78 protein-coding genes (1 of these 78 running past the window's edge) are annotated in these 51,374 nt (G+C 57.6%); 43 read left to right on the forward strand and 35 right to left on the reverse strand.

Features of this window, described 5'->3' with window-relative positions:
- Positions 1-112: 112 nt before the first annotated feature.
- Entirely contained in the window at positions 113-307 is a 195-nt protein-coding gene (locus CAG11_RS31220; RefSeq protein ID WP_085600282.1) for a hypothetical protein, read from the reverse strand.
- A 180-nt stretch (positions 308-487) separates the two neighbouring features.
- Here CAG11_RS31220 and CAG11_RS31225 point away from each other — a divergent pair, with 180 nt between their 5' ends.
- The 5 genes from CAG11_RS31225 (at position 488) to CAG11_RS31240 (ending at position 4,302) form a co-directional block, all read left to right on the forward strand.
- Positions 488-1,372, forward strand: a complete 885-nt coding sequence (locus CAG11_RS31225; RefSeq protein ID WP_022639572.1) for a LysR family transcriptional regulator — start codon at positions 488-490, stop codon at positions 1,370-1,372.
- A 185-nt stretch (positions 1,373-1,557) separates the two neighbouring features.
- Complete coding sequence (locus tag CAG11_RS31230) at positions 1,558-2,394, forward strand: bifunctional allantoicase/(S)-ureidoglycine aminohydrolase (protein ID WP_022639570.1); 837 nt, start codon at positions 1,558-1,560, stop codon at positions 2,392-2,394.
- Positions 2,395-2,760: 366 nt separating this feature from the next.
- Positions 2,761-2,907 (forward strand): hypothetical protein, encoded by a 147-nt coding sequence (locus tag CAG11_RS33500; protein ID WP_124421344.1) that lies wholly within the window; start codon positions 2,761-2,763, stop codon positions 2,905-2,907.
- 358 nt (positions 2,908-3,265) lie between these two features.
- Positions 3,266-3,733, forward strand: a complete 468-nt coding sequence (locus CAG11_RS31235; protein ID WP_085600285.1) for a hypothetical protein — start codon at positions 3,266-3,268, stop codon at positions 3,731-3,733.
- A gap of 149 nt (positions 3,734-3,882) precedes the next feature.
- Positions 3,883-4,302, forward strand: coding sequence for a hypothetical protein (locus CAG11_RS31240; RefSeq protein ID WP_085600288.1), 420 nt, complete (start codon positions 3,883-3,885; stop codon positions 4,300-4,302).
- A gap of 283 nt (positions 4,303-4,585) precedes the next feature.
- On the opposite strand, the gene CAG11_RS31245 is transcribed toward CAG11_RS31240, so the two are convergent.
- Positions 4,586-4,894 (reverse strand): hypothetical protein, encoded by a 309-nt coding sequence (locus CAG11_RS31245; RefSeq protein ID WP_085600289.1) that lies wholly within the window; start codon positions 4,892-4,894, stop codon positions 4,586-4,588.
- 72 nt (positions 4,895-4,966) lie between these two features.
- On the opposite strand from CAG11_RS31245, the gene CAG11_RS31250 reads away from it, so the two are divergent.
- The gene (locus CAG11_RS31250) at positions 4,967-5,233 is read left to right on the forward strand and encodes a hypothetical protein (protein ID WP_256578811.1); all 267 of its coding nucleotides are present in this window, start codon (positions 4,967-4,969) and stop codon (positions 5,231-5,233) included.
- A gap of 60 nt (positions 5,234-5,293) precedes the next feature.
- Here the strand turns inward: CAG11_RS31250 and CAG11_RS31255 are convergent, their stop codons facing one another.
- Positions 5,294-5,638, reverse strand: coding sequence for a hypothetical protein (locus CAG11_RS31255; RefSeq protein ID WP_085600293.1), 345 nt, complete (start codon positions 5,636-5,638; stop codon positions 5,294-5,296).
- 313 nt (positions 5,639-5,951) lie between these two features.
- A complete protein-coding gene (locus CAG11_RS31260; RefSeq protein WP_085600296.1) occupies positions 5,952-6,506 on the reverse strand; it encodes a GNAT family N-acetyltransferase in 555 nt (184 codons plus the stop codon).
- 680 nt (positions 6,507-7,186) lie between these two features.
- Between CAG11_RS31260 and CAG11_RS31265 the strand changes: the two genes are divergently transcribed.
- On the forward strand, positions 7,187-7,627 hold the full coding sequence (locus CAG11_RS31265) for a hypothetical protein (RefSeq protein WP_085600298.1): 441 nt from the start codon (positions 7,187-7,189) through the stop codon (positions 7,625-7,627).
- Between the two features lie 235 nt (positions 7,628-7,862).
- Here CAG11_RS31265 and arsH read toward each other — a convergent pair whose 3' ends face one another.
- The 9 genes from arsH to CAG11_RS31310 form a co-directional block, all read right to left on the reverse strand.
- Positions 7,863-8,564, reverse strand: a complete 702-nt coding sequence (gene arsH / locus CAG11_RS31270) for an arsenical resistance protein ArsH (RefSeq protein WP_085600300.1) — start codon at positions 8,562-8,564, stop codon at positions 7,863-7,865.
- 13 nt (positions 8,565-8,577) lie between these two features.
- Entirely contained in the window at positions 8,578-9,048 is a 471-nt protein-coding gene (locus CAG11_RS31275; protein ID WP_085600303.1) for an arsenate reductase ArsC, read from the reverse strand.
- 28 nt (positions 9,049-9,076) lie between these two features.
- Positions 9,077-10,360 (reverse strand): arsenic transporter, encoded by a 1,284-nt coding sequence (locus CAG11_RS31280; protein ID WP_085600306.1) that lies wholly within the window; start codon positions 10,358-10,360, stop codon positions 9,077-9,079.
- Positions 10,361-10,382: 22 nt separating this feature from the next.
- The gene (locus tag CAG11_RS31285) at positions 10,383-10,730 is read right to left on the reverse strand and encodes a metalloregulator ArsR/SmtB family transcription factor (RefSeq protein ID WP_085600308.1); all 348 of its coding nucleotides are present in this window, start codon (positions 10,728-10,730) and stop codon (positions 10,383-10,385) included.
- Positions 10,731-11,320: 590 nt separating this feature from the next.
- Positions 11,321-12,370: a tyrosine-type recombinase/integrase gene (locus CAG11_RS31290; protein WP_085600311.1), complete on the reverse strand. Its 1,050-nt coding sequence runs from the start codon at positions 12,368-12,370 to the stop codon at positions 11,321-11,323.
- A gap of 1 nt (position 12,371) precedes the next feature.
- Entirely contained in the window at positions 12,372-12,614 is a 243-nt protein-coding gene (locus tag CAG11_RS31295; RefSeq protein ID WP_085600314.1) for a DUF4224 domain-containing protein, read from the reverse strand.
- A gap of 36 nt (positions 12,615-12,650) precedes the next feature.
- A complete protein-coding gene (locus CAG11_RS31300) occupies positions 12,651-12,920 on the reverse strand; it encodes a hypothetical protein (RefSeq protein WP_085600317.1) in 270 nt (89 codons plus the stop codon).
- Between the two features lie 153 nt (positions 12,921-13,073).
- Positions 13,074-13,256 (reverse strand): hypothetical protein, encoded by a 183-nt coding sequence (locus CAG11_RS31305; RefSeq protein ID WP_085600319.1) that lies wholly within the window; start codon positions 13,254-13,256, stop codon positions 13,074-13,076.
- 49 nt (positions 13,257-13,305) lie between these two features.
- Complete coding sequence (locus CAG11_RS31310; protein WP_085600322.1) at positions 13,306-13,632, reverse strand: hypothetical protein; 327 nt, start codon at positions 13,630-13,632, stop codon at positions 13,306-13,308.
- A 133-nt stretch (positions 13,633-13,765) separates the two neighbouring features.
- Here CAG11_RS31310 and CAG11_RS31315 point away from each other — a divergent pair, with 133 nt between their 5' ends.
- On the forward strand, positions 13,766-13,996 hold the full coding sequence (locus tag CAG11_RS31315) for a hypothetical protein (protein WP_256578812.1): 231 nt from the start codon (positions 13,766-13,768) through the stop codon (positions 13,994-13,996).
- 120 nt (positions 13,997-14,116) lie between these two features.
- Positions 14,117-14,287 carry a hypothetical protein gene (locus CAG11_RS31320; RefSeq protein ID WP_256578813.1) on the forward strand — a complete coding sequence of 57 codons (171 nt, stop codon included), beginning with the start codon at positions 14,117-14,119 and terminating at the stop codon, positions 14,285-14,287.
- Between the two features lie 3 nt (positions 14,288-14,290).
- Here CAG11_RS31320 and CAG11_RS31325 read toward each other — a convergent pair whose 3' ends face one another.
- From CAG11_RS31325 to dcm, 3 genes are read right to left on the reverse strand one after another with little or no spacing between them, the layout of a single operon-like run.
- Complete coding sequence (locus tag CAG11_RS31325; RefSeq protein ID WP_085600328.1) at positions 14,291-14,809, reverse strand: hypothetical protein; 519 nt, start codon at positions 14,807-14,809, stop codon at positions 14,291-14,293.
- Positions 14,802-15,401 carry a hypothetical protein gene (locus tag CAG11_RS31330; RefSeq protein ID WP_085600330.1) on the reverse strand — a complete coding sequence of 200 codons (600 nt, stop codon included), beginning with the start codon at positions 15,399-15,401 and terminating at the stop codon, positions 14,802-14,804. Before CAG11_RS31330 ends, CAG11_RS31325 begins: the two co-directional genes overlap by 8 nt.
- Before the next feature lie 9 nt (positions 15,402-15,410).
- Positions 15,411-17,081 carry a DNA cytosine methyltransferase gene (dcm, locus tag CAG11_RS31335; protein ID WP_085600333.1) on the reverse strand — a complete coding sequence of 557 codons (1,671 nt, stop codon included), beginning with the start codon at positions 17,079-17,081 and terminating at the stop codon, positions 15,411-15,413.
- A 66-nt stretch (positions 17,082-17,147) separates the two neighbouring features.
- Here dcm and CAG11_RS31340 point away from each other — a divergent pair, with 66 nt between their 5' ends.
- Positions 17,148-17,867 carry a hypothetical protein gene (locus tag CAG11_RS31340; protein WP_085600336.1) on the forward strand — a complete coding sequence of 240 codons (720 nt, stop codon included), beginning with the start codon at positions 17,148-17,150 and terminating at the stop codon, positions 17,865-17,867.
- Between the two features lie 67 nt (positions 17,868-17,934).
- On the opposite strand, the gene CAG11_RS31345 is transcribed toward CAG11_RS31340, so the two are convergent.
- The gene (locus CAG11_RS31345; protein WP_085600339.1) at positions 17,935-18,672 is read right to left on the reverse strand and encodes a hypothetical protein; all 738 of its coding nucleotides are present in this window, start codon (positions 18,670-18,672) and stop codon (positions 17,935-17,937) included.
- A gap of 100 nt (positions 18,673-18,772) precedes the next feature.
- On the opposite strand from CAG11_RS31345, the gene CAG11_RS31350 reads away from it, so the two are divergent.
- Positions 18,773-19,000, forward strand: coding sequence for a hypothetical protein (locus CAG11_RS31350; protein WP_085600342.1), 228 nt, complete (start codon positions 18,773-18,775; stop codon positions 18,998-19,000).
- Between the two features lie 30 nt (positions 19,001-19,030).
- On the opposite strand, the gene CAG11_RS31355 is transcribed toward CAG11_RS31350, so the two are convergent.
- On the reverse strand, positions 19,031-19,576 hold the full coding sequence (locus tag CAG11_RS31355) for a hypothetical protein (protein ID WP_085600345.1): 546 nt from the start codon (positions 19,574-19,576) through the stop codon (positions 19,031-19,033).
- Here CAG11_RS31355 and CAG11_RS31360 point away from each other — a divergent pair.
- A complete protein-coding gene (locus CAG11_RS31360; RefSeq protein ID WP_256578814.1) occupies positions 19,575-20,162 on the forward strand; it encodes a hypothetical protein in 588 nt (195 codons plus the stop codon). The two genes, CAG11_RS31355 and CAG11_RS31360, sit on opposite strands and share 2 nt — an antisense overlap.
- On the opposite strand, the gene CAG11_RS31365 is transcribed toward CAG11_RS31360, so the two are convergent.
- The 16 genes from CAG11_RS31365 to CAG11_RS31440 all read right to left on the reverse strand — a co-directional run bounded on the left by CAG11_RS31365 (position 20,145) and on the right by CAG11_RS31440 (position 31,939).
- Positions 20,145-20,525 carry a hypothetical protein gene (locus CAG11_RS31365; RefSeq protein WP_085600351.1) on the reverse strand — a complete coding sequence of 127 codons (381 nt, stop codon included), beginning with the start codon at positions 20,523-20,525 and terminating at the stop codon, positions 20,145-20,147. The genes CAG11_RS31360 and CAG11_RS31365 overlap by 18 nt on opposite strands.
- Positions 20,526-20,635: 110 nt before the next feature.
- On the reverse strand, positions 20,636-21,514 hold the full coding sequence (locus CAG11_RS31370; RefSeq protein WP_085600354.1) for a hypothetical protein: 879 nt from the start codon (positions 21,512-21,514) through the stop codon (positions 20,636-20,638).
- A gap of 31 nt (positions 21,515-21,545) precedes the next feature.
- Positions 21,546-21,752, reverse strand: a complete 207-nt coding sequence (locus CAG11_RS33505; RefSeq protein ID WP_143494843.1) for a hypothetical protein — start codon at positions 21,750-21,752, stop codon at positions 21,546-21,548.
- Positions 21,753-22,180: 428 nt separating this feature from the next.
- Positions 22,181-22,495: a hypothetical protein gene (locus tag CAG11_RS31375; RefSeq protein WP_085600358.1), complete on the reverse strand. Its 315-nt coding sequence runs from the start codon at positions 22,493-22,495 to the stop codon at positions 22,181-22,183.
- 81 nt (positions 22,496-22,576) lie between these two features.
- Positions 22,577-23,092, reverse strand: a complete 516-nt coding sequence (locus CAG11_RS31380) for a hypothetical protein (protein WP_085600361.1) — start codon at positions 23,090-23,092, stop codon at positions 22,577-22,579.
- Positions 23,089-24,726, reverse strand: coding sequence for a YqaJ viral recombinase family protein (locus tag CAG11_RS31385; RefSeq protein WP_085600363.1), 1,638 nt, complete (start codon positions 24,724-24,726; stop codon positions 23,089-23,091). The genes CAG11_RS31380 and CAG11_RS31385 overlap by 4 nt, the downstream gene beginning before the upstream one ends.
- Positions 24,723-25,529, reverse strand: coding sequence for a phage recombination protein Bet (bet, locus tag CAG11_RS31390; RefSeq protein ID WP_085600366.1), 807 nt, complete (start codon positions 25,527-25,529; stop codon positions 24,723-24,725). Before bet ends, CAG11_RS31385 begins: the two co-directional genes overlap by 4 nt.
- A 320-nt stretch (positions 25,530-25,849) precedes the next feature.
- On the reverse strand, positions 25,850-26,050 hold the full coding sequence (locus tag CAG11_RS31395) for a hypothetical protein (RefSeq protein WP_085600370.1): 201 nt from the start codon (positions 26,048-26,050) through the stop codon (positions 25,850-25,852).
- A complete protein-coding gene (locus CAG11_RS31400; protein ID WP_085600372.1) occupies positions 26,047-26,238 on the reverse strand; it encodes a hypothetical protein in 192 nt (63 codons plus the stop codon). The genes CAG11_RS31395 and CAG11_RS31400 overlap by 4 nt, the downstream gene beginning before the upstream one ends.
- Positions 26,235-26,666: a hypothetical protein gene (locus CAG11_RS31405; protein ID WP_085600374.1), complete on the reverse strand. Its 432-nt coding sequence runs from the start codon at positions 26,664-26,666 to the stop codon at positions 26,235-26,237. The genes CAG11_RS31400 and CAG11_RS31405 overlap by 4 nt, the downstream gene beginning before the upstream one ends.
- A gap of 406 nt (positions 26,667-27,072) precedes the next feature.
- Positions 27,073-27,933 carry a ParB N-terminal domain-containing protein gene (locus tag CAG11_RS31410; RefSeq protein WP_085600376.1) on the reverse strand — a complete coding sequence of 287 codons (861 nt, stop codon included), beginning with the start codon at positions 27,931-27,933 and terminating at the stop codon, positions 27,073-27,075.
- A 440-nt stretch (positions 27,934-28,373) separates the two neighbouring features.
- Positions 28,374-28,949 carry a hypothetical protein gene (locus CAG11_RS31415; RefSeq protein WP_085600378.1) on the reverse strand — a complete coding sequence of 192 codons (576 nt, stop codon included), beginning with the start codon at positions 28,947-28,949 and terminating at the stop codon, positions 28,374-28,376.
- A 233-nt stretch (positions 28,950-29,182) separates the two neighbouring features.
- Positions 29,183-30,187, reverse strand: a complete 1,005-nt coding sequence (locus CAG11_RS31420; protein WP_085600380.1) for a hypothetical protein — start codon at positions 30,185-30,187, stop codon at positions 29,183-29,185.
- A 112-nt stretch (positions 30,188-30,299) separates the two neighbouring features.
- Positions 30,300-30,551, reverse strand: coding sequence for a hypothetical protein (locus CAG11_RS31425; protein WP_371857940.1), 252 nt, complete (start codon positions 30,549-30,551; stop codon positions 30,300-30,302).
- A gap of 251 nt (positions 30,552-30,802) precedes the next feature.
- On the reverse strand, positions 30,803-31,114 hold the full coding sequence (locus tag CAG11_RS31435) for a hypothetical protein (RefSeq protein ID WP_085600384.1): 312 nt from the start codon (positions 31,112-31,114) through the stop codon (positions 30,803-30,805).
- A gap of 36 nt (positions 31,115-31,150) precedes the next feature.
- Positions 31,151-31,939 (reverse strand): XRE family transcriptional regulator, encoded by a 789-nt coding sequence (locus tag CAG11_RS31440; protein ID WP_085600455.1) that lies wholly within the window; start codon positions 31,937-31,939, stop codon positions 31,151-31,153.
- 116 nt (positions 31,940-32,055) lie between these two features.
- Between CAG11_RS31440 and CAG11_RS31445 the strand changes: the two genes are divergently transcribed.
- The 19 genes from CAG11_RS31445 (at position 32,056) to CAG11_RS31530 (ending at position 44,089) form a co-directional block, all read left to right on the forward strand.
- Entirely contained in the window at positions 32,056-32,259 is a 204-nt protein-coding gene (locus CAG11_RS31445) for a Cro/CI family transcriptional regulator (protein ID WP_085600386.1), read from the forward strand.
- Between the two features lie 81 nt (positions 32,260-32,340).
- Positions 32,341-32,763: a phage regulatory CII family protein gene (locus CAG11_RS31450; RefSeq protein WP_085600388.1), complete on the forward strand. Its 423-nt coding sequence runs from the start codon at positions 32,341-32,343 to the stop codon at positions 32,761-32,763.
- Positions 32,764-32,765: 2 nt separating this feature from the next.
- Positions 32,766-33,170, forward strand: a complete 405-nt coding sequence (locus CAG11_RS33510; protein WP_143038261.1) for a hypothetical protein — start codon at positions 32,766-32,768, stop codon at positions 33,168-33,170.
- A complete protein-coding gene (locus tag CAG11_RS33515; RefSeq protein WP_143494846.1) occupies positions 33,160-33,612 on the forward strand; it encodes a hypothetical protein in 453 nt (150 codons plus the stop codon). Before CAG11_RS33510 ends, CAG11_RS33515 begins: the two co-directional genes overlap by 11 nt.
- Before the next feature lie 2 nt (positions 33,613-33,614).
- Positions 33,615-34,409, forward strand: a complete 795-nt coding sequence (locus tag CAG11_RS31460) for a Rha family transcriptional regulator (RefSeq protein WP_085600392.1) — start codon at positions 33,615-33,617, stop codon at positions 34,407-34,409.
- Entirely contained in the window at positions 34,406-35,308 is a 903-nt protein-coding gene (locus CAG11_RS31465; protein WP_085600457.1) for a helix-turn-helix domain-containing protein, read from the forward strand. Before CAG11_RS31460 ends, CAG11_RS31465 begins: the two co-directional genes overlap by 4 nt.
- Positions 35,298-36,080, forward strand: a complete 783-nt coding sequence (locus CAG11_RS31470) for a hypothetical protein (protein ID WP_085600394.1) — start codon at positions 35,298-35,300, stop codon at positions 36,078-36,080. The genes CAG11_RS31465 and CAG11_RS31470 overlap by 11 nt, the downstream gene beginning before the upstream one ends.
- The gene (locus CAG11_RS31475; RefSeq protein ID WP_085600396.1) at positions 36,077-36,592 is read left to right on the forward strand and encodes a hypothetical protein; all 516 of its coding nucleotides are present in this window, start codon (positions 36,077-36,079) and stop codon (positions 36,590-36,592) included. Before CAG11_RS31470 ends, CAG11_RS31475 begins: the two co-directional genes overlap by 4 nt.
- On the forward strand, positions 36,589-37,200 hold the full coding sequence (locus CAG11_RS31480; RefSeq protein WP_085600398.1) for a recombination protein NinG: 612 nt from the start codon (positions 36,589-36,591) through the stop codon (positions 37,198-37,200). Before CAG11_RS31475 ends, CAG11_RS31480 begins: the two co-directional genes overlap by 4 nt.
- The gene (locus tag CAG11_RS31485; protein ID WP_085600400.1) at positions 37,197-37,892 is read left to right on the forward strand and encodes a hypothetical protein; all 696 of its coding nucleotides are present in this window, start codon (positions 37,197-37,199) and stop codon (positions 37,890-37,892) included. Before CAG11_RS31480 ends, CAG11_RS31485 begins: the two co-directional genes overlap by 4 nt.
- A 196-nt stretch (positions 37,893-38,088) precedes the next feature.
- On the forward strand, positions 38,089-38,277 hold the full coding sequence (locus CAG11_RS31490; RefSeq protein WP_085600402.1) for a hypothetical protein: 189 nt from the start codon (positions 38,089-38,091) through the stop codon (positions 38,275-38,277).
- Between the two features lie 88 nt (positions 38,278-38,365).
- Positions 38,366-38,689, forward strand: a complete 324-nt coding sequence (locus CAG11_RS31495) for a phage holin, lambda family (RefSeq protein WP_011062053.1) — start codon at positions 38,366-38,368, stop codon at positions 38,687-38,689.
- 54 nt (positions 38,690-38,743) lie between these two features.
- Positions 38,744-38,974, forward strand: coding sequence for a hypothetical protein (locus CAG11_RS31500; RefSeq protein WP_085600404.1), 231 nt, complete (start codon positions 38,744-38,746; stop codon positions 38,972-38,974).
- A complete protein-coding gene (locus tag CAG11_RS31505; protein WP_085600406.1) occupies positions 38,974-39,162 on the forward strand; it encodes a hypothetical protein in 189 nt (62 codons plus the stop codon). Before CAG11_RS31500 ends, CAG11_RS31505 begins: the two co-directional genes overlap by 1 nt.
- 67 nt (positions 39,163-39,229) lie before the next feature.
- The gene (locus CAG11_RS31510) at positions 39,230-39,418 is read left to right on the forward strand and encodes a DUF2158 domain-containing protein (protein WP_085600408.1); all 189 of its coding nucleotides are present in this window, start codon (positions 39,230-39,232) and stop codon (positions 39,416-39,418) included.
- 60 nt (positions 39,419-39,478) lie between these two features.
- Positions 39,479-40,078 (forward strand): hypothetical protein, encoded by a 600-nt coding sequence (locus CAG11_RS31515; RefSeq protein WP_085600410.1) that lies wholly within the window; start codon positions 39,479-39,481, stop codon positions 40,076-40,078.
- Positions 40,079-40,081: 3 nt separating this feature from the next.
- A complete protein-coding gene (locus CAG11_RS31520; RefSeq protein ID WP_085600412.1) occupies positions 40,082-41,569 on the forward strand; it encodes a terminase in 1,488 nt (495 codons plus the stop codon).
- A complete protein-coding gene (locus CAG11_RS31525; protein ID WP_085600414.1) occupies positions 41,566-43,029 on the forward strand; it encodes a DUF4055 domain-containing protein in 1,464 nt (487 codons plus the stop codon). The genes CAG11_RS31520 and CAG11_RS31525 overlap by 4 nt, the downstream gene beginning before the upstream one ends.
- Positions 43,004-44,089: a minor capsid protein gene (locus CAG11_RS31530; protein WP_085600416.1), complete on the forward strand. Its 1,086-nt coding sequence runs from the start codon at positions 43,004-43,006 to the stop codon at positions 44,087-44,089. Before CAG11_RS31525 ends, CAG11_RS31530 begins: the two co-directional genes overlap by 26 nt.
- 7 nt (positions 44,090-44,096) lie before the next feature.
- Here the strand turns inward: CAG11_RS31530 and CAG11_RS31535 are convergent, their stop codons facing one another.
- The gene (locus tag CAG11_RS31535; protein ID WP_085600418.1) at positions 44,097-44,561 is read right to left on the reverse strand and encodes a hypothetical protein; all 465 of its coding nucleotides are present in this window, start codon (positions 44,559-44,561) and stop codon (positions 44,097-44,099) included.
- A 113-nt stretch (positions 44,562-44,674) separates the two neighbouring features.
- Between CAG11_RS31535 and CAG11_RS31540 the strand changes: the two genes are divergently transcribed.
- The 12 genes from CAG11_RS31540 to CAG11_RS31590 form a co-directional block, all read left to right on the forward strand.
- The gene (locus CAG11_RS31540; protein ID WP_085600420.1) at positions 44,675-45,391 is read left to right on the forward strand and encodes a hypothetical protein; all 717 of its coding nucleotides are present in this window, start codon (positions 44,675-44,677) and stop codon (positions 45,389-45,391) included.
- A gap of 11 nt (positions 45,392-45,402) precedes the next feature.
- On the forward strand, positions 45,403-46,350 hold the full coding sequence (locus tag CAG11_RS31545) for a major capsid protein (RefSeq protein ID WP_085600422.1): 948 nt from the start codon (positions 45,403-45,405) through the stop codon (positions 46,348-46,350).
- Between the two features lie 51 nt (positions 46,351-46,401).
- Positions 46,402-47,019: a hypothetical protein gene (locus tag CAG11_RS31550; RefSeq protein ID WP_085600424.1), complete on the forward strand. Its 618-nt coding sequence runs from the start codon at positions 46,402-46,404 to the stop codon at positions 47,017-47,019.
- A gap of 59 nt (positions 47,020-47,078) precedes the next feature.
- Complete coding sequence (locus tag CAG11_RS31555) at positions 47,079-47,582, forward strand: DnaT-like ssDNA-binding protein (protein WP_085600426.1); 504 nt, start codon at positions 47,079-47,081, stop codon at positions 47,580-47,582.
- A 38-nt stretch (positions 47,583-47,620) separates the two neighbouring features.
- Positions 47,621-47,794, forward strand: a complete 174-nt coding sequence (locus tag CAG11_RS33710) for a hypothetical protein (RefSeq protein WP_158091453.1) — start codon at positions 47,621-47,623, stop codon at positions 47,792-47,794.
- A gap of 49 nt (positions 47,795-47,843) precedes the next feature.
- Complete coding sequence (locus CAG11_RS31560; protein ID WP_085600428.1) at positions 47,844-48,215, forward strand: hypothetical protein; 372 nt, start codon at positions 47,844-47,846, stop codon at positions 48,213-48,215.
- A complete protein-coding gene (locus CAG11_RS31565) occupies positions 48,212-48,865 on the forward strand; it encodes a hypothetical protein (protein ID WP_085600430.1) in 654 nt (217 codons plus the stop codon). Before CAG11_RS31560 ends, CAG11_RS31565 begins: the two co-directional genes overlap by 4 nt.
- Positions 48,862-49,278, forward strand: a complete 417-nt coding sequence (locus tag CAG11_RS31570; protein ID WP_085600432.1) for a phage tail terminator-like protein — start codon at positions 48,862-48,864, stop codon at positions 49,276-49,278. The genes CAG11_RS31565 and CAG11_RS31570 overlap by 4 nt, the downstream gene beginning before the upstream one ends.
- A gap of 72 nt (positions 49,279-49,350) precedes the next feature.
- Positions 49,351-50,004 (forward strand): phage tail protein, encoded by a 654-nt coding sequence (locus CAG11_RS31575; protein ID WP_085600434.1) that lies wholly within the window; start codon positions 49,351-49,353, stop codon positions 50,002-50,004.
- A gap of 3 nt (positions 50,005-50,007) precedes the next feature.
- Positions 50,008-50,388, forward strand: coding sequence for a phage tail assembly chaperone (locus CAG11_RS31580; protein ID WP_085600436.1), 381 nt, complete (start codon positions 50,008-50,010; stop codon positions 50,386-50,388).
- A gap of 65 nt (positions 50,389-50,453) precedes the next feature.
- The gene (locus CAG11_RS31585; protein ID WP_085600438.1) at positions 50,454-50,705 is read left to right on the forward strand and encodes a DUF1799 domain-containing protein; all 252 of its coding nucleotides are present in this window, start codon (positions 50,454-50,456) and stop codon (positions 50,703-50,705) included.
- Positions 50,702-51,374 carry the 5' portion of a phage tail tape measure protein gene (locus CAG11_RS31590; protein ID WP_085600440.1) on the forward strand. Its footprint extends 2,516 nt past the window's final position, so only the first 673 of its 3,189 coding nucleotides appear in the window; its start codon is at positions 50,702-50,704; its stop codon lies beyond the right edge, outside the window. The genes CAG11_RS31585 and CAG11_RS31590 overlap by 4 nt, the downstream gene beginning before the upstream one ends.

The raw sequence follows: 51,374 nt of genomic DNA on the forward strand, positions 1-51,374 counted from the left end.
GGGGGAGGGGGCTCCAGTGGTGGTGGCGGGGCTTCGGGCAGCTGGTGAGCCTCGTGCCTGGGCACCGGCCATGGGGAATGGGCCCAGGCTGATAGGCCAAGGCCCGGCTGCTTCAGTCGTGTAGCAGGCTGGCGCCGTACTGGTTGAAGCTGTTGCCCAGGGCCGCGTTGCCATTGACGTTGAGCCTGGCCATGCCGCCGCCGAGCCGGCAGGCATCCGAGCAGCAGGAATGGTGGGTGGCGCTGGAGCAGGCACCGAGCAGCAAGACGGCGCCAATCAATAGCACTCTGATGCAGTTCAACTTCATGTTCAGCAACTCCAGGTCCGGACCGGGGATCGAATGGGCTGGCGCTTCTAGCGCTGTCACATATTGATACATGTTCTGCTTTTGCGATAGCCGGGGGTTGTTCGCCAGGCGCCAGGACGTTTGTTTCCTGGTGCGGGAACCGGTAGAAAGAACCCACGCATTCAGAAAACAGATGAGCCCATGAGCGACATCGAGAAATCCACTAGCCGCCTGTTCGACCTCGACCTGCTGCGAGCCATAGTCACGGTGGCCGACTGCGGTAGTTTCACCACCGCGGCCACGCGCCTGCACTCCACCCAGTCCACCGTCAGCCAGAAGATTCGCCGCCTGGAAGAAATGGCCGGGCATCGCTTGCTCGAGCGCGGCAACCGCGATGTGCTGCCCACCGATGCCGGCGAGACGCTGCTGGGTTATGCCCGGCGCCTGCTGGCGCTGAACGACGAAATGCTCGAGGCGCTGTCCGGGGCCACGGTGGCGCTGACGGTGCGTATCGGCGTGCCGGATGACTTCGCCACCGGGCGGACCACCGAACAGCTGGCGGCCTTCAACCGGCGCTATCCGCAGGTCAAGCTGGAGGTCACCAGCGGCATGAGTCGTGACTTGAGCGCCAGTTACGACCGTGGCGAGCTCGACCTGGTGTTGCTCAAGCAACGCCGGAGCAGCCGCGAGGCGCAGGCCTGCTGGCCGGAAAAGACCCGTTGGGTGGACAGCGCCAGGAACCCCTGCATCGACCTGGATCCGCTGCCCATCGTGACTTTCCCGCCTAGGGGGGTGTACCGCGATGAAATGATCAGCGCCCTGGAAGGCATCGGTCGGCGTTGGCATATCAGTTTCACCAGTTCCAGCCTCAGTGGCCTGCAATCGGCCATCGCCGATGGCATGGGCATCGGCCTGCTGCCGCTGCGGGCGGTGACGGCGGAACACCAGGTGCTGGCCAAGGCCAGCGGACTGCCGGCGGTGGATGTGTTCGAGGTGGCATTGCTGCACCGCCCGGCGGCCGATCCCATGGTCAAGGAGCTGGCTCGGGTGCTGTCCCGGGTGCTGGCCCAGGACACGCGCGGATGAGCTTGTTAGATATTCGATAAATGAATGTCACCTATTTCAGTATTTAATTTGTGCATGAAGGGGCGGCTGGATATCGTGGTGCCCATGGCGGCCCACGCCACGCCGTTGACGTACCGGGCCCAGGCTTTGTTCACCCTGCCTGCCGTGACGGGCGGGGCAGCAAAACAACAATGAGGAGAGTCTCCATGTCCAAGTCCACTTACTACGCGCCGCATGGCGGGCACCCGGCCCAGACCGAGCTGCTCACCGACCGTGCGATGTTCACCGAAGCCTACGCGGTGATCCCCAAGGGCGTGATGCGCGATATCGTCACCAGCCACTTGCCCCACTGGGACAACATGCGCATGTGGGTCATCGCCCGCCCGCTGTCGGGTTTCGCTGAAACCTTCTCCCAGTACATCGTCGAAGTCGGCCCCAACGGCGGCAGCGACAAGCCCGAGCAGGACCCCAACGCCGAGGCGGTGCTGTTCGTCGTCGAGGGTGAGGTGAACCTGACCCTGCAAGGCCAGCAACACGTGCTCACGCCTGGGGGCTATGCCTTCATTCCGCCGGCCGCCGACTGGAAGCTGCGAAACACCAGCGGCACCGAAGCGCGTTTCCACTGGATTCGCAAGCATTACCAGAAGGTCGATGGCGTGCCGTACCCGGAGGCTTTCGTCACCAACGAGCAAGACATCGAGCCACGGGTGATGCCCGACACCGAAGGTCGCTGGAGCACCACCCGCTTCGTCGACATGAGCGACATGCGCCATGACATGCACGTCAACATCGTCAACTTCGAGCCGGGCGGCGTGATTCCGTTCGCCGAGACCCATGTCATGGAACACGGTCTCTATGTGCTGGAAGGCAAGGCGGTGTATCGCCTGAACCAGGATTGGGTCGAGGTCGAGGCTGGTGACTTCATGTGGTTGCGTGCGTTCTGCCCGCAGGCCTGCTACTCCGGCGGCCCGGGTCGCTTCCGCTACCTGCTGTACAAGGATGTGAACCGCCAGATGCGCCTGACCCTGAACGCGCCGCATTGATGCGCAGGGCCAGGGCAGCGATCGACTGCTGCCCTGGCTGTCCAGGTTCCGCACCAGGCCGGCGAGCGATCGCCGGTTTTCTTTTGCCCCGGGAAAAGCGTTTCGCCTGCTGGGCCGCATCACCTGGCCGTGGATGCCGACGCCAGAGCGGCTGGCGCCAGCAGTGCTGGAACATTCCAGGGTGGCGCGACAGTGTGTCGCACTGGCGTGATGGATGAGCCTGGTCTTTGCTGTGTCGGGCCTGGCGCCGTGCCGGGTGGTCCACTTCACGTCATGTGGGAGCAGGTGTCCTGCCCCAGGTAGAGGGGCGTTCAACTACGCAAAAGGACACGGACCGTTATCGATGTCTCGACCAAGGAGGTCATGTTGAAAATGAAATTTCTGGCGGCTTCGCTGCTGCTCTGGATGTTCTCGATGACCGCGCAAGCGGGTTGCGCGGTATTGGGACCCTGGGATGATCCGTGCTCGAAAGCCGTGCTCGGTCCGACTCCTACATTGTGCGAATGCCCATGACTGAATCGCACTCCGACCAGGACGGTGGAATCTTGTGTGACTGACCAGGAGGTCTTGAATGAAGAAAATGTTGTTGGCGGCATTGCTGCTATGCGGTTTCTCCCTGACTGCCCAAGCTTCGTGCCCGGTGTTCGGTCCGTCCAAGGATCCATGCAGCGGCCCGGTATTTGGCCCGTCTACCTGCGAGTGCCCATGAGGTAACTTGCCTGGCGGGTCCGGCCGGTGCCGGGCCCGCACGCCGGGAAGACTGTCGTGGGTTGCGAGAGATCCCGGCCGATCACGGTTGCTGGAAGGCCACCCAGCGTTCAGCGACAATAGCGCCCTTCGATTTTCCCCCGCCAAAGCAAGGAGCAACCCGGTGACAGCTGTTTATGGCACGGCCTATGTCGACCAGTTGATCGACAGCCGCAGCTACGAGGCGATGGCCATGCTCGGTGCGCATATGGAGGCGGCCGCACCGGCTCCCGACCAGCCGGACCTGGGTCTGCCGGCGCCGCTGTTCGTCTATCTGGAAGCCCTGACCTGGTTCGCCCAATCGGTTCGTTCCGGTGCCTGGACCTATTTTGAAGCGACGCCACATCCTCGGCAGCAAGCGATGCGTGACAACCTGCTGGCGCTGGATTGCGATTGCTGGCGGGAGCGCTATGTCTTTGGCATGGATCACTGGGCCGACGAGGCTTCGATGGCGGAGCTGGATCGGTGGATCGACGCATCCGAGCCGGAGCAGGAAACCTGGCTGTTGCAGTTGCTGGACACCCATCGTGATCGGCTCAAGCAGCTGCTGTGCCGCGCCGCACACCTCCATTTGAGTGAGCCAGATGCGTAAGGCGGACCGCCTGTTCCAACGAGTCAACCTGATCCGGCTTCACCAGCAAGTGTTTTGAAGGAGGCGCATAGCCAGGTGCCGAGACTGCTAGAGCAACGCAACAAGATCGGTATTTTGCTAGGCTGCGGCCTTTTTCAAGGGATGGTCTTATGTCTGATCGGTTCATGATGGTTGATCTGCAAAGCAGGAAGCAGTTTGTAAAGGAAGTTGTGCAGGAACTGGGCTATGCACTGGTCAATGAGAATGAGCGATCGGTATTCTTTGAAGGCGCTAACAAGATTGTCTATGGCGTCAATCTCAGTACCCTCGACGATGGTTATGTCGCGATCAACTTCGCCGTAGCCGCCGGGCGCACGGTGGACGATGCACAGCGCATTGCCGTGTTGAATCACTTCAATTATGACTACAGGGTCTTGAAGTGCTTCTACAGTGAGAAACCTTCCTTGTTGTTCAGCATGGAGTCCTTTGTTTTTTCAGAAGAGGGTTTCGTGAACTTCTTCAACTACTCCGCAGGCGCTCTCGAAGAAGCCTATGCTGAATTGCAAGCGCGTTTCCCAGGGGCATATTGATATCCAGTGCAGAACAGGGGCCGGAAAGGTCGAGTTGTTGCTGGATGAGAAGGGTGCGATGAGGTTTGATCCGTACATCAGGATCGTAGGTTAGCCCCAGCAGGACCATCGTTCAGGGGCAGCGCCCGAGTCGATATCCGAACGCTGGCATTGCAGTCTTGGTGATGGCTGGTTCAGTGGCTTCAGCGCGGCATCTTGAGGAAAGCCCGGTTGTGTACCGGGCTTTTTTATTGTTTGGGGCCGTTGTTGTGAGAAGGGCATATTTCAGTAGGCCCAGGGTGGTTCAAAAGCCCTCGGGGTAAAGTGCTGTGTCCTTCTTGGAGCAGTTCATTGCAGCTATTCGTTTAGCAAAGGGCAGTTGGGAAAAGCCCTGCATGGATGGCATTAGCTGTTCTTGTTGTTTGCGAGCGGATTCAAGCGAAACCGAAAATATTCTTGAATTGAAGTACCTGCATTGCTCCAAACGTTCCGTTTCGGTCCTGGGCATCGGCACCGCATCGACTTCCTTTTGATACTCCTCGCTCTGTTTGCTTGCACAGCCCGATGAAACCGCAGCTGCAAGAGAAATCATCACAAAAAACAAGAACCTCATACTTGACCTTCACTCTACTTATTGGGGATTCGAGATAGCTGGGGCAGGGGTGGCAAACTCTACCTGGAGTACTTGCCCGAGACTGGTTTCGAGCGGGTAGGGGACCTGCGCCAGGGCGATGTGATATTGCCGGTTCGCTCGCCGCTGCCCAACTACACGGGAGTCTATCTGGCCGATGGCGTGCTCAAGAGCGAGCCGGAACATTACCCTGCGCCTGGCTTCATCCTGCACCATCTTTATGGCCGTGCCAGCGAACGCGACACCTATGGTGGCTACTGGCCGGAAGTCATCGTGAGCTACTGGCGGCACCTGGCAAGCTACTCGGCAAACATGGTGTAGCGGAGGCCGCTGGAAAAATGGCCGTCTCAAGCTGGGAGAGAAATCTTCCTTCAAGCCGCGTTATCCCTTCAAAGAGTACATTCCTTGCAACTGCACCGGTGTCAGCGGAGGAAGCTTCTGCGTCTGCCTGACCCCTATTCGTTTATTTTCGGTACGCACGTTGAGTGGATAGTAACTCGCGCCATACTCAAAGTTGCCTTCGCAGGTCTGCACAAGCCATGCGCCGAAGCGTACGCCGTTGCTTCCAAAGGTGGTTAGGTACTGATCCAATCGATTCACACAACCGTCTTGGAAATCTGCTTTTATCAGATGTGCCCATTCCTGGGAGATTTCGTCATTGGCAGCGCCAGAAGCTGACGCCAGCAGAAAGATGAGAGCAAGAACTCCTCGGCTCAGTGAGGGCATGACGGCAATTCCTTTGCGTATACAGAGGGAGGCAAGTATCCATTTAGCATCAGGTTTACAGCAACACAAAGACCAGCACTGCACTGGGCTTTGTGCATCTGGCGCTCGCCGCTGGCTGCGGTGCTTGTGGGCATGCGGACCCCTGGCGCGCTGGAGTGGAACGCTCGCCTCAGGTGTGCTTTCTCCAGCTTCCCGACCTGGGCAATCGCCTCGGCGAATCTCCGCACCCTTGATGTGGGTGGTTGGAGAGTGTACAGGGCGGCCACATGGGAGGCTTAGGGATGAGTGCGCACGAACTGCAAGGCTGTGACGATCAGGATGGGTCCATGACGTCCTCTCTCAACAGCGAATACTGCACTAGATCGTGATATGTACTTCCCCAGTACCCGGCTTTGCGAAGAACGCCTTCACGCACGAAACCCATGCGCTCAAGCAGATTCAATGACGGTACGTTCTTGGGATGAGCGAGCGCCTCTATCCTGTTCAGATCCATGTGTGCGATACCCCAATCAATGCATGGTCTGATCGCTTCACTCATGAAGCCTTTCCCCTGAGCTGATTGAGCCAGTTCAAAGCCGATCGAACAGCTCCTCCATGAGCGGTTCCACTTGAACAGTCCGCAGGTCCCAATCAGCTTCCCCTGGGAGAGGTCCTCCAGGCCCCAGCGAATGCCCGGGTTGGGTGCTGCACGCCAGCTATTGAATAGCTCAACAAGCTGCTCTGCTTGCTCAATGTGAGCGATGGGATCAGAGCCGAACCACTTCATGGCATCTGCATCACTATGGATTTCTAGCAAGGTCGGTGCATCGTTTTTTGTCAGCTCTCGCAGGCGTAGGCGTTTTGTAAGAAGGGTTGGAAACTCAATCATTGCCAGCTGTTCCTGTGGGCAAACATCGTTGCTCCTGGACATGAAAAAAACCGGCGTTTGGCCGGGCTTGGCCCTGAACTAGATGCCTATACCATCCCGATGTCACTGCAGTTCTCCGATCAGGGGCGATGTTCGCGCCTTGAGTTCATCCCGTTGAGCCAGTAAAGCCCTGGACTCTGCCTTTGCTGCGTTACTAGATACCGTAATGGCTGTGGTGCGTGCGGGGTTGGTAGGTTTATCCAAGTCTTCATTCAACATGGAGATGACCCCCATTTTAATTGTGATCATTGTGGGCAATACAGGCTATTGCTGAATGGGGGAGGGCTTTGCGTCCAGGATGGATGGGTGCACAAGGTGGATGGTAGATTCCGTGCGTTTACTAGCAAAGGAGTTGCGATATGGCGGTGGTAACGTTCGTGTTTAAGCTTAAGACCAAGAGCGGCAGTGGCATGAGTAATGTGCTCCAGAATGGTAGCGACCAGCGGGATGCGGAACGCAAGATCCTGGAGAAGTATCCAGGCGCAACCATACTAGATGCCCGTCGGCAGTGACGTAGAAGCCCGGCCCCGCGCTGGGCTTTTTGCATCTGGAGCATGCCAAATGCCTCTTGGATTTCAGATACATAGAAGATTCACATTGCCTTAGAATGGCCCTTTCCCGCCTTTCAAAGGAATGATTACGTGGTGAGCACCAACGCCATCTGCTGCCCGCAATGCCAAGGTCAAAACGTCCAGCTTCTGTCCGTCATCCATGCTGCTGGCACCTCTCACATACAAGCGACCCATCAGGCGCAATCCCAATCCGGATTCGGCCCCAGCGTGACTGTAGAAACCACGGGCCGTCATCAGACCCATTTGGCTGCAAGCGTCGCCCCTCCAGGGGCTAAACGCCTGCTTGGTCCGGTAATCCTTACTGGGGTGGGCGCTATCATCTTGTACGACGGTCTGAAACTATCATGGGAAGTGGACTGGACCAGGTTCTTCATCGGCGTGACGTTCATAGCCATTGGTGTGATCGGGTTCGTCCGGCACTGTCGATACAACATTAAGCAATATGATGAATACGAAGAGTGGCGCCGCACTTGGCTATGCCACGCTTGCGGCACTCGATTCCAACCGTGAATGGCGTAAGAGGGCACCTTCGGGTGCCTTTTCTTTTTTACGTCTTGTGAGGGGGCGCTTGCTGATCAAAGCCGAGGCAGGGTGTATGTGTGAGCAGGCCTATGTCCTGCAACTGAGCATGTCGTGGGGCAATCTGTACGACAATCAATGCCATTAAATGCCAAGCGACCTTATATCCAGCTGCTTCGAAAAAGCCCGAGCACAATCGGCATGTGCTGCGATGAGCGTCGCAGCTTTAGATCGAGCGCTGGTTAACTCGCGCCGACAACTGTTCGGCGCTCTCCTTTCGTTCTGAGTAGCGATCTACCAGGAAGTCTTGGCGGTCGCGCAGCAGTAAGGTGAACTTCACCAGCTCTTCCATAACGTCGACCACTCGGTCGTAGTAAGCCGAAGGCTTCATACGCCCAGCATCATCGAACTCCAGGTAGGCCTTGGGCACTGAGGACTGGTTGGGAACAGTGAACATGCGCATCCACCGGCCGAGTACGCGCAGTTGATTGACTACGTTGAATGACTGCGAGCCGCCGCAGACCTGCATCACTGCCAGTGTCTTGCCCTGTGTCGGGCGCACAGCTCCGAGTGATAGGGGAATCCAGTCGATCTGGGCCTTGAACACTGCGGACAGCGCACCATGGCGCTCAGGGGAGCACCAGACCTGTCCCTCTGACCACTGCACCAGATCGCGCAATTCCTGCACCTTGGGGTGTTCTACCGGAGCATCATCAGGCAATGGCAGGCCGGATGGATTGAAGATGCGAATCTCTGCGCCGAAGTGTTCCAGCAGACGGCCAGCTTCCTCTACCAGTAGGCGACTGAAGGAGCGCTCGCGGGTCGATCCGTAGAGCAACAGAATGCGGGGTTGATGCTCGCTGGTGCGGTTGGTTGTTGGCGACTTATCGAAGAGTGAAAGGTCGAGATTGGGCAGATGTTCTGACATGGTTTTCTCCTGCTCAAAGAGCGCCGATGCGGTCCAACTCACGCTTGAGTGCATCGCGGTCGAGTGTGTCGAAGGGAAGGGCGAAGAAGGCTTTGCAGCGCAGCTCAATACGGGCCAGCGTATTGCTGAATGCGGCCTCGATTGATGTTTCATCGCCCACCACGTCGGATGGATCTTCCAATCCCCAATGGCTTTTCACTGCTGGTCCGAAGTAGACCGGGCAGGCTTCACCGGCGGCCTTGTCGCAGACAGTGATGACAATATCTGGCGGGTTGCCTTCGAAGTCGTCGTTACCTTTGCTGCGTAGGCCTGCAGTGCAGATACCGGCTTGCTGCAATGTGGTGAGGCTACGGGGCAGCACCTGACCCTTGGGGAAACTACCGGAACTGACTGCTTCAAATCCTGTGGGGGCCAGGTGGTTGAACAGCGCTTCGGAAAGAATGCTGCGGCAGCTATTGGCCGTGCACATAAACAGGACTCGCATGTAGAGCTCCCCCGCTTCTTGGCGGACGTCAGAGGCTCAGGCGCAGTGCCAGGGCCGAAAGGGTGATCAGTAGAACTGGGAGGGTTAGCAGCGTGCCAACCTTGAAGTAGTAGCCCCAGGTGATACGTATGCCTTTACGTTCCAGCACATGCAGCCAGAGCAACGTGGCAAGGCTGCCTATAGGGGTGATCTTCGGACCGAGGTCACAGCCGATGATGTTGGCGTAGATCATTGCCTCGCGTACAAGACCCTCAGCCCCACTGGCCTGGATCGACAAGGCGCCTACTAGCACGCTGGGCATGTTGTTCATGATCGAGGACAGGAATGCTGAGAGCAGTCCGGTACCGATGGCAGTGCCCCATAGGCCCTGTTCGGCTAGTCGGTCGAGCTGTTGGGTGAGCAGATCAGTCAGGCCTGCGTTTTTCAGCCCATAGACCACCAGGTACATACCTAGGGAGAAGATCACCACCTGCCAGGGCGCTTCGCGTAGCACTCGGCGGGTTGAGATGCGGTGGCCACGGGCGGCAACGGCAAAGAGGATGGCGGCGCATGCAGCGGCAACTGCGCTGACCGGAATACCCAATGGCTCTAGGGCGAACAGGCCGACGAGCAACACCAGCAGGGTCCACCATCCCACTATAAACGTGGCGCGGTCATGGATGGCCGTTTTGGGTTCCTTCAACGCATCCAGCGCGTAACGGCGTGGGATATCACGACGGAAGAACAGGAACAGCACTATCAACGTGGCCGCAACGCTTGCCAGATTGACTGGCACCATCACCGAGGCGTACTCGGCAAAGCCCAGGTCGAAGTAGTCGGCTGAAACAATGTTCACCAGGTTAGAAACCACCAGAGGCAAACTTGCAGTATCAGCGATGAAGCCCGCAGCCATGACGAAGGCCAGCGTCGCGGCCGGCGAAAAGCGCAGGGCAAGCAGCATCGACATAACAATTGGGGTGAGGATCAGCGCTGCGCCGTCGTTGGCAAATAGCGCTGATACCGCAGCGCCCAGCAGCACACAAAAAGCGAACAAGCGGTAACCGCTGCCGTTTGCCCAGCGCGCTACATGTAAGGCAGCCCATTCGAAGAGTCCAGCCTCGTCGAGCAGCAAGCTGATGATGATAACGGCGATGAACGTAGCGGTGGCATTCCAGACGATGGCCCATACGGTGGGTATGTCACTCAGAGAAACAGCTCCGCTGGCCAGGGCGATGCCAGCCCCTAGTGCAGCGCTCCAGCCAACACCGAGGCCCTTGGGTTGCCAGATGACCAGAACGAGGGTGAAAACGAAGACGGCGATAGCAATCAGCATGGAAAAACTCGCTCGTTGAGGGTCAGCAGCATGCGGTATCACGAACGGGCCGGCCGTCCATGTTCTGTAGGCGAAGTGTGTTCTCAGCGAGCCACTCGGTATTGGCCTGCAGCGTTACCTGCAGCATCTCCTGTACCCAGGACGGGAGTTCTGGATTGAGGCGGTAATACACCCACTGGCCCTGGCGACGATCCAGCAGCAGACCACTGGAGCGCAGTTGTGCCAGGTGGCGGCTGATCTTCGGTTGGCTGTCATCGAGGGCACACATCAGCTCGCAGACACAGAGTTCGCCCAGGCTGGCGATGAGCAGAGCCGCACGGGCGCGGGTTTCGTCAGCCAGGTTCTTGAAGAGATCTAGTGGGGTGATCATTGGGGTGGCTCGAATATATGGAAATTCGAATATATGGATATCCATATATTTATGGCAAGCCGATTTTAGGGCAAAACGGGGCCGCCAAGAGTCGTCTTAGGTTGAGGGCCGACTGACAAGGGCTCGTATTTACGGGCCTTGACCGACCTAAGCAGAAATAGGAAGGGGGCTCTAGTAACTGCCGGTCATGGTGTGTGGCAAGACCAGACCATCCTGAGATTATGAAAATATAGGGGCGCCACCTAGGCCGGACCACTGGTCCTGGTGTTCTGTCGGCAGGGTGTCGCAGGAGGGAGGTTACGGAAACTAAAGAAATGATGCGGAAACGGGCAACGGGTGACGGTAGGGGGTCGTGAGCAGCAGAAACAAAAAAGCCCTGAATAATCAGGGCTTTATCGTAGAGATTTGGCGGAGGCGTAGAGATTCGAACTCTAGGACCTGTTACAGTCGGCGGTTTTCAAGACCGATATAGAGAGGCAGCATGGCCGTGCCTTTCGGGAGCTTTCCGTTCCATTACTTTAGTTTTTTGACGCCTCTACAAGCCGCATTCTACAAGGGGGCTGCTTTAAGTTATGGAACGGATTTTCAAGCTATTTTGACGGCTTCGCGATAGCTCCGACACGACGATAGACGCGCTCTGTGATGTCTCCTTTGGTGTGGCCCAGCAGTAGGCTCGCTTCGCCTACGTCCGCAATTTCAGAAGCCGCTTTTGGCCGGATATCTCTAAACTGAAAGCCACCAATCTTGGCTGCCAGCAGTTCGTCACCGATCTGTAGCGCCGCCGATTTCGCATCTTCCCGGGCGGCGTCCCAGCGCTTCCTCAGCATTGTGGCCGTCATCCGCTTTCCGTGCCGGCTGACGATCAAGTAACTCGACACATGCTGGGAATTTCGTGCAGTGATTTCCGCGATCAACCGGCCAAGGCTGTTTGCCTCACCCTCAGTAGCCAGCAAGATGCGCAGCTTCTTCTGTGTCTTGTTCTGCTGCACCACAAGATATCCGCCATCGATATCGTCCTTACGCATGATCAGCACATCTGCCGGCCTCTGCCCGGTCAGGTACGCCAGATCCATAGCGTCTTTCAGCTCTTGAGCTGCCTTCTTGTAGACCGCATCCCACACCACATCATTTGCGTAGTAGTCCCTCGGTGTTTCCTTGTTCTTCCGCACGCCCTGGCAGGGGTTCTCTTTCGTCGTCAGTCCCCACTCTCGCGCAATGTTGAAAATGTGGGAGAGGGTGGCAATCTCACGATTAGCCCGAACCTTCGCCGATCGGGCATCTCTGTAGCCGGCGATTGACGCCGGGGTGATTGCGTCAATTGGTGCGTTGTCGAACACGGTTCTGAGCTGCTTGATCTCCGCCAGATTGTCTTTCTGCGTGCGCGGTGCTTTCTTGGGTACCACCTCGCGGATGTATCGATCGAAAATGCCTTTCATGGTGCGTAGGTCCAGCGGCTTTTCCTTCGCCTCGAGTTCAGCCCATTTCATCCTTGCCTGGTCCAGGTCTTTACCTAACGGGATATCCCTTCCGAGAATGTCGCGGTAGTAGTAAGCCGACCAGATGCTGCCGTTCTTTCGCTTCCGGGAGCGCTTGTACATCCGGGGCGGTAGGTGGTGGTGCTCGGTCTTGCGGGGGCGCATATCAGTTCACTCGCGAAAAGTCTGGCGTCCATGCCGGTGCTGCCGGCGGCGGGTTGGGGTCTAAGATTGTCGGAGTGACAGCGCCCAGCTTTATACGGGCGTACTGGCGACCCACTAATGGCCTACCGCCGCGGCTCTCGACATAGAGCCACTTTCGATCGTCCAGCCAGCGGCGCTGGTGGAATCGACCCTTGTAGCCGGTGATGTCGGCTAGTTCTTCCTCCGAAAGGATCTCGGTTTCCATAAAGTCTCTCCACGCCGCGCCGGGCGGCAGAACGTGTTACGGGGTGGCTTTGTCGATGGCCGCGGCGAGCCTGACTTGGGTGCCATTGCCGTGGTTTGCAGGCTTGATCTTGGGGATGACCCTCAAGGCTTCCTGAGCCGCAGAAACCAGCTCTTCAGTAATTGCGGTCAGCCGGTTTATCTCTTCAATTGATTGCTGATGCAGAGCAGTGTCTGTTGCGAGAGGCGAGCCAGTGCAGCCCTGGTACTTCTTTGTTCGAGCAGTCAGTCGAACCAGAAGCGGGCGGTCGTCTAGTGCATGAGGCATAGGAATTCCTCGCCCGCAGATGCAGGCTGTTGAGTGTTGGTTTGAGGTGTGTCTGATTGCCCGTGGCGTTGCGCCGGGGCACTGTTGCTGTGTCCGCCCGGTTCGTTGTCAGGCTGCTGCAGCGGCCGGCTTATGCCGGGCCGGGCGGACTCTTCAGTTCTTGTAGCCACTGCTGATGCGGTCGGCGATCCCTTCCAGGCTCTCAGCCATTCCCCACATGTCGTTGTTGTCGCGGCGGGATACGACTTTGCACCTGGCAACGTTGCGGCCAATCAAGATCCATGCAGCCAGCCTGATCAACCAGGCCTCGGCCTTTCTGCGAAAGAAGCTGTTCATAGCCTTGGCCCCCTGTAGATCAGGTAGGCCATGTACACCAGGGGCAGGATCATGGCTGCACCTCCCGGCGCGCCCACCAGCAGACTGGGCCGTCGTCCGTGTCGTGGATCGCCAGGCAGAACCAGTCCTCACCGTTTGGACGCTCAGGCTCCCAGTAGCTGAAATCTGGGTCCCCGGATTCGAAGTATCGGTCCGCAACCGCTTCGTCTGCGTACTCAAGGCGAACTTGCTTCACCGCAAGCCTTTGTTCGGTTATCCAGGCCTTGCACTTCTCGCCGTCGCCTTCGTCGAAGTCGGGCATATCAGGATGCTGGAACGAACCCATTTCGTCGCGAACGACGGGTGCTGCTTGGATCAGCTTGATTTCTTCAGGCATGACTTGTCCTTGCCGCTGCTGCGGCTGGCTGTAATGGGAAGGGGTGGCAACTTGCCTTGATTGAGGGTCTAAGCTGGTAGGTGTAAAAAGCCGTTCAACTTCGTTCAGTTAAGGACCTGACGTGTCGCACAGCATGGATACTCCGATTGCGCTTGAGCACCGTGGATATACGGTATTCATCAAGTTTGAATGGGAGCGGCCGAACGACGAAGCTCCTGCAGCTGCACGAGTCATCCAGGTGGGTGATGTTGCGGGCCTTGGGGATGTTGCAGCAGAGCTTCAGGGCCCTTGGGAGAGCTACCAAGCTGCTCTGGAGGAAGCTATTTCAGCAGCTGAGCGCTGGATTAACAGCCAGTTGCCGTAGGCATCAATTGTCCATGCTGCCAATATGGCTGGCTTAATTGGTTTCGCATGGTCAGACTGGGGCTCAATCTCAGAGCGCCAAGCCATGTCAATAGATCGGATATTCCATCTGGAGCAGGCTTTGCTTGCAGTCATCACGCAAGCCGCACAACAGGGCCTGGAGAGCGAAAAACTATGCTCACATGCTATTGGTGGCATGATGGGCAATACATCCTGGCGCTGGGTTACTGCCGAGTATGTGCCTGGTGCTGCTGATGAGCTTGAAAGTGCGCTGCGCGTGCTGAAGCGTTGAGGGTTACTGCTGGGGAGGGTTGAGGCGCGCTACTTCGTCGAGGCAGGCGTTCCAGATTGCTGCATCTCGATCGTCGTCGATCTCAGTCAATACCGACGGCTCGGGCTTTCGCTCAGGCAGCACCACGGCAGCCAGCGCGCCTGGGCGGGTGTAGAGAGCGCGCAACTCGTACTCCTCCGGCATGGACTGGAAATCCTCCAGTGACCCGCTGCCGACTTCTTCCCAGCAACACGAGCCATGCGTTCGGACCATGTGCACCATCTCGCCCTGGTGCTGGGCGTTGCCATGCCGCACGGTTACCGTTTCGCCAAGCTCCAGCCATGAGGGCAGATTGCCCGGCAGTTGCAGCTCAACCTGCCCCAGGCCGGGTGTGTAGGCACATACGCGGGCAACCACTGAATGGCCATGGTGCTGCTCGGCAGGCTGGGCGAGAAGGGCGCGCAGCTCACCGACTGCACGCAGGCTGTCCTGGTAGCTGTCGCCGACTATCCGCATCAGTAGTTCGCGCAGTTCGTTACTCATTGTCGTCACCCTCATGGAACATTGCCCGCTCTTGGTCATCTTTGAGCTGTAGCCAGAAGTCGTCGTCCTGATCATCTTCGGTTGGCTTGCGCTCCAGGGCGGCGCGGTCTGTCCCAAGGCACGCGTTGCAGTCTTTGCAGAAGTAGCCGAGGAACTTTCCATCTACGATCTGGCTGCGCGGAACCACATTTGGATGCTGGCAGGGTGCCCGCTCGTCGCGCTCGACCTGTGGCGACTCGCAATCAACACGGCAACCATCCTCGCAGCCGGCGCACGCACCGCAAGACTTTGGCTCTGCGCTGGCGTCCAGGGCTGCTTTGATCTGGGCTAGCAACACCGAATTACCGATGTACCTGGTCGCAGCTACCAGCAGCGCATCCCGCTCGGCCAGCTGGCGCTTGAATTGAGCGCGATCCATGTCGTAGTTGTAGTCGGCTTGGGCAACCATTAGATCAAGGCGTTTGACTTCGGAGCGCAGCCCCTCGTTCTCTCGCTTCAGCCTCTGCGCCTCGTCGAACCACGACCGCCGCGACAGCTCGCGCTCGTTGTTCTCTGTTGCTGCGTCGTCCAGGTTTTGGGTTTCTGTGGGCATGGGGATACCTCAGTAGATGCGTTCAAGTTGCTGTTGAATTCGGCGACCAATCCAGCGAACGACCGGGACGGCCTTACTGTTGCCGATGGCCTTGTAGCGCGGCCCATCTGGACAGTCATTCGCGGGCCTGCTGCGATAGGGGATGAGGGTGTAATCGTCGGGGAAGCCCTGTAGGCGTTCGCATTCACGGGGAGTTAGGCGCCGGACTGCGGAGCGTGTTTGTATCGCTTGAACCTCTGAGCGCGCTTCCAGGGTGTATGCATGGTCAGCTTGCACGCCAACCCCGTCGGGACCGCTGTCTGGGTTGCAGCGTAATGCGCCGGCCTGGATCGCATGTGTTACGACGTTTGGGCCAAGCCCAGAGTTGGTATTGTCCAGCTGTTTCCCATAGTTGCTTGTCACTGTCTGTGCGATTTCGCGGCAGTGCAGATAGTTTTGTTGCTGCGCTCCAGCCTCAGCAGAAAGCGCCCCAACGATCTGACCGTCACCACCGATAAAGCGTGCTTCGCTTCGGCTGTTTTGCGTAAAGGCCAGGACAGCGTTTTCCTGTCCGTTGTTGCGACCTAGCGTGTGCGCCTGATCAAGTCGGACGTTAGGATCTTGCGTGCCATGCACTACCAGCATTCCGCTTTCTGCATCCTGCTGAGTGGCGCTGCCAGCAGCCTTCCCATTGGCCTGCAGTGTTCCCGCCAGTTGCAGCCCTCCAGCCAGCTCGAAATCCGTGCCTAGCCCACCGCCGCCTGTTGCCCTGGAACCGAGCGTCCCGGTAACGCAAAATGTCTCGCTCTCGATGTCCAGGCGCGTGTCCTTGGCCGTCAGCGTGGCAGCCTGGCTAACGTCTCCCTTCAGACTATGTCCGCCGAATGCTGGGACCCCAGCTAACACCTCGATCGCGGGTCCCTCATCACCTTCGCAGTTCGGACAGCCGTATTGGCCCAGGTCTAGGCCGAACACCCATCCACAGCCGCATTGGAGAGAAGGGCCGAATGGAGCTCTTCCGGCAAGGTCTTGCCCCTGGCCTCGGCGCGGCGCAGTATCCCGGCGCACGCCTTCGCGCTCAAAAAGTACCTCGACGGGATCGAATCCGTCTCGAGCACTTGCGACAACGAACACACGACGGCGTCGTTGGGCCAGGCCGAAATATTGGGCGTCCAGGACCCGCCACGCGATTGTTCTTTTGGGTCCATACACACAACCAGCGTCCGGCCATTTCTTCCCTGAAGGCTGCAGTTCGCAGTCTTCCCCAGCAAGCGCACCAAGAAAGCATCCGAAGGCGTTCCCTTTGTCACTGAGGACGCCGGGGACGTTCTCCCAGACGATGATGCTGGCGGGTTTGCCGTTGATGGCTCGAACATAGTCAACTGCATCTGCAAGCTCCACGTATTTGATGGTGAGGGCGCCGCGCGGGTCGGTGAGGCCATCCCGCATACCGGCAACCGAGAAGGCCTGGCATGGGGTGCCGCCGACCAGCACGTCAGGCGCTGGGATCTTGCTGGTTAGCACCAGGGCGGCCAGCTTGGTCATGTCGCCGAGGTTCGGCACGTCCGGGAAGTGGTGGGCCAAGACCGCACAGGGGAATGGCTCAATCTCGGAGAACCAGGAGGCCTTCATTCCTAGCGGGTGCCAAGCTATGGTTGCGGCCTCGATGCCGCTGCATACGCTTCCGTAAGTTGTGGCCATTGGGGTACCTGTATTTATGTAGTGCAGCGATAATCGAAGTTTTTACATCAGGCAGGGGGCATAGGGATGAGCGAAGAGAAACACGAAATTATGGGGCCTGGCTTTCAATCGCTACCGGGCTCCATAAAGACAAAGGTTGCGGAGGGGCATGTAAAGGCCGCCGTGAGTGACTTGCGCGGATGGAAGGGGATTTATGAGCTGTGTGTTGAGTTGCGAAACTTTGAAATATCACAACTAGTTCAACGCAATAACTTTTTTATGATTTTTCAAGGGGTTCTGCTAGCTGGTGTATGTCAGTCTGCAGGTCAAATTCCTATTGTCAGCTTTATGATTTGTCTTGCCGGCTTGGCCGTTTCAGTCCTCCAAGCGGGCATGGCTGCCGGGGCTAAATATTGGCAGGTTCACTGGGAGCTTAACACTCAGAAGTCAGAGCAGGTCATGATGAAAGTTTGGACCGTGCATGATCGACTGCAAAAACAAATTGACGATAACAACGTAGAGATAGACAGCCATCTTTATTCGCAGCTTGAATCGAGGAAGCTTCTAATTCACCTGTTTCAAGAGGACTACAATCGAGATGGTATTCGTGAAAGCATCCAAGAAGGTCGGGTAAAAAGACGATTTGTGAACTGGTTGATAATGAAGCGCTTCTCCGCAAGTCGGATACCAATCTATGTTGGGCTTTGTCTGTCTATTGTTTGGTTCGTCCTATTGATTTGTACAATCAGAATCCCTGGGGTCGACTGGAATGTGCTTAGTTGGATTACCGGTTTTCATTCGAAGTGATCGAAGACGTCTGTCATGACAATCAATGCAGATGAATCAGGTTGGGTCAGGCGGCTTTCGTTTCGGCCTATTGGGCGACGATCGCCTTGGCTGCGTGGTTGATTAGATACAGCCGATTGATCAGGCTGTCGCGCGGCTTGTCGATGGTGATCTCCCAGTAGTCGCAGCCCAGGCCCAGCTCCTCGTGATGCTCGCTCATGAACATGCTGGCATGCTCGACGCAGCTGATGTCGCCGGCCTCGCTCAGGCAGTCATTCAGCGAGTCCCAGAAGTCGCGTCCATCCTCGCCATATTCAATGGCTGCAAGATGCCCTTTAACCAGCTTGCGGATCTCGTCCCAGCGCCCGGCCTCGTGTCTGCCGCCATCGTTGCGCATCCACTCTGGCAGGGCGTTGTATTGATCCTCGTCGATTTGCTCGCATATCTGGTTGCATACGCCAGTCACCAGTGCTGCTCGGAAAGCTTGCTCGTCAAACTCGCGCTCGCGGCAGTGCTCTTCAAGCTTTGAGTGGATGTAGTAGCCGATGTCATCACCGGCCAGGAACTCGATGCCGTAGGAGAGGCCGACGTTGAATGTCAGGCCGTCAATGTCGCCGACAATGGCGATGCCGAAGCGAGTAATCAGGATATCGAAGGCGTAGGCACTGGTACGCGGGGCCTTGCAGCGCCAGGCCTTCAACTGATCGGTGTCAGCCAGGATGGTGTATTCGTGGTCCTTCAAGCACTCTGCGGCGCGCTCGCTGCGCTTGGCCTTTTCGGCTTTGCGCTTAGCGATCCATTCCTGGTGGCGCTGTTCGTTGTTCATGGTTTATTTCCATGCATGCGCCTGCCTCGCCGGCTAGCGTGATTCGTTGAAGTGGGGTATTTGTGTTCGGCCCGGCATGGAGCCGGAGGAGAGAGAAACTATGTCAGACACGTTCTTCGACGAGCTGCTCGGCTACGACTTCACTATCTACGTGAAAGAGCATCCAAATGGTTTTACTTCCGAGACGGAAATTGAGAAAGATGGCGTGCGAGTACTACCTCTCATCAAGTCCCACGATAAGCTGTGGTCGAGCCTCGATGAAGCTCGGCATGCGGCGCGACTGCATGCTTGGTCGCTGATCCATAACCTCGCCGACAAAGCCAAGTGACACAGGTGCGTTGCGTGCAGCGCCGGAGGGTCAGGCTGCGTTCGGGAACTGCTTGGCCAAGGCCTGCTGCACCGTCTCGATGATGCGGCAGAGGTAGGCCCAGTCCGGGTTCGGCTCCATGGCGTCAGCCGGCAGGTTCCACCTGTCGTCACCGAACACCCGATGCATGAACTCGCGGTGGGCGCCGCCGCACTCATCGAGCGAACTGGTGTGGCGAACATCCTCTACCTCGTCGAGCAGGCTCCTGGCGTCTTCTGCGTCCAGGTCGCGGTCACGCCGCATTTGCACGATCACCTTCCGCGCTTTGTCGGCCAGCGCTTCAGCACTGAACCGGCGAGAGCTCAGCGACCGGTCGAAGTGGCCGATGATGTAGGCGTCATGCAGCTTGCAGAAAAACTGGCCGATAGTCAGGCCATCCCACATGCCGCCCCAGTAGGCGTGCCAGGTCTTGTCATAGCAGCTGACGGTGATCTTGCCTTTACAGGGAGCGAGGTCTTCCAGGTAGACGCTGATCGGGTCCAGGCTATGAACTCCTGTGATCAGCAGCTTAGTGACTGTCGAGGTTTCGACGTTCATGGCTTTCTCCATGCAGGCGCCGCCCTCCGTGCTGGTGGCGGCATGGTGGCTATTTGGGTTTGGATGGGGTATTACGCTTTATGGCAAAACAATCGGGAGAGGGGTTATGGATTTTTTCGACAAATGCGATATCCAAGATTCACTTCAGACAATCGAGCAAATCATCACATCTGGGATCTTTAGCCCACAAAACTCAAGAAGCCCTTTCTTCAAACCGTCCTTCGTTGCTTTGCTTATTTCGCTTCGCGATTTGATGTATAAGGCCGAAAAGTATTCGACTCGAATAAACTTTACAGATGACGTTGACCTGCGTGACAAAGTCCAGGATGTAAGCGGGCTGATAAAGTTTGTCAGGGATGCGCTGTGCCACCCAGATAGCGACAATCATTATCTTGATAACGGCATCAAGGCGACTTTCAACGTCATTTTTGGTGCTGGCTGCATGGCTCAGTTTGGAAGTTGCCGACAGGAGTCAATCTATGCTGATGACATCTGCTTCTTCTTTGGCATGCATCGTATATACCTAAATCGGCACATTGTGCGCGCGACACAGGAGGCTAAGGCCAAGCTAGAGCCGTTGATGTAGCGGGGCAAGTAGGTCTCCTGGCGTCAAAATCTCGCAGCCGCTGTCCCGTTTTAGTTCGGCCTGGCTGGCATCTTCGAACTTGCGCGCAAGCCTTGTTGATATGCGAAAAGCTGGCGCGTCAGTCCTAAGCAGTCGACGCGCTCGCTCATCTGGCGACTGGGCGGTCCAGGACAGGGCAAGGTCTTGCCATAGCTCCTGGACCTGGCTGTAGCCGTGAGCCTTCATTTCCGCCGCAAGCTGCTTGCGAATCCCGGCCGGCATATCGAAGTGCATTTTCTCTATGCCCAGGCGATCCGCCTCGGCCTTTTTGCGCCCGCGGTAGTCAGCTGAATGCTTCGCCGCGCCTGTCTTCTCTGCCTTCACGGCCTTCCCCTGATCTCTATGTTGTTCTCGGTAGCGATCATCAAGACGCGCTGCACGCGCATCGACGAAATGTGCCGGACGCCCAATGGTTGCCCGGCTTGCGTTTTGTGTTAGCCGGCTGTTTGTAAGGTGGCGGCTCGGTAACGTCGAATTACAATTTGATTTACTGCCCCACACCATATTATAGGTTTTGATTGTTGTTTTCCGGTGAAATAACACTTTCCAGATACGAGGATGTGTGCGCCAGCTAGGTCATCTAACTCATCAATATTAAAGTTTTTTATAAACTCATCAGCAATATCTTGGAATATTGCCACGCTGACTGATTGATATTCAGGGGCGGAATTTAACCAGATTTTTCCATCTGGCGTTTTTTTTACACTAGTGATTGGACCCCAGTAGAACATGGGGGCTTCACTTTCCTCTTCCTTTGAGATTTCGCTGAAGGCACGGGTAATATCTCTCACGCAACCCGAGATATAAGGCTCATCACCTTTTTTGAAAAAAGTTAATTTTGCGGAGGAGTTCCGAAAGTCAGGGCTTTGTACCAGTCGATGTAAGATTCGACGTAAAGTAAATTCTTGACTTGAAAGTCTATTTCCACCTTTTACTACGTAGGATCTTCCATCTTGTGAGGGCGGACCGTTTGGAAGTTCTGGTGGCGGAGCTACATCGATATCACCACCCTTTTCTTTATCGAGGCGCACTATTATATCGCCACTGCTTTTAAGCATATCTACAGCTTCAGAACCATCTCCCTTGTCCTGATCGACCACCACATATTCTGCCTTTAAATCGCATTCGCTGCTGTGATGGGCGCAAAAGTGGGCGGGATGGCCGTGCGTGCTTTCCTTTCGGAACCATGCCAGCGCTCCGCACATTGTACAGATAAGATCGTTTCGTTTACTGCTTAACTCCGAATCCTCCAGCTTTGAAAATGCAAAAGCTTCCCAAGTTCTGCCGTCATTTCTACACAGAGCATATTGCATGTCTTCTTCCCTGGTTCATGGCAACTAGCCATTATCCTGCCCCTTCATTTCGGTTTTGCCAAGTAGCCGAAGTGGTTTCCTGCCAGCTGATCGGCTTGCTCTTGGCGTCAACCAGCACAGCTTTCGTCTTGATCTGCATATCACGACATTTTCCAGGCTTGTGGGGTAGTTCAATGAGCTGCTCGGCATACTGCGGCGCGTCGAACATCGGCGAAACATAGCGAGCTGTACTTTCCATGATCTATTTGGGTGTGCTTGGCGACCAACTTCAGCCATCCGTGCTGGTGGCAATTTGGGGTGGGGTGGGGTATTACAGCGAGTAAAATTCATTTGCGAGGGGCATATGACCACAATCGTCACAGAAGCACAGCTGTCCGATACCGACCTCATTGGCTTCCACGAGGTTCTATTAATCAGCGATCCTGCTGACGAGGTAGGTGTTCTGGCTTTCGCATGGCCGCAACTTGCTCCATTATCGTCTTCGCTTCATCCCGGGACGCCGGTGGCGAATCAACTGAAGGTCCTAGTTGACGATCCCCACAACTATGAAACCCTTGCGAGGGTCACTGCGATCGTAATTTCTCGACGTGGTCAGTAAATCTCGATAAGGCCGATCGCCTCATCTCTTAGATCCTGCTGAAGTATCTGCATGTTCTTGAAAGGCGTTTACGCCTCTTCGGCGTCAAGTCGCGATGCTTGGCGCTGGCCGGCGGTACGAATCATCCGCGCCACGTTTTCACTAACTGTGATTTTGTGGCGCGGGCATTCGATCGCCTGATAGGAAAGGGTCGAGCCCAGGGCGTGAGCATTGATGATCAGGTTCTGGACTGCCTCACTGATCTCTTCGATATCGTTCCAGGCCATCAGCTCTTCAAGCTTCTGTCGGGTACCCAGTCGTAGCCTGTGCCGCAGTTCCTTCTCGTCGTACTCGATCCGCTTCGCGGCGGTTTTCGCAGATCGCTCTTTTCCAGTTTTGGCCATGGTCTACCTCTTCAATTTCACTGGCCGGCAAGTCCAGCCAAACCTGTCGTCGCCGCGTGCGGACCTGGTTGTTGATCCGCTTCAAGCTCGCTTCTCCCAGCGCTTGGGGAAGTTGAACTCATAGGTGAGCTCCAGGCGGTGCAGGAGTGAGTCGGATATCCCGGCCTTCCTGCAGGCAGCGATGCGTGAAAGGCCTGCATCCCTCAATGCACTCAGGCGCTCAATGAGCTTCAGATCCCGCTCCCGGTCCACGATCTTGCTCTTGAACATAAAGCCGCCCTCATGGGCTGCCCGACGCATTGCTGATTCTGATTTGCCGGTGGCGGCCATGGCCTGGTCGATGGTCATGGTCTTGGCCAGCTCGCGGATCGTGTCGACGTAGGCCAGGCGCCGGGTGAAGTGGCTTTCGCTGGTGCGTTTGAATTTGCCTCGCGGGCCGCGCTTGCTAAGTGGACTGTCAATGTCCTTGCGTGGTCGGCGGGGTTCGAACTTGGACTCCAGCACCTCGATCTTATTCCCAGACATGAAGAAGGCAGCCTTAGCTGCCTCCAGTTCTTCCTGGCGCTCGGCGCCGACCAGGATGTAGTTGTTGGTCATGCTGCCACCTTGACCAGCCTCACGCCGGCCATGCTGAATTTTTGACCCTGGCCCGCCACCATCGCATCGAGCGCTTCCCAGTTGACGGTCAGCACAGCGATAGGCGCTTGCCCATAGGCCACGGCTTTGACCAGGTCCAGCAGGTCGAATACTTCGGCCTGGAGATGCGTCGCTTGTTGATCTGGCGCAGCCGCTGGCTCTGGTACTGGCTGAGTGATCTGTGCGGACTTGGCCGGAGCCGACGTCACAACTGGCGCAGGCTCAGCGACAGGCTCGACTACTTGCTTTGCCTTGGCTTCGTCCTCGATCTTTTGCAGTTCTTCCTTGCGGATACGCTCGCGTTGGGCTTCGGCTTTCTCTTCCTCGGCCTTCTGGTGTTCAGAAATTCGAACCTTGATCAGCGCGACCAAGTCGTCGTTCGCCTTCGTCACCAACTGCTGCACGTCGTTGAACAGGAAGGTGTGATCGACCGCCAGCTCGGCCAGGCTGCTCAGATTCAGACGAATACCGTCGGCAGCCTGACTTGCAGCAATCTTCGCCCGGGCTAGCTCGGTATCCACGGCGTCCTGCAGGCTGGCGATAGTGCGCTTGTTTTTCATGGCGCCGGCGAAGTCGGCTGATACTGCTGGTAGGGTCACCCGACCCAGCGTCTTGTTGATCGCCGTTACGTGATCTGTCAGTGCCTGCTCGGCCTTTTGCTTGATGTTGGACTTCACCAGCAGCTCTTGAGCCTTCACCAGCTTGTCGACCTTCAGGCGCGTTTCGCGAGCGTGTGCGCTGATCCGATCAAGGGACGAAAACAGCTCGTCGATGCTTTGGGACTGCGACAGGGCCTGCTTCTTGGCAACAGCAACAGCTTCTTCGACATCGCCACACCACTTGACTGCTTTCTTGGCGTCGGCGAAGTCCTGGTCGGTGGAGAGTGTGGTTTTCACCGAGTCGATGACCGCCAGGGCCGACTCTTCAAACACCTTCAGGTTACTGGCGGTAACCATACCGGTCAGTTCGATGCGCAGTGCTGGCAGCTCGTCGGGCGCCTTGCCGACAACGATTGAAGGCGCTTCAGCCATTTCGAAGTTGGCCAGGTCTGCCTCGAACTGTTTCCAGCCTTCGATCAGCCGTGCCGCACGGCCGGGGACGGGCCGATACTCGAGATGTACGAACTTCTCGGCGGTGCCGTCGGAGCAAACGAAAATCACGCGTTCGGCGCCGCTCACCAGTAGCTGCTGCTCAAGCTGCCAGAAGTAGTGTGGCTCCAGTTCCCCGGCCCGGACTTGGGCAGCCAGTGACTCGTTCCACAACTTGTGTTCGAACAGGGTTTCGCCAAGCATTGTGGCGCCATCCATGGAGGCCAGCAGGTTGCCGTCGGTGCCGATCACTGGATACAGCTCTTCGCCGATCATGTCTTCAACCAGCGGACGGGCCATTGCTTCGGTCGCATGGCCTTTGTCGAAGATGTGCTGCTGGGCCTGAGTGACTTCCGGCGCGATGCCAGTCTTCTTCAGGGTCAGTAGTTCGGTACGGGTTTGATACTTCGAGGCGCCCATCATTGCCGGGGCTTCGGAAGCGGTGCGGTACTGTGCGCGAAGGGCAAGCCACTCGGCGGAGCCTTGAGCTACGTTGTGAATTTTCATGCTGCATCTCCGTCGAGGGCTTTGAGATTGGTGATGGTTTCGATCTGGTCATCGCGCAGTGAGTACTTGCTGATGACGTTGGAAATGATGTGTTCCGGACTAGTGCGGCCGGCGTCGATCAGTGGCTGCCACTTTTCGATGTTTTCTGCCAGTAGTTCGTCGGGATAGGCAGGCTTGGCGTCCGGTTCTGGTGATGCCTGCCGCGCCGGTGACACGTCTTTCGCGGCTTCCTCGAATGTCTTGCCTTCCATCTCGTCTGCCGTTGGGGCTGATCCGACTTCGGGGAATGCCTTGCGCAGGGCTTGTGCCTCGGCGCACTTTGCGAGCTGAGCAAATGCTCGACGCTTCCACATGGCATTGGGCGCCGAGGTGTCCTTGCTCGATGTCGCGTAGTTTTCAAGCCAGCGCTCGTTGGCCGTGTATTCGGCAACCAAACCGTTGCTCATCTGCCGCTTGACCGTCACGCGACACCATTCGGGGTACGTGACCTCTACGCCGCCCAGCTTCGCCGTTATTGGAGGGCCATATTCAGGCTCACTGATTCCGGCGTATTGACCGGTGCGCGCCGCCTGGATGCGGTACAGGCCAATACCTGGCATCACCGTGTCCTGCATCTTTTTCGTCTTCGAGTTCCAGATCGGAACGATGTGCACCGGCTTCAACATCGGGTCCAGGTGCGCGGCCTGGCAGTAGGCCAACACCATCACGACGGAGTTCTTTTCTGCACCAGGGTAGAGGCTGCTACTCAGCACTTCGACGAGTGCGGCTTCCGACATCGCAGGCGTGTTGTCGTCCTGCTTCATTACTGCGGACACGGGAAATCCTTGCCGCGATGCTCGCGGCGATTGAAGGCATTGGTTATTGAGCGAGGTGCTCGGCGAGGGCGCTGATCAGCATTGCGACGGCGCAGAGGGCGAGGGCAGGGAAGGAACTGCGCCAGTAAAAGAGCGTGTTCACGACTCGACCAGCGATAGAAGCCGCTCGCCCAAGATGATCTTGGCGTTAGCCTGTTCCTTTCTAATCCCTGTGAGCTCCGCTACCTCGGACAGAGAAAGGCCTTCTCTCCTCAGTTTTGCGCAGCGGATCGCCAACTGCTGGCCGCGCTTGTGCGCGCCGGCACCACTCATCGCCGCTGCTCCAACTGGGCCACTCGAAAGCGCAGTACCTGCAGCACCCGGCCGCGGTAACCCGGCTCTGCGTACTGCTCAACTGGCGGCCCGAAGAAACCTCGGCGCTCGGCCAGGCTATAGGCATCGCGCAGGTTATGGGCGGTGATGTCTTCCAACTGCTCGTCGATGAGCGACTTGACTGGCGATGTGGTCATTCTGCCTCCTTGCGCTTTTGACAAACGTCCATCAAGCGCTTGCAGTAGTGGTTGAATTCATCAGTGGTGATTGCCCCGTCAGTGAAGAGGCGAGTGATCAGGCCTTGCACCAGGACATCGATGCCGGGCTCACTGTCGGGATCGGCAACACCCTCGATGGCCTGGTCGATGAGGATGTGCGGGCTCAAAATCCGCACTCCTGCTGTAGGCGTTCTTGCTCCTGCTCAAATGCCAGGGCTGCCTCGGCGTGTGGCCTGAGAAGTTCGAGCGCGATGTCCTTCAACGCAGATTTCTTGCCGAGCAGGTATGCGGCCAGATCCGTTAACAAGCCCGCGCTGCGATCGCCCATGGCGTTGATCACCAGTTGGCCGAAGGCGTCCTTCTGGTCCTCGCCGTCGATCTGGCGTTGGTTCAGGTGGTCCTGCACAGCCTTCGCAAAGTCGGCCTGGGTAACTTCCCCGTGCTCTGAATGCCGGTAGCCCCAGAACATCCCATAGCCCATCAGCAGGCGTTCAGCGTTTGCATCCAGCCATTCCGATTCGGCCAGATCGTCTTCGCTGATAGGTGGAGGCAAACGGTTGTCGTATTCGAACTGTGCCTTGCGTAGTGCTGACATGATTGCCTCCAGGAAGACGGAGCGAGCACGGTCATACGCTCCGCTGGATGCCTTAGGGCGCGGAGTCAGAGGGTGCTTGGAGTAAGGGAGTAGGTACGACGGTGCCGGCGCGGGGAGGGGCCCCAGTGCCGGCAGACAGAGTGGCTTTGGTGATTGTGGCGAGCGTTACTCTACGCTGCAAACCCAACGGTGGTTGTACCGGTATGGGGCGCGAATGAACGTCACGTCCGACAGGAGAACCATGCCTTTGCTCTTCAGGGTCTCGGTCAGTTCAACCAGTGTCTCTGCTTCGATAGTCATTGCTGTTACCTCGTCAGATTTACTGTGCTCATAGTTGTGGACTGAACCCCTTCATGGGGAATTCAATTTTTCTATCCGGGTGATTGAGGGCTTCGCAATTGATTTGCTAGGCGCCCTGATTGGCAGCGGCAATCGCTTGGTGCAGCTTCAGAACAAGATCCGAAGGCAGGCTCAGGACAGGCCCTGAGCTTTCAAGGCTGCCTTCAGGCAAGGTTTTGATCAGCTCTTGTGCTGCGGTACGGATGGCTTCAAGCCGCAGACGTGGAGTCGTTGGTCCGCGCATCGATCCAGCCGTTACCTTTGACTTGCCGGTAGCCTTGGCCTTTTTCAGTTCACCGCCGAGCACCTTGCCTGCTTCCTCGCCGTGCTGGCGCACTACTTGGACTGCTGTAGTCGCGGATACCTGACCCGAAGCAACTAGCTGCTGGACGTCGGTGTTGGCGTTGCCGAGCGTCATCACCTGCTCAACGTGCTGGCGGGTCTTACCAACCTTCTTGGCGATCTGATCGGGTGTCCAACCAAATGCGGTGAGTCGCTTGTAGCCGTCTGCCAGCTCAAGAGGGGAGAGCTTCTTTCCTTCCTGGCTGGTGATGACCCTGGCCACTCGTTCGGCGTCGTTGCCCTCGAAGGGAACAATCGAGATCCACGCCTCCAGGCGCTTTGGGTCATCCTTGTTTGGAATCCTCGGAAGTCGGCCTGCTTGATCGAGCTTCAGGTAAGCGCGGCGACGACGGTGGCCATCGACGACCCACATTCCACCTTCAGCCCGAGGCCGGACTTCAAGCGCCGGAATCTGGCCGCCAGCGAAGATGAACTCCGCCAGGGCGTTGATGCTTTCCTCCAGTTCCTCACCTTCAGCGCGAAGGTTGAAACCAGGCTCTTCGTGGAGATCTTCCAGGCGGGCCTTCATCGCATCAGCGCGCTTCAGATCCCCATCTTTGATCATTTGCTTGAAAGACTTGGCCATGCAATTTATTTCCAAGTGGTTGTCATCCCAAGCAGCCCTCGTGAGAAGGCTGCTCAGTGATGCTTTCCGTGTTGCTCGCGCCTCCTACCGGGTCATTCGCCAGTTCGGTCAACACCTCGTCCGCCGTCGCAGTTCTGCGCGTTGGTAGCCTTTCGGGGCTATCGGATCGCCGGTCGCCAGTAGTGGCAGCGCGATTTTGTTCACCTGACTTTCTCTCGCCCCACAGGTGTGGCCAGGGCTGACCTCCCGGCGAATCGCCGGGTAATCGTTAATGGCGCAGGTTGTTAAAGAGCGGCGCGGCTTTCGCTGCTGGGCCGGGGTTGCGTTGGCTTGCGAATAAAAGTAGCAGCGCTGCTATTTTATGTAAATAGCGCTGCTAATAATATTTTCTTTGGTCGAAAAAAAACCCGCACTCGGCGGGCTTTGCTTAGGATGCTGGATCAGTCAATGATCGGTGGATACTTCCCACTGACTGAGTCTCTGTAGATGATCTCGCTGTAAATTCGGGGACCATCACGCAATAGAGTCAGGGCACGCTTGGCTTCTTCCTTGGTCGCGAATGGGCCAGCTCCAATGGCAAAGCCCATCATCGGAACTGAAGGAAGTCCGGCGCCTTGGATGGCAGCATCGGTGCGCTCCTGATCTTCTGCATCTTTGCAGTTGGTCGAGGCAACCCAGCCATTTTTAAGGCGCGGAGCCTTTGCGGCTTCGACATCAGCCCCGCAGTGCCTGCACTTAATAGCGGCATTCTTGATGGTTTCCGCACAGGCGGGGCAGGGCCGTGTATCAGTTGCAGTGGTTGTCGACGGGGCTGAGCCTTTACCGCCGAGCATCAAGATAATCAGTCCTGCCAGGGCGATCATCCCTCCGACAATAGTATGTAGCTGGCGATCAGCCATAAGCCCAAGATTGTTCACTCTGCCGCCAGACCCAGTAGCGACAGACACGTCCATGCTCAGTGCGAACACAGCCCAGCAAATGCCCACCACCAGAGTAAGCGTCCCAATTCCTTTCATTGGATCCCTCCCATAATTGACCCCGAACCTTACCATTCGCGGTGCGTGGCCACCATTCGCGGGGCGGAGAGGGCCGGACAGCAAAAAGCCCGCTTGATGGCGGGCTCTCTGTATCACCTGGGGCGCCGATCCTTCAGCGCAGCCAGTGTGCAATCACGCGGATTGCCAGCTCAATGGTGGCGCGACGAAGGGCAGATACAAGAAGCCCGGCGCTGGTGCCGGGCTTGCAGATCTCAATCTTTTGGTGGGTCTTTGCGCTCCACCCCAATCACCACAGCCTGCTTGATGTCGTTATCTAACACTTTGGCATTGATGCTGAGGTAAACGGTGGTTCTCTCCCATTCCGCATACTGAAGCACATCCTTTTTTTCGGAGTCCAAAGTTGAGTCTTCTACGACAGCCTCAAACTCTATCCCTGATCGATGGCGCCGGACTTTGACCTTGAACTCATCCGGATTAGATGAGTCGACGCGAGTGATTCGATAATATCCATCAAGGCGTTTCTCGGCTGCTTTTCGCCGTGCACTGGTGACCAGTTCTTGAGCGATTTCTTGAGATACTGTGACATCGCTTACAGTTGCCTGGTCAGCAGATGCAAAGCCTTTGAGCATTTCTGTGCGAGCATCATAGGTCTGACGACTTATCGCTTCCAGGGCTGGTTGCTTAACAAGCAACTGGGTCAAAAGCCGAGTTCGCTCCGTTTCCTCTTTAGAGTTTTCTTTTATTGTAGAGAGCATTTCCCGCTGCTCTTCACTTTTCACCTCTGCCATCCGAACGTCTTTGCGATAGTTCAGATAGCTGGAAAATGATGTTTTTCCTGCCCACAGAACACCCAGCCCCAAGACAGTTACAGCGATTAGTTCTGGAGACATGGTTTCAGCTGCCTTTTCGGCAAATTTGAGCAGTACGGCCTGAAAATCGACCTCAAAAATAGATGATCCTTCCTCGACCCTGACCTCAATCTCGAGCTCATCGCGCTCCTCCTTGGAAAGCTTGCGGGTGTCCTCGGTATCATACTGAGCTATGGCATAGGATTTGTAGACGAGATTTTGCAATTCGATGAATGACTTCATCACGGTTGGCGTGATGCTTGACTCGAACTTCTCCCCTATCAGACGAACCTTTAGCTTTGGCCATCCTTCCAGCTCAATCCCGCCGGGAAATTTAGCGCCTTTTAGAAAAAGCTCGATAGCCTCGAAGGCATCTGCTTCACTTTTTATCGAGATACCTTCAGCCATTTTGTATCCTTACACAGCTCTTATGGTTGGTTTCGCGAGGCGTTCGAGCCTCGCTCTCATCGAAATGGGATTAATCAGTCCGCACCTGTGCGGCTATGTAGCGCTTGATCACTCAGCGCCCCTCTCGCGTAATCCTTCCCGCCTTCACCTCGCCTGTATACCCCGTTAGCTTGTCCTCGGCTTCCTGGAAGGAGAGGGCGATCTTCATCAGCTTCTGCGCATCATCCTCAAGCCCTGCCTCAGAAAGGCGGGTAGCCACCTGCATGATGTCGACACCCGACCATTTGAGCAGGGCTGCAGCCTCTTCAGGTGGCGGCGCGGTTCCTGGTTCGGTTTGGTGAGCCCCATAAAACCTCCGCAGCATTCCGCCACGCCAGGCCACGCGCCCGCTCAAGTTTCCCTACACAGCTCCAGGCACCAGCCAGGTTGCCCATAGAAATGGCTCAACGTCATCAGCTCAAGCACGACAACCATCACACAGAATGCTACAAACCCACGCGTGAAGACGCGGCGAGGTTTTTCATAAGGCTGGTAATTGCTCAGCCCGCTGAAAAGGTTGCCTATGAACTCTAGGAGCTCCATCAGATTTTCACCTGGGTTACGCAATGAGTTGAGTCATCGATCGTACCGCTTGCCGCCTGTAGATAGCAGATAAAGCCAATCTGAGTAGGGCAGGCGGGCGATGATCTTGGTTTTCTCAACGACTGCGGCCATTGTCATCCCGCGACACAGCAAGCTCACCCCACCTTGGATGCGCTCGCACATAGAGTCTGGGCTGTCTACAAAATTGGTCTTGTTCAGGCGGAGCATTACCACCGTGCGACCCTCGGGCACTGCACCTATTGGCGGTACGATGAAAACCGTTATCTGGGTATAAATGGCTATTGCAGCCAGAGCGATGATTCCAGCAACTACAAGCTTTTTCATGGAGTCCATTCCATTTATCTTGGTTTCGATTAGCTGTCAGCGAGCAAACATTCCCCACCAGAACACATGGCCCAAGATCGAAATTTGCTGCTCCTGGACCTCTGCGAATGTGTAGTCCTCGTCCGGGTGCTCGTCACGGTTGAAGCTGCGCAGGCGCAAGCCGGTGGGCAGGCGGTACACCTGCTTCACACGCAGCTGGCCATTGTGGTTGATTGCGTAGAGGTCGCCATCGACGATATCGCCAAGCGAGTTCTTTCCGGTGTTCACGCCGACCGTGGCGCCATCGCGCAGCACTGGGAACATGCTGTTGCCGCGGGCGATAACGCACTTGGCGTTGCTGAACTGCACGTTGTTGCGACGCAGGTCGCTCTTGAAGAAGCGCAGTTTGGCGGTGTCGCTTTCCTCGATCACGAATCGACCGGAGCCGGCCGCCAGCTCTACTTCGCGCAGGAAAGGGACGTAGACCTCATCATCATCGAGCGGTGTCGCGTCATCCCAGGTCTCAATAGTGCCCAGTTTTACATCGGGCTGGATGCGCTCTTGCTGAACATTCGCAACGGTAGAGATCAGTCGGGAGCTGACCTCGCTGGCGTTGAAGTTCAGCGCCTTTGCGAGCTTTAGTAGTGCCTCCACATTCAGAGGCACCTTCCCGGTAGCGTACTGGCTGAATGCACTCTGCCCAGACCATCCACATGCCTCAGCAACATCCGCCTGCGTCAGGCTGCGCCCGGCAGCTTTCGCAGCGGATTTCCGTTGCTCGTAAATGGCCTTCAGCTTGGCGCTTTCGGCGACTTCTTCAGGGGTAAGGGGGCGACGTAATTTCATGGAAACAAGAATATTAGCAGAACTGATATTTTCGCAAACAGCGCTGCTAGTATTGTCTTGCTGATAAAAAGAAGCACTGCTACTATTCATGGCAGATATCAAGCCGTGGAAAGCCCATGAAAAAGATCCCTTTGAGCAAATACCTAGAAGAGCACGGCACCCAAGCCGCGCTTGCTGCTGCTCTCGGCGTGAACCAGAGCGCGATCTCGCAAATGGTGCGAGCTGGAAGAAGTATCGAAATCACCCTTTATGAAGATGGGCATGTTGAGGCGAACGAGATTCGCCCGATCCCTGCGCGCCCCAAGCGCACAGCCGCCTGAAGCAGGGATCCCTGACTGCCTAAACAAATGATCGCCCAAGCCCTGGCAGGGCGCTACGGAAACAAAGTTGAGGTTTTACGAATGGAAGATTTTCTGCGGTCCTGCCAGAGCGCTGTATTGGACAACGAGGCGAAGACCTTGGCCGCCAAAATGGGGGTTCCACATGTGAGCCTGCTGCAGCGCGCCAATCCAGACAACGATGCACACCACCTGACCGTTGAGCATTTGTTCGGGATCTTGCTGCACACCGGGGACATGCGGCCGCTGGCCTCACTGGCCAGTGAGTTTGGCTTTGACCTGGTGGCTCGTGCCGTGCCAGAGCCGCAGGCCCTGACCAAATCACTGATCAGCGTTGGCAAGGAAGTGGCTGAACTGACCATCGCGGTACATGAAGCCCTGGACGACAACCACGTCAGTGCTTTCGAGAAGTCTCAGATCCGCCAAGAGATCCAGCACGTCCGCCAAAGCCTCGACGTGATGGATGCGTCGGTGAAGGCGGCGTAGTGATGAAAATCACCCAAAGCCAGGTCGTGCAGGTTTCCATTGCAGGCCGGCGTAGTCCTGCGAGCACGGAAATCATCCCCTCAATTACCGGATTGACCCTACCTGAGTTCTGGTTGGAGCTGTGGGGAGAGGATGGTGGTCAACGCTCGAAAATGGGCTATGCCAAGTTCGAGTTGGCTACTACCAATGTCACTGAAGGACTTGCTGAAGGTACGTACCAATTAGCGCAACTGTTGCCGGCAGACGCCCAACCCCCTCATCCAATAATTTCAATGTCAGGTGTTTTATGGCCTCGGCAGAGAGTCCTTTCAGACTTTGAACAAGGCGGCTCTTCTCTTCTGGCGGCGCATCGCTCTCAAGGATTTTCCTTTCTAGAAGCTCGCGAAGGGTGTCCTCATGAATCTTGATCGTGACCACTCCAAGGACTGCGCTAAGCCCTCCGTCATCGGCGAGAAAGTCCATTCCGGACTTCGTGCACTGAATACCGTTGTTGGTATGGAGGGCAAATCCATCACCAGTGAGTTCAATGCATTTTTTGATGAGGCCGTGCTCCGCCAGGTAGCAGAGATTTGCATCGACCCTCTCCTTTGTCTCCGCCGCGCCAAGATCGAAGTACAGGCCATGCGGGGCAGGGAACGGGTACGCCTCAGCTGCCGCCTCAAGAATCCGCTTCTGAAGCGCTCTATCCAATTTCATATGTCCGGCCTCCCAGGCCTTCTTGTGTGGATGCAGAAAGCTATTACGGATGCGCCGGACACCCAATTCACCCGCAACACCAAATCGCAGGCGAAAAAAAACCACCTGGCCGGGTGGTTCTTCGTACTGCAAATCAAAACGATCTGGAGCTGATTATGCAGAGCCAATCCCACTCAAGCAATACCCCCACCAATATCGCGCCACGTTTTTCGCAATCTGAAAACGTGGCGCGGACTATGTCGTCCCGCGAAATTGCCGATCTGACCGGAAAACGTCATCCGGACGTGAAGCGCGATATCCAGGTCATGGCGAAAGATCTGCGGGAAGATGTGAGCAGTTTTGCGCGCATCTATCTGGACGGCATGAATCGTCAGCAGACCGAATATCTGCTGGACCGTGCGCACACCGACTGCCTGCTTACCGGCTACAGCGCCGCGATGCGCATGGCAGTCATCAAGCGCTGGCGTGAGCTGGAGTTCCAGGTCGCCCAGCCCCGCGAGCTCTCCCGCATGGACCTGATCCAGCTGGCCTTCGAAGCCGAGCAGGCGCGCTTGCAGCTGAGTGTCCAGGTCGAAGCCCAGGCTACCAAGATCCACTCCCTGGAGAACCTGTTCAAGGAAGGTATGACCCACACCCAGTTCTGCAAGGGCCTCAATGGGGTCAACGTGATGCAGGTGGGCAAGTACCTGGAGAGTCGGAGCTGGCTCTACAACGAGAGCAAGTCCGGCCTGCGCCTTCGCGTGGCTTCCTACGCCCGCGACAAGTACATGACCGAGCACCAGCACGAAGTCACTCCCCACGGCAAAGAAGCCTTCATTTCTTTCACGCCAGTCTTGCTCAAGAAGGGCGCAGTGCGCCTGTACGACCTGTACCTGGCCGGTGAGCTGCCCATGAAGAAAACCTGGGATGGGCAATTCACTCACGACAAGGCCTTGCGAGGTGCCGCGTGAGCATGGGCCTTATGGTCGCCGCGATGAAGATTCGCGTCGGCAATCCATTGCGCAAGCTGGTGCTGATAAAGCTGGCTGACAACGCCAGCGACATGGGGGAGTGCTGGCCGTCCTATCAGCATATCGCCGACCAGTGCGAGATCAGCAAGCGCTCTGTCATGAACCACATCACCGCCTTGTGCGAGGCTGGCTTGCTTCGCAAGGAAGTTCGGAAGGGCGGCCCTAAGGGCAACTCGTCAAACGTCTACTTCCTGACCCTAGATGGTGGTGCACCTCCTGCACCAGGGGTAGTGCAGCAGATTCACCAGGGTAATGCAGCAGGTTCACCCCCTAGTGAATCTCCTGCACCAGGGGGTAGTGCAGAAGCTGCACCCAGAACCAGTCACTCTTCTGAATCAGTCAATGAACCGGTCATTGAACCAGTTGCGCCCCAGGCTGCCGCCAAGGCCGCGATGGGTCAGGTTGTCCCGTTCGCCCCTCAACAACCGCGCTGTGCAATCCCTGCGGATATGCCGGGCCCTAAAGACCAGTCCTGCAAAACCTTCAAGGCCTGGGCCAACTACGCCATGGCTTACCGCAAGCGCCACGGCGCATGGCCGGTATGGAACGCCAAGGTCGCCGGGCAACTGGGCCAGGTTATCGACCGCCTTGGTATCGAGGTAGCACACCATGTCGCTGCGTACTTCCTGACTATCAACGATGCTCGGGTCGTTTCGAACATGCACAGCATCGGCGACCTGCTGGCCAAGGCCGAGGCTTACCACACCCAGTGGGCCACCAATCGCCAAATGAACGGGACCACGGCACGGCAGATCGAGCAGACTCAAACCAACTTCAGCGCTGCCGAGCAGGCCCTCGAAGCGCTTCGAGCCAGGAGGGCCGCAACTCATGCTGAATGACGCCCAGCAAGACCAATTGCTCTTGTCCCTGTTTGCCACTGCTGAGGTGATGGGGCAGCAGCTCACCCAGGCTGCAGCACTGCTAATGGTCGAGGACCTGCGCGAATACACCGAGCCTGTGCTTACCGCAGCGCTTCGCAGCTGCCGTATCGAGGGCGGCCGCCTCACGGTTGCATCGATCCTGAAGCATGCCCAGTCGGCTGATGGGCGCCCGGGAAAGGACGAGGCTTGGGCCATCGCCATGACCACCAACGACGAATTTGAAACGGTGGTGCTGACCGACGAAATCCAGCTGGCCCTGGCCGCGGCGAAACCCATCTTGGATGGCGGCGACAAAATCGGCGCACGTATGGGGTTCATCGACGCCTACCAGCGGTTCGTGAATCAGGCCCGCGAGGATGCGAAGCCAGTCAACTGGCATGTATCTGTAGGCTTCGACGCCAGCCGTCGCATCCAGGCTGTGACCAAAGCGATGGAGCTGAAACGCATCCCGCGCGAACACGCGCAGAAGTACCTGGCGGACCTGAGTGTCGAGCCGATCACCGAGGATGGTCGGGCTATCGCGGGTTTGCTCACTGGCACAGTCACCCGGCCGGAGCCGGCGCTTCGCCAGAAACTGGAGCTCGTGAAAAGCTCGATGCTGGACATGCGCAAAGCCAGCGCAGAGCAGAAGGACGAGATACGGATTGCAGCGGCAAATGAGTTGGCTGATCGCCGGGCCCTGCTGATCAAGCAGGCGCAGGAACTGGAAGCGAAGAGGGCGGCACAATGACCAAGCCAGCCAAGCCCCGCCCAATGCCCGTGTACCTGGTTCTGCGCCGCCTGGTAGATCCTGCCACTGGCAAGGAAGTTGCCGCGTTCGTGCCGTCCTCCGACGCCGACCGGTCAATCCTTCGCGAGCGGGATTTTCGAATCAATACGAAGGTCCGCGCCGAGCTGAAGCAGCCGCGCAACCCACGATTCAACGGCTTGGTCCATGGCCTGGGCCGGGTGCTGAGCCAGAACATCGACCGCTTCTCTGGCAAGCAGTCCCACGACGCGATCAAGGCTCTGCAACTGGAGTCGGGCGTGTACTGCGACGAGGAGCTGTTCGACATCCCCGGCCTGGGTCAGCTCACCCGCAAGACGCCGCGCAGCCTTTCCTACGACTCAATGGGAGAGGAGGTGTTCCAAGACTTCTGGCGCCAGTGCTGCGCGTACCTGGTGCTGCACGACTGGCCGACGCTCACGGAAGAGCGCTTGACCGAAATGGCTGAGTTCGAAGCATTCAAGGAGGCCGCGTGAAGCGCACCCCACTAAAGCGCAAAACCCCGCTCACGTCCGCCGGCCAGCGTCGCAAGCGCTGTCCAGAGTGCCGGATGATGTTCGTACCTGCGCGGAATGGCCAAGTCGTATGCGGAGAGATCAAGTGCGCCATTGCTTATGGGCAGTCGGAGAGGGGGCGCGCAATCGCCGGGAAGGCCTTGGCCGAAGTAGGTCGCCGCGAGATCAAGGTCCGCAAGGAGAAGCTGAAGACCAGGGCGGATCACCTGCGAGAAGCCCAGGCCGTGTTCAACGAATGGGTGCGTCTGCGCGACGCTGACCTGCCTTGCGTCAGCTGCGGGCGGCACCACGACGGCCAGTACCACGCCGGCCACTACCGCACTGTAGGCGCGAACCCAGAAATTCGCTTCGAACCCTTGAACGTCTGGAAGCAGTGCGCCCCGTGCAACACGCATCTGTCCGGCAACTTGGTGAACTACCGGCTTTCGCTCCTGCAGCGAATCGGCGCCGAGAAACTGGAGTGGCTGGAAGGGCCGCATCCTGCATGCAAGCACACCACCGAAGAGATCAAGGCTATCAAGGCCGAATACCGCGAAAAGATCAAAGAACTGAAGAGGGCTGCAGCATGATCTACCCAGGCGTTCTAAGCGCAGTTGTTTCGGCCCTCGCCGCCGAAGCCATCGACAACACCAGCAAGCAGGCATGGCAGAAGCTGTACAACTCGGCCGATGAGGAAGAGGGCGGCGACTTGGCTACCTTGGTCCGCTCCCGCGGTGCCGAAACCATCGACCGCACCCAGGTGGATTGCTGGGTATCAGCCAGGCTGCACCATGGCCTGGAGCCGAAACACTGGAATGCGCTTGTGGCAAAATACAGCACCCACAAAGGGCGGAAGGTGCAAGCCATCTCGGCGCTGCAGGCTCTGATCAGCACCCCGGCACCGAAGCTGTTCCTATTCAAGGCGACCACCGCATGGGCCATCCCCCAACTCAAGGGGGCGCGGCAGAAGGTGGCGTCGTCCGTGTCGGTCGAGATCCCGCTTGATGCCCCGGCGTGGCGTCGCGAGTCGATGGTGAAGGCGGCAGTGGCGGCCGGCCAAGCCAAGGCGAAGAAGGACGAAACCCGATCCGCCGACATGATCGTGTTGAAAGACAGCTTCTACGACATGAACACCTGGGATAACGACGGTACCCCGGAGTCCACCCGGCGCCGTTGGAGGCTTTCGATTCACAAGGATGCAGACGACCTGGTCAATGAGGCCCTGGCCTTCGCCGGTGAAATCCTTGAGGCAGAAGGGCTGCTCATTGAGCAGGCTGCGTGATTGCCTATTGACACCAGTGAGCGGATGAGCGAAATTAATCCCATCCTGTCATTCCTGCGCGTGTTGAGGAGTGACCGCAAAAGCCCGGCCATTGAGTCGGGCTTTTTGTTTGTGCTGTTTTATCAACATGTATCCGGCATTAATTGCGACTCATCGTTCTGAGTGGTATTCGTTGACTCTGAACAAAGGAGATGCAATGGCTATTTACACTTGGAAGAAGAATACGATTGATGGTTTTGAGATCTGGAACGTGTATGTGGATGGGGAGCTGTACCCCATTCCTTTCTCAAGCGAGGCGCTAGCGAAGGACGAGATTGAGCTTCTGAAGCAGAAAGAACTCAAGCCCGAACGTAATCGCAATGTCAGAAAGCCGGGCGACGACTAATTAAGTGTTCCCAGCCACAACTTTTATCAGAGCCCAGCCATAGTGCTGGGCTTTTTCATTTGCGCTCCCCGAAAGGGAGGAATCGAGTATGTCCAACATGCCAGAAAAGAACCCCGATCTTTGGGCGGCAGCGCTGGCATGGTTTGCTGTGCATCAGCCACAGATCTATGCAGGTGGCACGGCTGCCATTGTTGCCGTTTTCCGAGTGATCTATGGCGGTGGTAGTGGTCGCAAGATGGTGTTGGAAGCTGTCATCTGCGGTCTGATCGGCTCTAGCCTTATCCCCCTGCTTGAGTACTTCACGCTCCCGGCCAACCTGGCCACCTTCGCTGGCTGCATGGTCGGATTTGTAGGGGTGGAGAAGCTCAGGGACTACTCCGATCGCTTCATGAGCCGCAAGGCTGAAGGCTGACGCGCCACGTTTTCGAATGCGCCAAATCGTGGCGCGACAACCTTAGGAGTCACCATGGACAACCAGCACAAGAAGATCACCGGCTACCGCGACCTCACCCAGTGCGAGATCGACGGGATGAACTCCATCAAGGCCCTGGAGGCCGACGCCGGCGAGCTGTTCAAGCAGATCGGCCAGATCGAAGGCGTTGATCCGCGGCTGCTGGCCCTGGCCAAGACCAACCTGCAGCAAGGCTTCATGTGGTTCGTGCGCTCGATCGCCAGGCCTGCTGATCCTTTCAGCTGATGGGCGACGGAACCCGCCTACGCCATGCGCTTCCGTTGAGCCAGGACGTCAACAAAGCGCTGACCGATCTGGATAGCGCGATCGCCAAGGCCATCGACGCCGCCAAGGCTGCCGGACTGCCTCAGGGTCTGATCGTCGCAGAACTGCAGGGTCACGCCTTGTTACAAACTCAAGTCATGGTTGATTGACCTGTGCAATTGAAATGACATTTCCCCCGGCCGATGATGGCAATTCAACCATTCAAGGAGCTACGAGATGTCGGATATCGTGAAGGGTGCAGTGGTTCAGCTTAAAAGCGGTGGACCACAGATGACCGTAGAGGATGTTGGTAATTATGCCGGTCAGTGGGGCACAGGTCCTGAAAACGGTGCGAAATGCGTGTGGTTTGAGAAAAGCGAAGTTAAAGAAAAGGTATTTGATGTTGAGGTTTTGACCTTGGCTTGATGCCAGCAAAGAAATAGAGGGCCTCGCATAAAGCGAGGCTTTTTCGTATCTGGAGAGATCATGACAACCAAGCAACCCGACTGGGAGGCGATCGAACGAGCCTACCGGGCCGGTGCGCTTTCCATCAGAACTATCGCTGAGCGCCAAGGCGTGAGCGACACCGCAATCAGAAAGAAGGCCAAGACCCTTGGATGGGCGAGGGACCTTTCTGACCAAGTGCGAAAAGAGGTTCGCAGCAAGCTGGTTCGCGGTGAAGTTCGCAACGACCAAGGCGCGAACCGCGAACTTGACGCAGAAATCATCGAGGAGGCTGCGGAGGAAGGTGCGCAGGTGGTTCGCAGCCACCGCCGTGATATTCGCAGGGCCACGAACATTGCGAACCTTCTGATGGATGACCTGCTCACCACGATCAAGCGCCGCGAGGAGATCGAGGGCGCCATCGCTGAAGAGACTGCCGATGATGAGAGTGGCTTTCGCCGTAGCTCGATGCTCGCAGCGGTAGCCCTGCCCAGCAACGCCAAAACCCTTTTCCAGCTGTCCTCGGCTATGAAGAACCTCCAGGTGCTCGAGCGTCAGGCATTCGGCCTGGATGAGAAGGAGAAGAAGGACGAAGCGGACGAACTGTCCAAGCTGATGGATGAATTATCGAAGGAAGCCTGACCCATGAAGCCCGAGTATATGAAACTGCTCCGGGATCGATTTTGGCGCCTGAACAACCTCTACTTCATCACGGACAAGCAGGGCAAGAAGGTCCGCTTCCGCATGACGCAGGAGCAGGTCGATTACTTCCAAGGAATGCACACCCGGAACATCATCCTCAAGGCTCGGCAGTTGGGCTTCACCACGCTGGTCTGCATCGTCCAGTTGGACGCCGCGCTGTTTGAGGCCGCCAAGTGCGCCTTGATCGCCCACACCCTGAACGACGCCAAGCGCCTGTTCCGGGAAAAGGTGAAGTACGCCTACGACAACCTGCCGAAAGAGATTCGCGCCGCCAACCCTGCGCGCAACGATGCCGCGGGTGAGCTGGTGTTCAGCAAGGGTGGGTCGCTTTACGTCTCGACCTCCTTCCGGGGCGGCACGCTGCGCTATCTGCACGTGTCCGAGTTCGGGAAAATCTGCGCCAAGTTCCCGCACAAGGCCCGCGAGATCGTCACCGGTGCTTTCGAGGCCGTGGCCGCTGAGTGCTTCGTCACCATCGAATCGACGGCTGAAGGCCGGGCCGGATACTTCTTCGACTACAGCCAGTCTGCCGAGAAGCAGCAACTGGCCGGTGTGCCCCTGGGCCTGCTGGATTGGAAGTTCTTCTTTTTCAGTTGGTGGCGTAATCCGCTTTACTGGCTCGACCCGGCCGACGTCACGATCCCGGATCGTCTGACCAAGTATTTCGACGAGCTGGCGGCCAAGCACGGCATCGTCACAAACCCAGGCCAGCGCGCCTGGTACAGCGCCAAGGAGAAGACCCTTGGCGACGACATGAAGCGGGAATACCCGTCGATCCCGGCCGAAGCCTTCCAGCAGTCGATCGAGGGCGCCTACTACGCCCAGCAGTTCACAAAGTTGTATGCCGCTCAGCGCATCGGCTCGATACCAGACAACAGCCACTTGCCGGTGATGACCTTCTGGGACATCGGCGTCGGCGACTCCACGGCCATCTGGTTTGTGCGCAAGGTTGGCGACCAGTACCACGTCATCGACTACTACGAGAACTCAGGCGAGGGCCTGCGGCACTACATGAAGGTGCTGAAGGATAAGGGCTACACCTACTCGGAGCACTGGGGCCCGCACGATATCGATAACCGCGAGTTCGGCAGCGACGCCAAGACCCGCCGAGAGCTGGCCCGGGAGGGCTACGACATCGACGGCGAGAAATACAGCATGACCTTCGAGGTTGTCCCAAAGCTTGGCGTCAACGACGGCATTGAGCAGGTCCGGGAGATTCTTCCGCACTGCGTGTTCGATGAGTCGAAGTGCGAGGAAGGCCTAGGCTGCCTCGAGAACTACCGCAAAGAATGGGATGACAAGCGCGGCTGCTGGAAAGACAAGCCGCTTCACGACTGGACCTCACACGGTTCTGACGGCTTCCGCTATTTCGCCGTGGCGAAAAGTGCGCGGAAGCCGGCCACCTCACTGAACATGGGATTTGCCCGATGACAGACGTCACCTTCACCCGCCCAGAGTACGACGCGGCGAGAAACCGTTGGCGCCTGGTGCGCGATGTCTGCAAGGGCTCAGAAACCATCAAGGCCGCCGGCGAGCGATATCTGCCGCGGCCTAATGCTCACGATATGAGCAGGGAGAACCAGGAACGCTACGTTGGCTACAAGCAGCGTGCGGTGTTCTACAACGCCACCGGGCGGACCAAGCACAGCCTGGTGGGCGCCGTATTCCGTACTTGGCCGACGCTGACAGTCCCGGGCGCGCTCGACTACGTGGCCAAGGATGTCGATGGGCAGGGCGTGAGCATCTATCAGCAGTCCCAGTCAGTGATTGGGCACCTGCTTGAGGTGGGGCGTCACGGGCTGCTGGTGGACTACCCGCAAGTTGATGGACAGGCCGTGAGTGTTGCCGATATGGCGTCTGGCCGTGTCCGTTCGACGATCAGCAGCTACCCGACGGAAGCGATCAAGAACTGGAAGACTCGCAAGGTAGGTGGCCAGCACCTGCTGAGCCTGGTGGTGCTGGAGGAGAAGGTCGATGTCGACACTGATGATGGTTTCGGTAGCAAGCAGGTAACCCAGTATCGCGTGCTGCGTCTGGATGCGGACGGAAACTACACCCAGGAGGTGTGGGAAGAGGGCTCTGGTCAGACCTCTATGGTCATAGCTCCTTTCACCCCGTTGAACGGCGCAGGCCAGCGGTGGAGGGTGATCCCCTTCCAGTTCTTGGGAAGCGAGAACAACGACGCGAGCATCGATGACTCTCCGTTGTACGACATGGCCGAGATCAACATCGCGCACTACCGCAACAGCGCTGACTACGAGGATGCGGCTTACCTGATGGGCCAGCCCCAGGTTTACATGGCAGGCCTCAGTGAGCAGTGGGTGAAGATGCTGGAGGAGAAGGGGATCTACTTCGGTTCCCGGGCCATTCTGCCTCTGCCTCAGAACGGCACTGCCGGCATTCTCCAGGCCCAGGCCAACACCATGATCAAGGAAGCCATGGACACCAAGGAGGATCAGTTGATCGCCCTCGGCGCCAGGCTGATCGAACGCGGAAGTGCGGTGAAGACCGCCACCCAGGCCGACAACGACAGTGCCGCTGAGCATAGCGTGCTGTCCTTGATTGTGAGCAATGTCAGCGAGGCCTATTCGCAGTGCCTGGAATGGATGGGCGAGTTTCTGAACGTCGCCGGCGAATCGCTCTACAAGCTGAACCAGGACTTCACGCAGATCAGCCTCGACCCCGCGATCCTTTCTGCGTTGTTCAACGCGGTGCAGGGTGGTCGGCTGCCTGAAGCTGACTTCTGGCAATACCTACGCGACCGCGGCGTCATCGATCCGGAGAAGACCGACGACGAGATCCGGGATGAGCTGCAGACTGCTGAAGTGGGCCCGCAACTGGATGACCTGATCGGAGGGGCTGGTAATGGCGGCAAACCAAGCGATCCTTGATGCCACTATCCGGCACGCTGTGTTCCTCGAGCAGCTGAAGTCGGGGGAGGTCGAGAAGTTCGGCCCCTTCCTCAAGGAGATCGATAGGTCGATCCGTGACCGCCTGGCGCGCGCGGACCTTACTGAGTACACCACGCGGCGCCTTGAGGTGCTGCTGCAGGAGGTCGATAGCCTGCTGCTGGGCATCTTTGATCGGTACAGCGAGAAGCTGAACCTGGATCTGGTCGACATCGCCAATTATGAGGCACAGTTCGAAGCTACAAGCCTGACCCGTGCGGCGCCGGTGGGTGTGTCCTTTGAGGCTGCTGTCCCGGGCGCTGCGGCGATCAGGACCGCGATCCTCTCCAATCCGCTCAGTGTGCGCGGCGTGGATGGTGGGAAGCTGTTGAAGTCGTTCATTGATGGCTTCACGGCCACCGAGCGGCAACGCCTCACAGGCGCGATCCGGCAGGGCTTCTTCGAAGGCCAGACCAACTTCCAGATCATTAAGAACATCCGCGGTACCAAGGCACTCAACTACAACGACGGCATCCTGGCCACGACCAACCGCAACGCCGGCGCCATTGTGCGAACGGCAGTGCAGCACGTTGCCACCCAGGCGCGCATGGAGACGCTGAAAGAGAACTCCGAAGTTGTCCAGTCGGTGGAGTGGGTCAGCACGCTGGATTCGAAGACCACGCCCCAGTGTCGGACGCTCGATAAACGTCGGTTCAAGCTGACGGAAGGGCCCAGGCCACCGATCCACATCAACTGTCGCTCGACGGTGGTGGCGGTGACCCGGTTCAGCGCGCTGTTCGCCGATGGCGCTACGCGCGCCTCTATCGGGGATGACGGACCGCAGCAGGTGAGAGCGGACCTCAGCTACTACGAGTGGCTCAAGCAGCAGCCGGCAGCATTCCAAGACAGGGCGATTGGCCCTAAGCGCGCCAGGTTATTCCGCGAGGGTGGCCTAAGCGTGGAGCGCTTTGCAGAGCTGCAGCTTGATCGGAGCTTTTCACCTCTGACCCTGGTGCAGATGAAGGCTCTCGAGCCTCTGGCGTTCCAGAAAGCTGGAATATAGCCCGCACTCAATCGGTAAGCTCGAGGGCATTTACTGCCCGATTGAAGAAGGCATAGCGCTTTTTTGCGCGGCGAAAACGGCCGGTAGATACAAGCGCATCAACGACCTCGGCAGAAGCCTGCATGGTGTTGCGATAAGGGGAGCCTTCAGCCAGAAACTCACGACGAATGATCGGATCAAGTGTCATTTGCTGATCCTCTGGATACTTGTCTAGGGTCTGAGCGCGCTGGTTAATCGCCAGATGAGCGATCTCGTGATTCTTCAGGTAGTTGATCAAGTCTTCCACCACCAGGCAGGTACCCGCCCCGCCATATGGAAGTTTTATTGCGATTTTGTCTTGGGTGAGAAGAGGGTGTGGCGCTTTGACGGAGGAGTCGAAGTCCTCAGCAATCAGTTTTCTGTAATGAGCGATAGGCATGACTGCGTACTCAGCTTCGCCGGCTTCGTTGTGAATGAACTGCACTGCTTTCATAGTGATGCGCTCCGTGTTTGTGTTTTTACACTGTAGTCTACAATGTAGATAAATAAAAGATTTATTTCTAACATGCAGGCAGGGCCTGCACCTACGTCTCTGGGAGACAACCAATGCTGAAATTCCAACTGGATACCCTGGAAGGGGTAGACGAATCCGTGCGCGCTTTTTACACCGAGAAGGACGGCAAGTACGTCCTGGGCATTGAAGGGTTGCCTCAACCAGAAGACGTATCCGGCCTGAAGTCGAAGGTTGAAGAGCTGCTGGCCGAGAAGAAGGCCGAGGCCGACAAGCGCAAGGCTGCTGAAGAGCAGGCTCGTCTGGAGCGCGAAGAAGCGCTGCGCAAGTCTGGCAACGTCGAAGAGCTCGAGAAGTCCTGGTCCGAGAAGTACAGCCGACGTGAGGCAGAGCTGGCCGGTCAGCTGGAGTCAGAGCGCAACACCCTGCAAGGCCAGATCCGGGATCTGACCGTAGGGCGTACCGCTACCGAGATTGCAACAACCCTGGCTATCCCAGGCAGCGCTAAGGCACTGCTTCCCCATATCGAACGCCGCTTGAGCGTCGAGCAGCGCGACGGCAAGCCTACCGTCGTAGTACTGGATCAAGCCGGCAAGCTCTCCGCAACCACGTTGGAAGAGCTGAAGAATGAATTCACGAAAGACCCTGCGTTCGGTCCTCTGATCGCAGGCAGCAAGGCATCTGGCGGCGGGGCCGGCGGTGCAGGAAATAGCGGTGGGGCCGCTCTGAAACGATCCGAAATGTCCTCAGTCGCCAAGCGTGAGTTCATCACTGCAAACGGCCAGGACGCCTACCTGAAATTGCCCAAATAATGGAGTAACCCATGGCGACTACCGTCACCTCGGACATGATCGTCTACAACGATCTTGCCCAAACCGCCTACCTGGAGCGCATCCAGGATGTGATCGACATCTTCAACTCTTCTTCCAACGGCGCTCTGGTGCTGGACAACGAATTGATCGAAGGCGACCTGCGCAAGCGCGCTTTCTACAAGCTCGGCGGCTCCATTGCTCACCGTGACGTGAACTCGACCGCTGCGGTTGCTGGTCAGAAGATCGGCTCCGGCGAAATGGTCGGCGTGAAGGTGCCTTTCAAGTACGGTCCTTACGAGACCACCGAAGAGGCCTTCAAGCGTCGTGCGCGGTCGCCTGAGGAGTTCTCCGAGCTGGTGGGTCAGGACTACGCCGATGCAGTGCTGGAAGGCTACATCCAGTACGCCATGGCCGCGCTGAAGGCTTCCATCGGTGCCAACCCCAATATGGTAACCAAGGCCAGCTTTGCCACTGACGGCAAGAAGGCGCTGACCAAGGGTATGCGCAAGTTCGGTGATCGGTTTGGCCGTATCGCGCTGTGGACCATGGACTCGGCGACCTACTTCGACATGGTCGACCAGGCCATCACCGAAAAGGTTTACGAAGAAGCCGGCGTGGTCATCTACGGTGGCCAGCCCGGCACCATGGGCAAGCCGGTTCTGGTGTCGGACGTCATCCCGACCGAGACCATCTTCGGCCTGCAGGCTGGTGCAATCAAAATCACCGAGTCCCAGGCCCCTGGCTTCCGCTCGTACCCGATCAACACCCAGGAAAACCTGGCGATGGGCTTCCGCGCTGAGGGCACCTTTAACCTGGACCTGCTCGGCTACAGCTGGAAGGACGCCACCGGTGGCGTAAACCCGAACCTCGCCGCGATCGGCGCCGGTGCCAACTGGACCAAATACGCCACCAGCGACAAGGTCACTGCCGGCGTTCTGATCGATCTGTCCGCGCCTTAATCAGCGCCTTCCTCAGCAAGCGGTTCGTCTTGAGCCGCTTTGGAGATACCCATGGAACTGACTTACTCTGCGCAAACCACGGACTTCGATCCCGATAAGCGCTATCGCAACCCTGAGCATTTCGATCGAGTGGAGCCCGGCGCGGTGAAGGTCGTGGTGGTCGGCGATTGGCCCAGGGTGGTGGATGCATACGAAGGAGAGGGTGTTGAGGTATCCATCATTGAACTGCAGAAAGCAGCGCCGCAACAATGCGCTGCAGGCACCGGTCGTGATGAAGCACTTCACGCCGAGATCAGCGGCATCCGTAGCGATCTAAAGTCGGTTGCGTTGATCGTCGAGTCTTTCGTTGCGCAGCGCCTGGAGAGGCCTGAGGGCGAACTGGGTGAAACCGCTGGCCGCCTGTTCGAGATTCTCGAATCGGTCAATGCTGGCATCGCCAGCCTGCAGCTTGAGCGCGACGGCGAAATCGAAAAGGCCTGCCTGCTGCAGAAGCAAGTTGACGATCTGTTAGCTCAAGCAGCCAAGCATGATGCAGAAACTGATGAGGCTCGTGAAGCCAAAGAGATTGCGGAGCTGAAGGCGCGTCTCGATGCAGCGAAGGTGCAGTATCGCGTTAACGCCTCGAAAGATTCACTTGAAAGGCTCAGCGCTGATCTGCCAAAGGCCTGATAATACTGGTTGCCAGTGATCTGGCAGCCATTTTTCACACCACTCCAGCGAGTCGACGCATGACGCTCATCATCGAGAACGGCACGGGAAAGCCTGATGCCGAAAGCTACGCATCTGCGGAAGACCTGGTCATGTACGCCGTGAAGTTTGGTGTTGCCATCCCTGGGGAAATGCTTGCGCAGGAAGCGCTACTGCGTCGGGCCGCCTTAGCGATGGATGGTATGAAGTGGAAAGGGCGCAAGACCTGCGGCGAGCAAGCTCTGGCTTGGCCGCGCCGGGAAGTGTTGTTGGATCATGAACTTAAGTCTGACAACTACCTGCCGGCGCGGATCCAGTACGGCCAGATGGCGTTAGCTGCGGAAATTCATCAGGACGATATCGATCCGATCGAGAAGCGTAAAGGCGCGGTAACCCTGGAGCGAGTTGAAGGGGCGGTTACTCGAGAGTACGCCGCTATCCCGAACACCAGTGACCGATTGTTACCGGCAGCGCCGAATCGGCCGAGTTCTACTCAGTTCGCGGACTATCTTCAAAACCGCGGCCTGTTTGCAGTTCGTGCCTGATGCCAGCTTAGAATTTAATCAAAAAGGGAGTAACACTTATGAACGAAGTTGAAGCATGGAAGTATTTCGCAGGTCAGGCATTGTCTGGACTGCTGGCTGGGCGGGCTAGTTGGATAGCGGAAAATTATGCAGCCGAAAAGGCTGGCGTTTACGCGGATGAAATGACAAAGCTTTTTAAGCAGAAGTATCCGGCACCCCTTCCTGAGAAGTAACTGACACAGACCCAGCCATCGTGCTGGGTTTTTTATTTTTGGAGCCACCATGGCCAGCTTCTACGACGAAATGGCCGTGATGGCTCTGGAGATGATCACAGAGTTCGGCCAGCCCGTGATCATCCGCGATATCAAGCCTGGCGAGTACGACCCTGAAACCGGGTCGGCCGGGCCTGACACCGTCACTGAGCAAACCGCCCAGGGCATCCTGCTCGATTTCACAGGCCTGGAGTTCCAGAGCAACAGCCTCATCAAGCAGGGCGACAAGAAGCTCAAGGTTGCCGCACAAGGGCTGGAGTGGGCGCCAGATCTGCTGAACAAGGTGGTCATTCAGGGGCGGATTTGGTCCATCGTTCCGCCGCTGAAAGAGATCAATCCCGCCGGTACGCCGATTCTGTACGAACTGCAGGTGCGGTCATGAACCGGTACGCGGGCAGGAATGGCAGCTTCGCCGAGAACATCCGCCAGTTCGCCGAGCAGGCCCAGGCCGGCATTGATGCCACCTTCCGCGAGCTCGTGATCGAGATCGGCAGCAGCGTGATTCGCATGTCACCGGTGGGCAATCCGGAGATCTGGGCGGCCAACGTGGCGCACCGTGCGACCAATACGCGCGCAGCCGACGACTACGACTTCAAGGTTTCGGTGCGCAACACGCTGATCAACCTGAACGAAAGCAACTTCACCAAGGCTGGCAAGCTGCGCCGCGGCGTGAAGTACGCCAAGCCTCTGACCAAAACCGAGCGTGAGCAGAACTTCAACGTGAACGGCCTGGTCGCCGGCAAGGACTATGTCGGTGGCCGCTTCCGGGGGAACTGGCAGTTCTCGATCGATACGCCGGCTGAAGGTGTACTGGATCAGATCGACCCATCCGGCAATGTCACCATCGCGGTTCTGCGTACCCAGGTGCAGTCGCTGACCGCTGGCCAGACAGCCTACATCGTGAACAACCTGCCTTATGCGGTGCCGCTTGAATACGGACATTCGCAACAGGCCCCCGGCGGCATGGTTCGAATCACGCTCGCCAGGTTCCAGCAGATCGTCGATGAAGCCATCAGGAATAACCAGGTATGAGCCACAACGTCATTGCCTCGATCTTCGAGGCCAGGGTTATCGCCTGGGCGGAGGCTAGAACAACACCACTGAAAGTGGTCGTTGAGAACGAGGCCTACATGCCGAAGGACGGAGAAACCTACCTCCGTGCCTACACACTGCCAGCTGACACGGCGAGCAACACCCTGGGCGGCGACCACCGGCTGTACACCGGTGTTTTTCAGGCCAGCGTGGTGGCTCCATCGGGCAAGTACCGCGGTCCGGCCGGCGGCCTGGCTGACGAGATCGGCGCACTGTTTCCGCTGTACGAGCGGAACGAGAAGGGCGGCCTGACAGTGGTCACCATGACGCCTCCAGACCAAGGCCCAGGCATTCAGGGAGACACAACCTACACCGTGCCTGTGTCATTCCAGTACCGAGCTGATACCAACTGATTCTGCCCATCGGGCAACCCAACGAACCCGCCACTGAGCGGGTTTTGTTATTTCTAAAGAGAGGAAAACCCAATGGGATACAAAATTCCTAACGGCGGTACCTTCCAGCACGCCGCTACCTACGCTCCACCCCTGGCGTTCACTGCCATCACCAATGCCGCCGAAGCAGTCGCTTCTGTGGTGGCTGCCGACCTGGACGTTGGTGACATCGTGCTGCTGACCTCGGGCTGGAGCAAGCTGGACAACAAGGTGGTTCGCGTGAAGGCCGCAACCGCCACTGCGATTACGTTGGAAGGGATCGACACCACCGACACGCAACTTTTCCCGGCCGGCAATGGTGCGGGCTTGATAAAGAAGATCCTCAGCTGGGTGCTGATTCCTCAAGTCACGGATCTGGCGTTCTCCGGCGGCGAACAGAACTACCTCGATGTGGTGTTTCTGGAGGATGACCAGGGCAAGCAGATCCCGACCGATAAATCGGCAGCGAGCATGACGCTGACCATCGCGGATGATCCGGCCCAGCCCTTCAACTCGGTCCTGATGTCTGCTGACTCGGGCAAGAAGGTTCAGGCCGCACGCCTCAACCTGCCGGGCAATGACACGCTGTTGTACGGGGCCTATACCTCGTTTTCTAAGCAGCCTGCGGTATCTCGCAACAATCTGCTGACCCGTACCGTGAGCTTGGCGTTGCAGTCCGAGCCGACCCGCTACCTGACCTCGGTGTAACCCATGGCCAAGTTCTCACTGATCCAGAATCCGACCTTCAAGGCCGACGTGATGGTCCCGCAACTGGGCGGTCAGCCGGTGAAGGTCGGGTTCGTATTCAAGTACCTGGACAGGGCTGGTCTGGCCGAGCTCTACGCCGAGTGGGGTGAGCGCCACAAGGCGTTGGTCGCCAAGGCTGATGACATGGACCTCATGGCTTTCACCGCTGCCCAGATCGATTTGCAGGTCGACCAGGTCAAGGCTGTGGTCGCTGGCTGGGATTTCAAGGAAGAGTTCAACGACCAGAACGTCCGTCTCCTGGTCTCCTCGATTCTCTCGGTGCCCAGCGCTGTCCTCGCGACGTACTCCGAAGCCTTCAACCAGGCCCGCCTGGGAAACTCCTAAGCGCCGCACGCGCCCTCTATCAGCAGGGGCCATCTGCTGAAGAGCTCAAGACCTTTGGCTTCCTGGTGGGTGATCTGACCGGCCAGGACGTTGAGGTTTGGCCGGACGTTTGGCCTGCCTTCCTTGTCTTCGAAGCGATGAGCACTCAGTGGCGGGTGGGGGCGTGTGGCGCGACGGGCCTGGACTACGGAGCGCTGCCGAGTGTCATCCGAATGTGTGGCGTGCCGGCCAGCTCCCGGCAAAATATTTTCAGTGACGTCCGGCAGATGGAGGCTGAAGCCTTGGCCGTCATGGCTGAACAGAGAGACAACAAATGACCACTACCTTCGCTTCGCTTGGCATTGAGGTTGAGTCGTCTCAGGCGGTCAAGGCTGCTGATGACCTGGATAAACTGGTCGACGCGGCCGAAGGGGCAGAGAAGGCCGTCGATGATCTTGGCAAGGCAGGGGAGGGCCTAGCTAGCACCGGCAAGAAAATCAGCCAAGCGGAGGCGGAGGCTGCCCAGGGCATCGACAAGGCCACCAGTGCGAAAGAACGCCAGGTCGACGCCAGCCGCAAGGCTGGGACAAGCGCTGCCAGCGAAATCGCCATCATCAGCCAGCTCGACAAGGCGATGACCGGCAACATCGACAGCATGGAGAAGCTGGTCCAGGCAGAGGGACTGCTTGAGCGTGCCCGCAAGGGTGGTCTGGTCACCATCGAGCAGCAGGAGGCCTACCAGGAGCGTCTCGGCAAATCCTTCGACAAGATCGAGAAGGCCGAGGCGAAGGAGGCGGCGCAGAAGCAGCGCCTAATCGATGCCGAGAACCGGCAGATCGAAGCACTCAAGCGCACAGTCAACAGCATTGACCCGGTGAACGCGAAGCTGGCTAAGCTGGAGGCGCAGGAAAGGGCGGCGAATGAGGCGTTTCAGCGCGGAGCGATCAGCGCCGAACGCTACAACGAGGCCCTGGCCAAGATCGGTAAGGACCGAGCCGGTCTGACTG

Source organism: Pseudomonas sp. B6(2017), assembly GCF_002112765.1.
GTDB lineage: Bacteria > Pseudomonadota > Gammaproteobacteria > Pseudomonadales > Pseudomonadaceae > Aquipseudomonas > Aquipseudomonas piscis.

Coding starts and splice junctions, on each gene's coding strand:
- CAG11_RS31220 (WP_085600282.1), bottom strand. CDS start 307: ATGAAGTTGAACTGCATCAGAGTGCTATTGATTGGCGCCGTCTTGCTG.
- CAG11_RS31225 (WP_022639572.1), top strand. CDS start 488: ATGAGCGACATCGAGAAATCCACTAGCCGCCTGTTCGACCTCGACCTG.
- CAG11_RS31230 (WP_022639570.1), top strand. CDS start 1,558: ATGTCCAAGTCCACTTACTACGCGCCGCATGGCGGGCACCCGGCCCAG.
- CAG11_RS31240 (WP_085600288.1), top strand. CDS start 3,883: ATGTCTGATCGGTTCATGATGGTTGATCTGCAAAGCAGGAAGCAGTTT.
- CAG11_RS31245 (WP_085600289.1), bottom strand. CDS start 4,894: ATGAGGTTCTTGTTTTTTGTGATGATTTCTCTTGCAGCTGCGGTTTCA.
- CAG11_RS31255 (WP_085600293.1), bottom strand. CDS start 5,638: ATGCCCTCACTGAGCCGAGGAGTTCTTGCTCTCATCTTTCTGCTGGCG.
- CAG11_RS31260 (WP_085600296.1), bottom strand. CDS start 6,506: ATGATTGAGTTTCCAACCCTTCTTACAAAACGCCTACGCCTGCGAGAG.
- arsH (WP_085600300.1), bottom strand. CDS start 8,564: ATGTCAGAACATCTGCCCAATCTCGACCTTTCACTCTTCGATAAGTCG.
- CAG11_RS31275 (WP_085600303.1), bottom strand. CDS start 9,048: ATGCGAGTCCTGTTTATGTGCACGGCCAATAGCTGCCGCAGCATTCTT.
- CAG11_RS31280 (WP_085600306.1), bottom strand. CDS start 10,360: ATGCTGATTGCTATCGCCGTCTTCGTTTTCACCCTCGTTCTGGTCATC.
- CAG11_RS31285 (WP_085600308.1), bottom strand. CDS start 10,730: ATGATCACCCCACTAGATCTCTTCAAGAACCTGGCTGACGAAACCCGC.
- CAG11_RS31290 (WP_085600311.1), bottom strand. CDS start 12,370: ATGCGCCCCCGCAAGACCGAGCACCACCACCTACCGCCCCGGATGTAC.
- CAG11_RS31295 (WP_085600314.1), bottom strand. CDS start 12,614: ATGGAAACCGAGATCCTTTCGGAGGAAGAACTAGCCGACATCACCGGC.
- CAG11_RS31300 (WP_085600317.1), bottom strand. CDS start 12,920: ATGCCTCATGCACTAGACGACCGCCCGCTTCTGGTTCGACTGACTGCT.
- CAG11_RS31305 (WP_085600319.1), bottom strand. CDS start 13,256: ATGAACAGCTTCTTTCGCAGAAAGGCCGAGGCCTGGTTGATCAGGCTG.
- CAG11_RS31310 (WP_085600322.1), bottom strand. CDS start 13,632: ATGCCTGAAGAAATCAAGCTGATCCAAGCAGCACCCGTCGTTCGCGAC.
- CAG11_RS31315 (WP_256578812.1), top strand. CDS start 13,766: ATGGATACTCCGATTGCGCTTGAGCACCGTGGATATACGGTATTCATC.
- CAG11_RS31325 (WP_085600328.1), bottom strand. CDS start 14,809: ATGAGTAACGAACTGCGCGAACTACTGATGCGGATAGTCGGCGACAGC.
- CAG11_RS31330 (WP_085600330.1), bottom strand. CDS start 15,401: ATGCCCACAGAAACCCAAAACCTGGACGACGCAGCAACAGAGAACAAC.
- dcm (WP_085600333.1), bottom strand. CDS start 17,081: ATGGCCACAACTTACGGAAGCGTATGCAGCGGCATCGAGGCCGCAACC.
- CAG11_RS31340 (WP_085600336.1), top strand. CDS start 17,148: ATGAGCGAAGAGAAACACGAAATTATGGGGCCTGGCTTTCAATCGCTA.
- CAG11_RS31345 (WP_085600339.1), bottom strand. CDS start 18,672: ATGAACAACGAACAGCGCCACCAGGAATGGATCGCTAAGCGCAAAGCC.
- CAG11_RS31350 (WP_085600342.1), top strand. CDS start 18,773: ATGTCAGACACGTTCTTCGACGAGCTGCTCGGCTACGACTTCACTATC.
- CAG11_RS31360 (WP_256578814.1), top strand. CDS start 19,575: ATGGCTTTCTCCATGCAGGCGCCGCCCTCCGTGCTGGTGGCGGCATGG.
- CAG11_RS31355 (WP_085600345.1), bottom strand. CDS start 19,576: ATGAACGTCGAAACCTCGACAGTCACTAAGCTGCTGATCACAGGAGTT.
- CAG11_RS31370 (WP_085600354.1), bottom strand. CDS start 21,514: ATGCAATATGCTCTGTGTAGAAATGACGGCAGAACTTGGGAAGCTTTT.
- CAG11_RS33505 (WP_143494843.1), bottom strand. CDS start 21,752: ATGGAAAGTACAGCTCGCTATGTTTCGCCGATGTTCGACGCGCCGCAG.
- CAG11_RS31375 (WP_085600358.1), bottom strand. CDS start 22,495: ATGGCCAAAACTGGAAAAGAGCGATCTGCGAAAACCGCCGCGAAGCGG.
- CAG11_RS31380 (WP_085600361.1), bottom strand. CDS start 23,092: ATGACCAACAACTACATCCTGGTCGGCGCCGAGCGCCAGGAAGAACTG.
- CAG11_RS31385 (WP_085600363.1), bottom strand. CDS start 24,726: ATGAAAATTCACAACGTAGCTCAAGGCTCCGCCGAGTGGCTTGCCCTT.
- bet (WP_085600366.1), bottom strand. CDS start 25,529: ATGAAGCAGGACGACAACACGCCTGCGATGTCGGAAGCCGCACTCGTC.
- CAG11_RS31395 (WP_085600370.1), bottom strand. CDS start 26,050: ATGACCACATCGCCAGTCAAGTCGCTCATCGACGAGCAGTTGGAAGAC.
- CAG11_RS31405 (WP_085600374.1), bottom strand. CDS start 26,666: ATGTCAGCACTACGCAAGGCACAGTTCGAATACGACAACCGTTTGCCT.
- CAG11_RS31410 (WP_085600376.1), bottom strand. CDS start 27,933: ATGGCCAAGTCTTTCAAGCAAATGATCAAAGATGGGGATCTGAAGCGC.
- CAG11_RS31415 (WP_085600378.1), bottom strand. CDS start 28,949: ATGAAAGGAATTGGGACGCTTACTCTGGTGGTGGGCATTTGCTGGGCT.
- CAG11_RS31420 (WP_085600380.1), bottom strand. CDS start 30,187: ATGGCTGAAGGTATCTCGATAAAAAGTGAAGCAGATGCCTTCGAGGCT.
- CAG11_RS31425 (WP_371857940.1), bottom strand. CDS start 30,551: ATGCTGCGGAGGTTTTATGGGGCTCACCAAACCGAACCAGGAACCGCG.
- CAG11_RS31435 (WP_085600384.1), bottom strand. CDS start 31,114: ATGAAAAAGCTTGTAGTTGCTGGAATCATCGCTCTGGCTGCAATAGCC.
- CAG11_RS31440 (WP_085600455.1), bottom strand. CDS start 31,939: ATGAAATTACGTCGCCCCCTTACCCCTGAAGAAGTCGCCGAAAGCGCC.
- CAG11_RS31445 (WP_085600386.1), top strand. CDS start 32,056: ATGAAAAAGATCCCTTTGAGCAAATACCTAGAAGAGCACGGCACCCAA.
- CAG11_RS31450 (WP_085600388.1), top strand. CDS start 32,341: ATGGAAGATTTTCTGCGGTCCTGCCAGAGCGCTGTATTGGACAACGAG.
- CAG11_RS33510 (WP_143038261.1), top strand. CDS start 32,766: ATGAAAATCACCCAAAGCCAGGTCGTGCAGGTTTCCATTGCAGGCCGG.
- CAG11_RS33515 (WP_143494846.1), top strand. CDS start 33,160: ATGAATCTTGATCGTGACCACTCCAAGGACTGCGCTAAGCCCTCCGTC.
- CAG11_RS31460 (WP_085600392.1), top strand. CDS start 33,615: ATGCAGAGCCAATCCCACTCAAGCAATACCCCCACCAATATCGCGCCA.
- CAG11_RS31470 (WP_085600394.1), top strand. CDS start 35,298: ATGCTGAATGACGCCCAGCAAGACCAATTGCTCTTGTCCCTGTTTGCC.
- CAG11_RS31475 (WP_085600396.1), top strand. CDS start 36,077: ATGACCAAGCCAGCCAAGCCCCGCCCAATGCCCGTGTACCTGGTTCTG.
- CAG11_RS31485 (WP_085600400.1), top strand. CDS start 37,197: ATGATCTACCCAGGCGTTCTAAGCGCAGTTGTTTCGGCCCTCGCCGCC.
- CAG11_RS31490 (WP_085600402.1), top strand. CDS start 38,089: ATGGCTATTTACACTTGGAAGAAGAATACGATTGATGGTTTTGAGATC.
- CAG11_RS31495 (WP_011062053.1), top strand. CDS start 38,366: ATGTCCAACATGCCAGAAAAGAACCCCGATCTTTGGGCGGCAGCGCTG.
- CAG11_RS31500 (WP_085600404.1), top strand. CDS start 38,744: ATGGACAACCAGCACAAGAAGATCACCGGCTACCGCGACCTCACCCAG.
- CAG11_RS31505 (WP_085600406.1), top strand. CDS start 38,974: ATGGGCGACGGAACCCGCCTACGCCATGCGCTTCCGTTGAGCCAGGAC.
- CAG11_RS31510 (WP_085600408.1), top strand. CDS start 39,230: ATGTCGGATATCGTGAAGGGTGCAGTGGTTCAGCTTAAAAGCGGTGGA.
- CAG11_RS31515 (WP_085600410.1), top strand. CDS start 39,479: ATGACAACCAAGCAACCCGACTGGGAGGCGATCGAACGAGCCTACCGG.
- CAG11_RS31520 (WP_085600412.1), top strand. CDS start 40,082: ATGAAGCCCGAGTATATGAAACTGCTCCGGGATCGATTTTGGCGCCTG.
- CAG11_RS31525 (WP_085600414.1), top strand. CDS start 41,566: ATGACAGACGTCACCTTCACCCGCCCAGAGTACGACGCGGCGAGAAAC.
- CAG11_RS31530 (WP_085600416.1), top strand. CDS start 43,004: ATGGCGGCAAACCAAGCGATCCTTGATGCCACTATCCGGCACGCTGTG.
- CAG11_RS31535 (WP_085600418.1), bottom strand. CDS start 44,561: ATGAAAGCAGTGCAGTTCATTCACAACGAAGCCGGCGAAGCTGAGTAC.
- CAG11_RS31540 (WP_085600420.1), top strand. CDS start 44,675: ATGCTGAAATTCCAACTGGATACCCTGGAAGGGGTAGACGAATCCGTG.
- CAG11_RS31545 (WP_085600422.1), top strand. CDS start 45,403: ATGGCGACTACCGTCACCTCGGACATGATCGTCTACAACGATCTTGCC.
- CAG11_RS31550 (WP_085600424.1), top strand. CDS start 46,402: ATGGAACTGACTTACTCTGCGCAAACCACGGACTTCGATCCCGATAAG.
- CAG11_RS31555 (WP_085600426.1), top strand. CDS start 47,079: ATGACGCTCATCATCGAGAACGGCACGGGAAAGCCTGATGCCGAAAGC.
- CAG11_RS33710 (WP_158091453.1), top strand. CDS start 47,621: ATGAACGAAGTTGAAGCATGGAAGTATTTCGCAGGTCAGGCATTGTCT.
- CAG11_RS31560 (WP_085600428.1), top strand. CDS start 47,844: ATGGCCAGCTTCTACGACGAAATGGCCGTGATGGCTCTGGAGATGATC.
- CAG11_RS31565 (WP_085600430.1), top strand. CDS start 48,212: ATGAACCGGTACGCGGGCAGGAATGGCAGCTTCGCCGAGAACATCCGC.
- CAG11_RS31570 (WP_085600432.1), top strand. CDS start 48,862: ATGAGCCACAACGTCATTGCCTCGATCTTCGAGGCCAGGGTTATCGCC.
- CAG11_RS31575 (WP_085600434.1), top strand. CDS start 49,351: ATGGGATACAAAATTCCTAACGGCGGTACCTTCCAGCACGCCGCTACC.
- CAG11_RS31580 (WP_085600436.1), top strand. CDS start 50,008: ATGGCCAAGTTCTCACTGATCCAGAATCCGACCTTCAAGGCCGACGTG.